The organism is Streptomyces sp. NPDC006711, from assembly GCF_042869775.1.
GTDB lineage: Bacteria > Actinomycetota > Actinomycetes > Streptomycetales > Streptomycetaceae > Streptomyces.
The window spans coordinates 254,956-308,098 of sequence record NZ_JBIAGO010000001.1 but is presented as its reverse complement, the minus strand read 5'-3'; the positions used below and the strand labels follow the sequence as shown (position 1 = coordinate 308,098).

Sequence of the window (53,143 nt, the reverse complement as noted above, 5' to 3'; positions counted from 1 at the left end):
TCCGGCTCCCGGCTCCCGGCTCCCGGCTCCCGGCTCCCGGCTCCCGGCTCCCGGCTCCCGGCTCCCGGCTCCCGGCTCCCGGCTCCCGGCTCCCGGCCAGCGTTTAGCACGCCCATGGCTGATCGGCAACCGTTTCACCACCTTCGTTCCGCGACAGGCTACTTGCCCTTCGGGTGCTCACGCAGCGGAAGCCGTTATTCGTTCAGCGTCTTGGCGGGTCCCTGCAAGGGGCCGTGGGGTTCGGCCCTTGGGTGGGGGTCGACGACCGCGCGGTGACGGCGCAAGGCCAGACCACGCCGCTGACAACGCCGGTCGTGCCAGGCGCACGGGGCCGGGCGACCCGCCCGGGTCACCCTCAGGAGTGAGGCCTGGCCAGGACGAGAACCGGCATGGGTGCGTAGAGCGTCGTGTGTGCCGAGGTTGGCGACGCCCAAGGCGTTTACCAGACCGCACCGTCTCCGTATTTTTGGAGGGCTTCAGATGACGACCGAGACCGGCACGAATAGCGGCAACTCCAACCAGCGGATGCCTGGCTCTGCCGCCGCCCAGCCGGACAGCAAGGAGCAGCGCGACCGCGTCGTCCCGGCGGCCGAGTACGCCTGGCTCCGGGCGGCGGCTGAGCTCTACGTCTTCGCCGAGCAGCGAGGGCTTCGACTGCTCCGCGCCGACGGCCCCAACAGGCATCTGCTGACGCAGGCGATGGTGGTCGACAGCGTCCTCCTCCTCCCGCCGGGCCGGCACCCGAAGGACGTCCTGCAAGACGTCGGAGCGGGGCCCTCGGCCGACCCCGCTGACACGACGCCATGAAAACCACTAGGCACCCGCCAACGGCTCGATGCGCCAGCGCCTCTTGCTCGGTCTGACCGAGCGGTGGGAAGAAGCGCTCGACGCCCGGTTCGCGATGTGCTCCGCGTCGCCGGTGCGTGCTCAACGTGCTTCTGCAATCGAGCAGGATCGTTCTCCACGGCGTTACCTAGACGCAGTTGGGCCCCTGGCTGCCGGACGGGGCGAGTCCGGCAGGCAGGGGCCCGCGCCACGACCCGGCCTTACTTCCGGGGGCTGACGCCCCGTACCAAGGGTCCGGGGGAGGAGATGAGGGTGATGCCTGCTTCCTCGTGGCCGGTCAGGGAGAGGAACACGCCGGTGGTCCAGCAGGCCGCGGACAGCCCGACTACGGCCCACGCGAGGGCGTTCCGTGAGTGCGGATGCTCCGCAGGGGTCTCGTCCGGCGTGTGCGGCTCGGTCGGCGGCGTTCCGTTCGGCTGCGGGTCATCCGGATGGCCGTTTGTAGTGGGCATGGCAAGCCTTCGTTTTTCGAGCATGCGGCAGCACGCGGTGAATGGGTGAAGGGACCTTGGACCGGCGGCGAGTTAGCCGCGCAAGTCCGGCCGTCGTGTCCGGTGGCGCCCCCGGACATGGAGGAGACTGCACCGCGCGGGGAGCCGATTCGAGTTCTCGCGAATTTGCGGACAGCCGCTGAGGTGGTCCTCCAGCATGTGCTGCTCGCTGCCCCGTCCGGAGCTTCTGACCTGCCCCTTTGCGAGTGCCGACGCCGAACCGGTCGGGTGGCGTCGCTACGAGCCGAACTTTTCGCAGCTGCTTGAGTCAGCCCGATCGTGCTGTTACAGCCGTCGGCGGCATACCGCTGCCTCGTGCACGTCCGTGACTCTCGCATGCAGACCTGGGGGTAAGCCACGCAACCACCATGACCAGCCAGTTCGGGTTCACCGTTCGTCGCGAAGGGCAGAGACGAGGGCAAGGTCAGGGCAAGCCGGCTGATGAGGGCGTTCCGGGCCTGGAGGGGGCTAAGAACATCGTCCTGATGCACGGGATAGACATCGACGCTGACTGCCGCACCGGCATTTCGGGACGTCGCGCCTACCGCACTTCCGGCACACGCGGGCTCCTCGTGTTCGGCCTGACCGAACAGCGGGAGTCAGCACTCGGCAGCCGCTTTCCGATGAGTTGGACCTCACGAGCGCGTACTCAGCCAACTCCTGTGCGCGCGGAGAGCCGGTGTGAGCCGGTAGAGCACTGATGCCTCACTAGAGCGACGGCGTCGTCAACCCAATGCGGTCAGCGTGCTCTGGCAGTTAGTCGAATGGCCAGTGTTGGGACCAACAGACCTGGCTCAATAGGCGTATGGAGATTGGCGAGCACTGGGCATACCGCGCGAGGCCGAAGGATCTTGGTAGTGCGCTTCGCCAGGTAGAGGTCGTTCGAGTGGGCGGCTCTGGCAGGTCTGGCTGGATCCACGTGCGGTTCCTCGAAGGCGATGCCGCAGGTCTGCAGGAGTGGGTTGGCCCCGGCTCTCTCGTAGCGCTATGGGCGGATGTCGATTCGTTCCGCGCGGACGACGCGGCGGAGTTGGCACTGGTGGAGTCCTCTCGCCATGTCCGGGGCAGCGAGGAGTTTGAGGCCGCTCGGATGATCCTAGGATTCGTTCGCCCGAAGAACAGGCTGCGACTGCGCCGAACGGTGGCGGACGCGGGTGTCCTGGAGCTGGGCTGCCTCGACGACACCGCCCCACTCATTGGCATGGACGCCGCCGAACTGCGCGGCGACACCATGGTGTTCGAGAATCGCCACGGAATGTGCGTGGCCGGGTGGCCGGTCACGGAGCGCGTCGCCCGCATCGTGGCCGGACGGCTCGCCGAGGAGATCCTTGCTGAGGTGGACCGCAAGCAGCAGGCCATCGAGCAGGAACGTGCCCAGTCCTCCTGGTACTCCTACGGTCGGCGTGACGACCGCAAACTGGACGCGGAGGCGGCAGTCCTGCGGACCGTCCGTGAGTGGTGCGGCCAGGACAAGGCTGAGCGCTATGACGAGTTGGTTGCCCTGCGCGCCGAGGTCATCAGGCTCGGGGAACTCGTCGAGAAGGCGGTCAAAGCCCTACGCGACCGTGGTCACGGCGTCATCGCCTCCACCATTGAGCGCGACCTTGGCGTCCATATCGCCACCCTTGATCCTCACGTGCGTTGCTGACGCCGCGCCACGGATCCGGATCCGGCTTGGGCGGCGCGGGCTGTGCCGGAGGCTTCTCCTTCTCCGGCCGGTGCGGGTGCCAGCCGTCGAGGAACGGCCGCAGTTGATCTCCCGTCGGCTCCGCATGGAAGTTGAGGGAAGCCAGGCCCCTGCCACTGAGGGTGGGATCGAGCCGGTTGGCCTCCGCCTTTCCCCAAGCCGACCACTTGCGCAACCTCTCGGCTTCGAGGGCAGCCTCCGATGTTGCGGCGGCTTCATCCAGAGCGGCGCAGAAGGCCCGGATCTCCCCTGCGGCCCGCCACTGATCAAGCGCAGTTCCGAAGCCATCGGCCCGTACCGCGTGCATCGCCTTGATCGAAGCCACGCTGACGGCGGCCTCCCACTCCCGCCGCTCGCGCTCCTCCCGCTCCGCTTCCAGGCGCTGTCGCTCCGCCTCCTGTCGCTCCCGCTCCTCGCGCAGGCGCTGCTGCTCCGCCTCACGCTCCAGTCGAGCCCGCTCCTGCTCCTCCGCACGTGCCTTCAACGCCCGGAAGACGGAACCGATCTGCTCCTCCAACGGCTTTTTCGCTGTGTCGGCCCACTCCTTCTTCCAGCCGTAGCTGTAGCCCGATTGCTGGCTGACCAGCAACTCCAGTTCGCCGGACGGCTCGAACTTCTGGGCAGGGGTGACGCGCTGCCAGTCGTACGTACGCCGACCGGCCTGCTTGGGCACGTACCGGACCGGCTTCTGCCGTTCGCGGAAGCTGATCTCGTACGCCCTGCCGTGGACGGTGAGCAGCGGCCTCGGCTGTCTGCGCTTCTTGGACACCGCAATCTCGCCGTGGCGTGTGAGGGCTTCCTCGGCGAGGAGTCGGAGCAGCGAGAGTACCCGGGGGAGGACCTCCTCCGAGATCTCGAAGGCGCTGTGGTCCGCGCTGACTGCGGCGATCACGTCCTCGACATCGGTGATCACACGGCTGCGCGCCAGCCGGATACGGTTCCACTCGGTCTCGTCCTCGCCGGTCACCCGGAGCAGGCCGAGAAAGAAGTCCCCCCTTCGCCCGCCCGCTGTACTTCAGGTTGTATCCCACGGGGGCACACTGCCGGGCCGCGTCGAACGCCCTGCGGTAGCGGGCTCGCTCCTCGTCGCTGGGGTTCGGGATCCGGAGGAACCGCCCAGCTTGCTGTACCTCCGCGATCAAGGCGGCTCCGACTTCCGCCGGCGACGGCTGGGGGGCCTTGGGGGCGCGCTTCGACGCCGGCTTCGTCGTGGACGGGGCTGTGTCTTGCCTCTGTGCTGGAGGGGCTGGTCGTGCCGGTTGGTCGGAACCTCTTGACCGCTGCTTGCGCTGAGCTGGTTCCGGCCGGTCCGGGTGGTGGCCGTGTTCCAGGTAGAAGCGTCCCGCGTTGGTGATCTCCGCCTGCCATTTCCCATCCTGCTTGGGCATGGTGATCAGGCGCCGCTCCTTGAGCGCGCGGGCAGTAAGGGCGAGCTCGGGGCTGTCCGACGTGACTGGGTCGGTTCCGGCCCGGATGCGGGTGAGGAGCGCGAGCTGCCGGTCGTTTAACGGAGACCATGGATGCATGGCGATCGTCGTACCGTCTGCGGTCTCCTCGGCACAAGCCGTGGGGTGACCCTTCCGGGGCGCACGCGGCGCACGGCTTGCTCAAAGGCGGAGAGCCACTCGCTGGGAGCCATCGGGAGCCGGATCCCGAAGATCACACCCAGTCGGCTCCCAAATGGCTCCCAAAATGGCCCCACAACGCAAATCAGGCCCGGCACTGATCTCTCAGTACCGGGCCTGACCTGGTGTTTCAGCTGTCGGGGTGGCGGGATTTGAACCCACGACCTCTTCGTCCCGAACGAAGCGCGCTGCCAAGCTGCGCTACACCCCGATTGTCTCCGCTTGTCGCGGCGACGTCGTTTACTTTAGCCCACTGGCGGCTGGAGACGAAATCCGGTTTTCGGGGGTGCTCGGGGAGGGGTGGAGGGGGCTACAGCCCGGCCTGGCTCGGCCTCCTCGGCGGCGTTCAGCCGGGTCTGCCGCGGCCCGCCGCAGGTGACAGCCCGGGGCGAGGCGGGGCCGGACCGCCGCCCCGCCCCCGGGCCCGGCTCGCGGCTCTACCCCTGCCGCCCCACCAGCGTCAGCAGCGTCGCCTCCGGGGGGCAGGCGAAGCGGATGGGGGTGTAGCGGTTGGTGCCGCAGCCTGCTGAGACGTGCAGGTAGGCGCGGTTTCCCTCGGCCGTGTGGGTGGACAGGCCCTTCACCCGGTCCGTGTCCAGGTCGCAGTTCGTGACCAGCGCCCCGTAGAACGGAACGCACAGCTGCCCCCCGTGCGTGTGGCCGGCCAGGATCAGGGGGTAGCCGTCCGCCGTGAAGGCGTCCAGGGAGCGCAGGTACGGGGCGTGGACCACCCCGATCGACAGGTCGGCGTCCGCCTCGGGACCGCCGGCCACCCGCTCGTACCGGTCGCGCTTGATGTGCGGGTCGTCCAGGCCCGTGAACGCCAGCTCCATCCCGTCCAGCTTCAGGCGGCCCCGGGTGTTGCTCAGGTTCACCCAGCCCGCCGCGTCGAACGCGTCCCGCAGGTCCTCCCACGGGTTGTGCACGGCACCCACCGCCGGCGCGTTGCCGTTCAGACCGTGCTTGCCCTGCGCCTTTTCGAACAGGTACCGGGCGGGGTTGCGCAGTTTCGGTCCGTAGTAGTCGTTGGAGCCGAAGACGTACACCCCGGGGAACTCCATCAGCGGGCCCAGCGCGTCCAGTGCCTCCGGGACGCCCTCCGGGTCCGACAGGTTGTCCCCGGTGTTCACCACGAAGTCCGGCCGCAGGCCTGCGAGCGATTGCAGCCACGCCCGCTTCTTGCGCTGGCCGCTCACCATGTGGATGTCCGAGACCTGGAGTACGCGCATGGGGCGCGCCCCCGGCGGCAGGACCGGTACCGTCACCCGGCGCAGCCGGAACGACCTCACCTCGAACCCGGCCGCATAGGCGAGACCGGCGGCCCCGACCGCCGTGATACCCAAGGGAATTCCGTATCGCGCGCGCATACGCCCATCGTCGCAGACGCCGGCCGCGCCGGGCCACGGGGCCGAAATCGGCGGGCGGGGACCGCTGTGCACCTGACACACTGGACCCATGACCACGCTCAAGGCCCGACTCAAGGACGACCTCACCACCGCCATGAAGGCGCGCGACGAACTGCGCTCGTCCACGCTCCGGCTGACCCTCACCGCCGTCGCCAAGGAAGAGGTCGCCGGCACGGCCGCGCGTGAGCTCTCCGACGACGAGGTCGTCAAGGTGATCGCCAAGGAGGCGAAGAAGCGCCGCGAGGCCGCCGAGGCCTTCGACAAGGGTGGCCGGGCCGAGTCCGCCGCGCGTGAGCTGGCCGAGGGCAAGATCCTCGACGCGTACCTGCCCAAGCAGCTGTCCGACGACGAGCTCGCGGCCATCGTCGCCGACGCCGTCGCCGAGGCGAAGGCCGCAGGTGCGGAGGGGCCGCGCGCCATGGGCGCCGTCATGAAGATCGTGAACCCGAAGGTGGCGGGTCTGGCCGACGGGGGCCGCGTCGCCGCCGCGGTGAAGCAGCAGCTCGCGGGCTGACCCGACCCGCACCCGTTTCCCGTTTCGGCGCGCCTCGGGTTCCCTCGGGGGGCGGTCGCGTACGGGATCTCGTCCCGTGGCCTCGTCCCGTGGGGCTGGGCTCGTGACGCACAGGCGGAGGGTGCGATTCCGGACCCGCCGTCCCGTACGGGAAGGTCCCGCCGTCCCGTACGCCTGCGCAGCCGTACGCCCGTACGAAAAGGCGCCCCAGGAGTGATCCCGGGGCGCCCCTTCGCGTGGTGCTGCCCGTCCGCCCGCGCCCGTCCGGCTCGCGGCGCGCGTGACTACTGCGGCCAGCCGCCCGTGTCGCCGCCCACCACTCCCGGGGGGAGCGGGATGCCGGGGATCGACGGGTCGCCGCCCTGGCCCGGGGGCTTGTTGTCGCCGCCCGGCTTCGGCTTGTGCTTGTTGCCCCGGCCGTTCCCGTTGGCGTTCCCGCTCCCGGGTCCGTTCCCGTTGCCCTTGTTCTTGCTCTTGTTGCTGTCGTTGTTGCCGCCGGCGGGCGCCCCGGCCGTCGCGTCCTCCGTCTTCTGGCCCGCGTCGCCCACGTTGACGCTGGTGAACGGCGCCGACGGCTGCCCCTGGAGCGCACCCGTCATGGCGTCGCGCCAGATGGGACCGGGGACCTGACCGCCGTACACCTGCTCCTGGAACTGGCCGCCGATGGTGATGTTGTTCATCTCGACGCGCTGCGAGGGGCTGCCGACCCAGACCGCGCCCGACAGGTTCGAGGTGTACCCGACGAACCAGGCGTTCTTGCGGGCGTCGGTGGTACCCGTCTTGCCCGCGTTGTCGCGGTCCTTCAGCCCGGCCTCGGCACCGGTACCCGAGTCGACCACGCCGCGCAGCAGGGAGTTGATGCTGTCGGCCGTGCTCTGCGACATCGCCTTCGAGCAGGCGGTCTTCGGAACCGGCACCGACGAACCGTCGGTCTTCTTGACGGACTCGATGGCGATCGGGGTGCAGTACGTGCCCCGGTTGGCGAAGGCCGCGTACGCGGTGGCCATCGTCAGGGGCGAGATGCCGGTGGAGCCGAGGGTCAGCGCCGACGGCACCATGGGCAGCTTCTCACCGTTGCCCTGACGGACATTCAGCTTGTCCGTCATCTGCGAGACGGGGCACATGCCGATGTCGCCGAGCATCTGCACGAAGTACGTGTTGACCGACTTGGCCATCGCTTCCTTCAGCGCGAAGGGGCCGATCTCGTTCTCGTTCTCGTTCTCCAGGTGCGCCGGGTGCTTGGGATCGTTCACCCACGGCTTGCCGCCACACGTCTGGACGGAGGCGGGATAGTCCATCTCGTACGGCGAGGGGTACTGCTGGGTCGGCGGTTTGCCGCCCTCGATCGCGGCCGCGGCCAGGAACGGCTTGAACGTCGAGCCGACCGGGAAGCCGAAGTTGGAGCCGCCCATCTGCCGGTTCACCGAGAAGTTGATCTGCGTCTCGTTGTCCCCGAAGCCGTACGGCTTGGACTGGCCCATCGCCAGGATCTTGCCGCTGCCCGGCTGGACCATGGTCACCGCGGTGGCGACCGAGTCCTTCTGGTAGACGTGCTCCTTGATCGACGCCTGCGCGGCCTTCTGGCTCTGCGGGTCGAGCGTGGTCTGGACGGTGAGCCCGCCCTGGTTCCAGAGCTTGGCCCGCTCCTCCTTGGTCTTGCCGAAGACCGGGTCGGACAGGAACACCTCGCGTACGTAGTCGCAGAAGAACCCGGCGCCGTCGACCGCCGTGATGCAGCCGTTCTTCGGCTTGCTCACGTGCAGCGTGATCGGCGCCTCCTTGGCCTTGTCGGCCTCACCCCGCGAGATGTCCTTCATGTCGACCATCCGCTGAAGCACCGTGTTGCGGCGCTTCTTCGCCTCCGTCGCGTCATTGACGGGGTCGTACCGGGTGGGCGACTGCACGATCCCGGCCAGCATCGCCGACTCGTCCAGGGTCAGATCCTTGGCCGGCTTGGAGAAGTACCGCTTGGCCGCGGCCTCGATGCCGTACGCCTGCTGCCCGAAGAACGTGATGTTGAGATAGTTCTCCAGGATCTTCTTCTTGCCGAGCTCTTCCTCGACCTGGATCGCGTACTTGAGCTCCTTGACCTTGCGGCCGATCGTCTGCTGGGTGGCCTCGGCGACCTTGTCGGGGTCGTCGCCCGCCTCCTCGACGAAGACGTTCTTCACGTACTGCTGCGTGAGAGTGGACGCGCCCTGGGCGACACCGCCGCTGGTCGCGTTCTTGTTCATCGCGCGCAGGACGCCCTTGAGGTCGATCGCGCCGTGCTCGTAGAAGCGCGAGTCCTCGATGGCGACGATCGCCTTCTGCATGTACGGGGAGATGTCGGCGAGCGGCACCACGGTGCGGTCGCGCGAGTAGACCTGGGCGATCGTGCCGCCCTTGCTGTCCAGGATGGTGGTCCGCTGGCTCAGCGGCGGGGTCTTCAGGTTGGCCGGGATGTCGTCGAACCCCTCGACCGTGCCCCTGGCCGCGAGCCCCAGCGCGCCGGCGGCGGGAAGGGCGATTCCCGCGAGCACCGCACCCGCCAGCGCACTCACGCCCAGAAACTTGGCCGCCTGCTGAGTCCCGGTCAGGCCTCCGCCCGATCGCTTCATTGCCATGAGAGGCAGCCTAATCCCTAGTCAGGGGCGCTCCCCGTAAGCGGATCAGTCGTGGGGTGTACGCGTACGTGATCGTGACATCCGGGCGTGCGGGCAGTCGGCATCCCGGCATCCCGGCATCCGGGGAATGGCGAGCCGGTATGTGCCGTGGAGGGGGACTTGGCTCCGGACTCGGCGGGCCTGGCGAGGGCGCCTTCGGCATGGCGGCGCGGGGTGCCCAGGTTCTCAATCGCCGGACATGAGGGAAGGCTCTGGCCTAAGCTGGTCCTACCCGTCACAGCGGTTGTGGCCGCGCGCGCCGTTCTCGGCCGTACGGGGAGCGTTTTTCCGCCGTACTCGTACCAGGTTCCGCCGCCCCCGAATCCGGATGGAATCGACCCGGTTGACGTCTCGCAGGCGTTCGATCGGGCCTCCGTACGGTGTCCGGTTGCACCTCATGTGTCACCCCGTATCCGTTCTGGCTCGCCCCATACATCCCGGTATATCGGATTCGGCACGCATGTCCTCCGGTCACTCCGTTGGGTGATCTGCCGCGTACGCATAGTCCGTTCGGACCATTCAAGATTGGGCCCGACGGGGGTGTTGCGGTGTGCCCACCTTCCGTAACGTCCTCAACTGGCAGCGGTGAATATGCCGCTGCCGCCGTGGGGGAGCCTCGATTCGGGAGAGGACGGCGCCGGCATGGGCTGGGTAACCGACTGGAGTGCGCAGGCAGCCTGCCGCACTACCGATCCGGACGAACTATTCGTACAAGGCGCAGCGCAGAACAGGGCCAAGGCGGTGTGCACCGGTTGCCCGGTGCGGACCGAGTGCCTGGCCGACGCGCTCGACAATCGCGTCGAATTCGGCGTGTGGGGCGGAATGACGGAGAGGGAGCGGCGCGCACTTTTGCGCAGGCGCCCCACCGTCACCTCTTGGCACCGCCTCCTGGAGACCGCGCGCACCGAGTACGAGCGCAGCACGGGAATTCTGCCCGTGTGCGCGGAGGACGTGTGCGTGGACGGCGTGTGCGTGGAGGAGGAGTCGGAGTCGGGCTACGACTACCGGCATTCCTTCGGAGACGAGGCGTACGCGGCGGCGGGCTGAGGCGGTCGCCCCGAGCATGGGTGGTCGGCTGAGCTCTGCACGTCGCAGATTCGGCACGTAGGTCCAGGGCCAGGGGCGCAGGCCAGGGTCGGAGGGTCAGGCAGCTCCGGCTGGGGAAGCGCCGGCCGCGAGCCGGTCCCCGATGGCCCGCAGTCCCGCGAGGTCGTGAACGTCGCCCGGCAGGGCGGCCACTTCGGTGACAGCGACCTCGGGGTGGAGCGCGGCGAAACGGTCGCGCGTCCGCTGTTCACGCGCGAGCACGCGCATACGCTCGGCATGCAGCCGCAGCAATCCTGCGGTCAGCCGGTCGACATCGTTCTTGGCGGGGTCGGCAGAGTCACCGGGGTGGACTGCCTCGGCGGGGTCGGCCTCGGCGGTGTTGGCGGCCTCGTCAGCGTCGGGAGAGGAAACGCTGGGGCCACGATCTCCAGCCTTCCCGGCCTCCTGATCCACAATGCGACGGCCGTCAAGATTTTTCACACGAATTCCCGTGGCGATTTCAACGGAGTCACCATCGGAGTCGCCGACGGAGTGACCGACCGAGTGACCGACGAAGTCGCCAACGGTGTCCTCGTCCTCGACCGGGTCGTCAACCGGGTCCTCAACCGGGCTTTCCGCAAGGCTTTCCGCTGCCGCCAGGGCGCGTTCGGCCGAGAGCTGGGCGGCGGCGCTGCCATGTACGCGGTTGAGCACGAGCCCGGCCAGTGGCATGTGATCGGCGGCCAGGCGCTCCACGAAGTACGCCGCCTCGCGCAGCGCGTCCCGCTCGGGCGCCGCGACCACGAGGAACGCGGTGCCCGGCGCCTGGAGGAGCCGGTAGGTGGCGTCCGCCCGGGTCCTGAACCCGCCGAACATCGTGTCCATGGCCGCCACGAAGGTCTGCACATCGTTCAGGAACGGTCCGCCGAGGAGCTTGCCGAGCGTGCCGGTCATCATCGACATGCCGACGTTCAGGAACTTCATCCCGGCCCGGCCGCCCATCTTCGCCGGCGCCATGAGCAGCTTGATGAACTTGCCGTCGAGGAACGAGCCGAGCCGCTTCGGCGCGTCGAGGAAGTCGAGTGCCGAGCGCGAGGGCGGGGTGTCGACCACGATCAGGTCCCACTCGTCCTTGGCCCGCAGCTGGCCCAGCTTCTCCATCGCCATGTACTCCTGCGTGCCCGCGAAGCCGGCCGACAGGGACTGGTAGAACGGGTTGGTCAGGATCGCCTTGGCCCGGGCCGGATCCGCGTGCGCCTCGACGATCTCGTCGAAGGTCCGCTTCATGTCGAGCATCATCGCGTGCAGCTCGCCCTCGCCCTGGACGTCCTTGACCCGGCGCGGGGTGTTGTCGAGCGAGTCGATGCCCATCGACTGGGCTAGCCTGCGGGCCGGGTCGATGGTGAGCACCACGACCTTGCGGCCCCGCTCGGCGGCCCGAACTCCCAAGGCGGCGGCGGTAGTTGTCTTGCCCACGCCGCCCGAGCCGCAGCACACGATGATCCGGGTGCCCGGATCGTCCAGCAGGGGATCGATCGCCAGCGGCTCGACCGCGTCCAAAGTCACTCACCCACCCCGAGCTTGCGCAGTTCGCCGGCCAGGCGGTAGAGCCCGGCCAGGTCCATTCCCCCGCCGATCAGCGGGAGTTCGTACGTCGGGAGCCCCAACTCGCCCAGCGCCGACCGCTGTTCACGTTCGAGCTCCACCCGCTCCGCGTGCTCGGCGGCCTGTTCCAGAAGCGGCGTCACCAGCTTGGCCGAACCGGTGAGACCGGCCCGCGTCAGCGCCTTGGCGACCTCCTTGCGCCGGTCTCCCGTGACTCCGCGCACGGCTGCCTCGTCCAGGATGTGCGGGCGGACCATGTTCACGATGACCTTGCCCGTCGGCAACTCGGCGCCGCGCAGCTCGCCGATGCCGTCCACCGTCTCCTGTACGGGCATCTCCTCGAGCAGCGTCACCAAGTGCACCGCCGTCTCCGGCGACTTGAGGACCCGCATGACCGCCTGTGCCTGGTTGTGTATGGGTCCGATCTTCGCGAGCCCGGCCACCTCGTCGTTCACGTTCAGGAAGCGGGTGATGCGCCCGGTGGGCGGCGCGTCCATGACCACGTGGTCATACGCGAACCCGCCCTGCTTGTTCTTGCGGCGCACCGCCTCGCACGCCTTGCCGGTCAGGAGCACGTCTCTGACGCCCGGCGCGATGGTGGTCGCGAAGTCGATCGCGCCGAGCTTCTTGAGGGCGCGGCCCGCACCGCCCAGCTTGTAGAACATCTGGAGGTAGTCCAGGAGCGCCCGTTCCGCGTCGATGGCCAGGGCGTACACCTCCCCGCCACCGGGCGCGACGGCGATCTTGCGCTCCTCGTACGGAAGGGCTTCCGTCTCGAAAAGCTGCGCGATGCCCTGTCTGCCCTCGACCTCGACGAGGAGCGTGCGCTTGCCCTCTGTCGCGAGGGCGAGCGCGAGTGCTGCGGCGACCGTGGTCTTGCCGGTACCGCCCTTGCCGCTGACGACCTGGAGCCTGCTCACACCTTCGAGCCTAACCAGTCCGCCCGCGGTGTACGCATGTGGTCCGCGTAAGGCGCCCGCGTCCGGCGCCCGCACCAGGCGCCCACCCCGGGCGCCCGCGTCAGCGGGTGGCGGCCAGCGACTACAGTCGGGCCCATGACCAAGTGGGAATACGCGACCGTGCCCCTTCTCGTGCACGCGACCAAGCAGATTCTGGACACCTGGGGCGAGGACGGCTGGGAGCTGGTCCAGGTCGTCCCGGGTCCGAACAACCCCGAGCAGCTGGTGGCCTACCTGAAGCGGGAGAAGCAGGCATGAGCGCCGTGGAAGCCAAGCTCGCCGAACTCGGCCTGACCCTTCCGTCGGTCGTCCCGCCGCTCGCCGCGTACCAGCCCGCCGTGCGCTCCGGGGTGTACGTGTACACGGCCGGCCAGCTGCCGATGGTGGACGGCAAGCTGCCCGTCACCGGCAAGGTCGGCGGCGAGGTCACCCCCCAGGAGGCCAAGGAACTGGCCGCCACCTGCGCCCTGAACGCGCTCGCCGCGGTCAAGTCCGTCGCGGGCGACCTCGACCGCATCGCGCGCGTCGTGAAGGTCGTCGGCTTCGTGGCCTCGGCCCCCGACTTCACCGGCCAGCCCGGCGTCATCAACGGTGCCAGCGAACTCCTCGGCGCCGTCCTCGGCGACAAGGGCGTTCACGCGCGCAGCGCGGTCGGCGTCACGGTCCTGCCCCTGGACGCGCCCGTCGAGGTCGAGATCCAGGTGGAACTCGTCGAGGACTGATCCCTCCAGGACAAACCTCCTCTCGTCGAGGGCCGGCCTCAAGGGGCCGGCCCTTTGCCGATGCCAGTCACCGGCGGCGCCCGGCGTGGGGCAGGTGGGCTCAGCTGTCGGCCGTCCGGGCCGCGCGGACGTGCCGTCGTGTGTCGAAGGGATGTCACCTACACGCACCCCCTCGAACATCCGCACGCCACCCCGTAGCATCCGCCCATGCCCAATGGTCAGTGGTACCCGCCCGAGTGGCCGGACCGCATCCGTGCCCTAGCCGCAGGCGAGCTCACCGCGGTCGAGCCGCGGCGCGCCGCGACGGTGATGCTGCTACGGGACGCCGAGGCCGGCACGGACAGCGGCCCCCGCGTGCACATGCTGCGCAGACGGACCTCCATGGCGTTCGCCGGGGGCGCGTACGCGTACCCGGGTGGCGGCGTGGACCCGCGCGATGCCGAGGACGCGCGGCTGGGCTGGGCCGGCCCCACCCGCGACGCCTGGGCCGCGCGCCTCGGTACGAACCCCGCATCCGCCCAGGCCATCGTCTGCGCCGCGGTCCGCGAGACCTACGAGGAGGCAGGCGTACTCCTCGCCGGGCCCGACGCCACCACCGTCGTCGGCGACACCACCGGCGGCGACTGGGAGGCCGACCGCCAGGCCCTGGTGACCCGCGACCTCAGCTTCGCCGACTTCCTCGACCGGCGCGGCCTGGTGCTCCGCTCCGATCTGCTCGGCGCCTGGGCACGCTGGATCACCCCCGAGTTCGAGCCCCGCCGCTACGACACGTGGTTCTTCGTCGCGATGCTGCCTGAGGGCCAGGTCACCCGTAACGCCTCGACCGAGGCCGACCGGACCGTCTGGATCCGGCCCGCCGAAGCCACCGCCGGCTACGACGGGGGCGAGCTCCTGATGATGCCGCCGACCATCTCCACCCTGCGTGACCTCCTTCCGTACGCGACTGTCGCCGAAGCCCTCGCGGCCGCGGCCGAACGTGATCTGAGCCCGGTGCTCGCGCAGGCCCGCCTGACCGGCGCCGGCGAACTCGTCCTGAGCTGGCCGGGCCACGACGAGTTCACCAAGCACGTCCCCGCAGGGGACCGGGCCTCCGGAGGTGCCCTGTGACTGACGCCGCCGCACTTCCCGGGCAGCCGCGCGGCGGGGTCCTCACGGGCCCTGCCACCGACCGCGCGACCAATGTGCTCGCGCCCAACGCCTCCGCGATGACGCTGGACGGCACGAACACCTGGATCGTCTCCGAGCCCGATTCCGACCTGGCCGTCGTCATCGACCCCGGACCCCTCGACGACGGCCATCTCGGCCGGGTCGTCGCGATGGCCGAGAAGGCCGGCAAACGAGTCGCACTGACTCTGCTCACCCACGGCCACCCCGATCACGCGGAGGGCGCGGCCCGCTTCGCGGAGCTGACCCGTACCCCCGTGCGTGCCCTGGATCCGGCCCTGCGCCTGGGTGACGAGGGCCTTGCGGCGGGCGACGTCATCACCACCGGCGGCCTGGAGATGAGGGTGGTACCCACCCCGGGCCACACGGCGGACTCGCTCTGCTTCCATCTGCCCGCCGACCGGGCCGTCCTGACGGGCGACACGGTCCTCGGGCGCGGTACGACCGTCGTGGCCCATCCCGACGGGCGTCTGGGCGACTATCTGGACTCCCTTCGCAGGTTGCGTTCGCTGACTGTCGACGACGGCGTGCACACGGTGTTGCCGGGGCACGGTCCGGTGCTCGACGACGCGCAGGGTGCCGTCGAGTTCTATCTGGCCCACCGCGCGCACCGGCTGGCCCAGATGGAGACGGCGGTGGAGAACGGGCACCTCACGGCGGCCGAAGTGGTGGCCCTGGTCTACTCGGACGTCGACCCGTCGTTGTGGCCGGCGGCCGAGCTTTCGGTGCGCGCGCAGCTCGAGTATCTGCGCGAGCACGGCCTGATCTGACGCGGCCGGTCCGGCCGGAGCGATCGTCTCCGGCCGGGGCCGGCGTGGTCCGGGCTTGTCTGCCCGGGCCGGCCCGGGCGCGTCCGCGTTGCCGGCCGTGACCGGCTTTCCATGGCGGGGTGAAGCGGCGTCCCGCAGAGGAGAGTTGGAAGGGACGGCTCTCAACTCTCGTACGGGCGCGGCGCGTTGACGCGTCAGGTGGGACCGCGCGGCGTTCGGCGGCGGGGCACGGTCCGAGATCTTCTGGCTCCTGCGGTGTACATCGTGAAAACGTCCCGCTCCGCGCCCGGGTTCCCGGCCGGCCAAGAAAATTTTCTCTCAACTCTCCGGCCCGGCCCGGCCCGGCCCGGTCCGAGGCCTTGCCCGCGTACGCGCCCGCGCCCGCGTCCGCGCGTACGCGCCCGCGCCCGCGCGTACGGGTACGCGTACGGGTGCGCGCACGCGAAAGGGGCCGGTCCCAACGGACCGGCCCCTCAGGCGTACGAACCGACGGCCACGGCGAGCCAGACCCGGCGAACGCGGCTCCCGGCGACGGGCGCGGCGTTCGAGAGCCGGGTGGATCAGCGCGAGCGCTTCGCCAGCCGCTCCACGTCGAGCAGGATGACCGCGCGGGCCTCAAGGCGCAGCCAGCCGCGCTGGGCGAAGTCCGCGAGGGCCTTGTTGACCGTCTCGCGGGAGGCGCCGACCAGCTGGGCCAGCTCTTCCTGCGTCAGGTCGTGCACGACGTGGATGCCCTCCTCGGACTGCACGCCGAAGCGGCGCGACAGGTCGAGGAGCGCGCGGGCGACCCGGCCCGGCACGTCGGAGAAGACCAGGTCGGACATCTGGTCGTTGGTCTTGCGAAGGCGCCGGGCGACGGCACGCAGCAGGGCCGTGGCCACCTCCGGGCGGGCGTTGAGCCACGGCTGGAGGTCGCCGTGGCCCAGGCCGAGCAGCTTGACCTCGGTCAGCGCGGTCGCCGTGGCGGTGCGCGGACCCGGGTCGAACAGGGACAGCTCGCCGATCAGCTCGCCGGGGCCGAGCACGGCCAGCATGTTCTCGCGGCCGTCGGGCGAGGTGCGGTGCAGCTTCACCTTGCCCTCGGTGACCACGTACAGGCGGTCACCCGGGTCGCCCTCGTGGAAGAGCGCGTCGCCTCGGGCGAGCGTCACCTCACTCATCGAGGCGCGCAGCTCCGCGGCCTGCTCGTCATCGAGCGCCGCGAAGAGCGGGGCGCGCCGCAGAACGTCGTCCACGAATCTCTCCTTGTGACCGGTTTCAGGGGATCCAGCTCCCCATTTTGCCGGACGGTATAAACAGTGCGATCAATCACAGGATGACGTACTGGAGTGCCGGACCGTGAGTCAGGGGGCCGATTGGGGCGCTGATTCGCTGTGCTCGGGGCGGATGTCGGTGCCGGGCCTTAGGCTGGCCGGGTGTCCAATTCGCCGGTGAGAGCGCAGGCCAGGGGGGCTGAAGGAGTGTCCGCGCAGAGCGATTCAGCCGTGGGCGAACAGCCCGCGTCCGAGCCGAAAGGCACCGCGAAGAAGGCCGTGCGGGGCGTACGAGCGCTCTCATCGGCGCGGGGTGGTGCGGGCCCGGAGCGGGGCGGCGCGCGCTCGGCGGCGGCGTCCGGAGCGGCGCGGTCGGGGGTGGCGGTGTCCGGCCCGTGAAGCCCGCCCCGGTGAGCCCGCCTCCGTGAGCCCGGCGTCATGAAGCCAAGCCCGCCATCCGTGAGGCCCGCCTCTGTACAAAGCCCGCCTCCGTGAAGCCCGGTGCTGACGAAGGACCCTCGGTCGGTCCGGGAAGCGTCCGTCCGGGAAGCGTCGATCGAAGAAGCGTCGGTCAAGAAAGCAAGGACAACACTGTGCCCGAGTCCCAGAGCGCACCCAAGGCCACGCGCGCGGCCAAGACCCGGCGCGCACCCGAGGCCGAAGGCGCCGCCACGGCCGAGAACGCGCCGCAGGGCGGCTCCGAGGCCGTTTCCGCGTCGGCTCCAGCGGCGGCCGCTCCCAAGAAGCGAGCCGCCGCCAAGGGGGCTGCTGCCGCCAAGAAGTCCGCCGCGCCCAAGAAGTCGGCCGCCGGGAAGGAACAGCCGGCCCCCGCGAAGGAGCAGGCGGCCTCCGAGAGCGCCGTCCGGGCCAAGCGGGCCGCGAAGTCCGACGCCGCCGCCCCCAAGCGCGCCGCCAAGCCTCGCGAGGCCGCCCCCGCCAAGTCGGCCGCCGCGCCCAAGGTGGGGCGTGGGGCTGGGGGCAAGCCCGAGTCCCGGGCCGCGATGGTGCGCCGGGCGCGGCGGATAAACCGGGAGCTCGCCGAGGTCTATCCGTACGCCCATCCCGAGCTCGACTTCCGCAACCCCTACGAGCTGCTGCTGGCGACCGTCCTGTCGGCGCAGACCACGGACCTGCGGGTCAACCAGACGACGCCCGGTCTCTTCGCCGCGTATCCGACTCCGGAAGACCTCGCGGCGGCCAACCCCGAGGAGGTCGAGGCGATCATCCGGCCGACCGGGTTCTTCCGGGCCAAGGCCAAGTCGATCATGGGGATCGCCGTCGCCCTCAGGGACGAGTTCGGCGGCGAGGTCCCGGGTCGGCTGGAGGATCTGGTGAAATTGCCCGGTGTGGGGCGGAAGACGGCAAATGTCGTACTGGGCAATGCTTTTGGTGTCCCGGGAATCACCGTGGACACCCACTTCGGCAGGCTGGTGCGGCGTTTCAAATGGACCGAGCAGGAAGACCCGGTGAAGGTCGAGGCGGAGATCTGCGCGATCTTCCCCAAGAGCGAGTGGACGATGCTCTCGCACCGCGTCGTCTTCCACGGCCGCCGCATCTGCCACTCCCGCAAGCCCGCCTGCGGTGCCTGCCCGATCGCGCCGCTGTGCCCCTCGTACGGCGAGGGCGAGACCGATCCCGAGAAGGCGCGCAAGCTCCTCAAGTACGAGAAGGGCGGCTTCCCCGGCCAGCGGCTGAGCCCGCCGCCGGACTATCCGGGCCTTCCCGCGCCGCCGCTGGGGGGCGCCTGACGTCACCCGGAAGACGGACGCTGGGGCCGGCTGGAACGAATACGACGGGGCCAGGCGTTGTGGACGATGAACGACGGGGGTGCAGATGACGCACACGAGCGAGACGTACGACGATGATCTGAGCGACATCGGCGGGCGGGGCCGCACCGGCGGCCGGGCAGGCAGCGTGGACACCGACCGCGTCGGCGGCCGGGCGAGCCGCGTCGACGCCGTGCGCGATCCCAGCGGCGGCCGCGCGGGTGGCGTGGACACCGACCGAGACGCCGACCCGGCGAGCCGCGTGGACACGGTGCACCGCCGTGCCGAGCACCACCGTGCCGACCATCGCCAAGCGGTCGGCGTCGGGCACGGCCTCGCCGTGACGACGGACGGCCTGCCCAGCTGGCTGGAGCCGGTCGCGCGGGCGGCCCGCGACGTCGAGCCCCAGCAGATGAGCCGGTTCCTGCCGCCGGAGAGCGGCGACGGGCGGCAGTCCGCCGTGCTCGTGCTCTTCGGTGACGGCCCGCGCGGGCCCGAGCTGCTGCTCATGGAGCGGGCGAGCCAGCTGCGTTCGCACGGGGGCCAGCCGTCCTTCCCCGGTGGCGCCCTCGACCCCGAGGACGGCGATCCGGCCACCACCGGCCCGCTGCGGGCCGCCCTGCGCGAGGCGGAGGAGGAGACCGGGCTCGATCCGGCCGGCGTCCAGATCTTCGGCGTGCTGCCCCGGCTCTACATCCCCGTGAGCGGGTTCGTCGTGACACCGGTCCTCGGCTGGTGGCGCGAGCCGACGCCGGTGCGGGCGGTCGACAGCGGCGAGACGGCGCGTGTCTTCACGGTGCCCGTGGCGGATCTCACGGACCCGGCCAACCGAGCGACCGCCGTCCACCCCCGGGGCCACGCAGGCCCGGCATTCCTGGTCGAATCGGCGCTGGTGTGGGGCTTCACGGCGGGCGTGATCGACCGGATCGTGCACTACGCCGGCTGGGAGCGCCCATGGGACCGAGCCAAGCGGGTGCCGCTCGACTGGCACGCGTGACAGGCTGGGGCCCGTGAACGTGCTGGACATCCTGTTGCTGGTCGCCGCCGTATGGTTCGCGATCGTCGGCTACCGCCAGGGCTTCGTCGTCGGCATCCTGTCGGTGATCGGGTTCCTCGGCGGTGGTCTCGTCGCCGTGTACCTGCTTCCCATCATCTGGGATCAGGTGACCGACGAACCCCAGGTCTCGACGACGGCTGCCGTCATCGCCGTCATCGTCGTGATCGTCTGCGCCTCCGTGGGCCAGGCCCTCACCACCCATCTCGGCAACAAGCTGCGCCGGTACATCACGTGGTCGCCGGCGCGCGCCCTCGACGCCACCGGCGGCGCCCTCGTCAACGTGGTGGCGATGCTGCTCGTGGCGTGGCTGATCGGCTCGGCACTGGCCGGCACCGCCCTGCCGACCCTGGGCAAGGAGGTCCGCAACTCCAAGATCCTGCTCGGCGTCTCGAAGGTGCTGCCCTCCCAGGCGCCGACCTGGTTCGGCGACTTCTCCTCGACCCTCGCGCAGAACGGCTTCCCGCAGGTCTTCACGCCGTTCTCGAACGAGTCGATCACCGAGGTCCAGGCTCCCGACCCCAAGCTCGCGGGCAGTCCGGTCGCGGCCGCCGCCAAGAAGTCGATCGTCAAGGTCGTCGGCATGGCGCCGAGTTGCGGCAAGCGTCTGGAAGGGACCGGCTTCGTCTTCGCGGACCGCCGGGTCATGACCAACGCGCACGTGGTGGGCGGGGTGGAGGAGCCGACCATCCAGATAGGCGGTCAGGGGCGTACGTACGACGCGAAGGTCGTGCTCTACGACTGGCGGCGTGATATCGCGGTCCTGGACGTGCCGGATCTCAAGGCGCCCGCGCTCCAGTTCACCCCCACCGACGCCCGCACCGGCAACAGTGCGATCGTGGCCGGCTTCCCCGAGGACCATCCCTATGACGTGCGTTCCGCTCGCATCCGCGGCCGGATCAGCGCCAAGGGCCCGGACATCTACCGCCGTGACACGGTCCGCCGCGATGTGTACTCACTGTTCACCACGGTGCGTCCCGGCAACTCGGGCGGGCCGCTCCTGACCCCCGAGGGCAAGGTGTACGGCGTCGTCTTCGCCAAGTCGCGCGACGACGCGGAGACCGGGTACGCGCTGACCGCCGACGAGATCCAGTCCGACATCCAGCAGGGCCGGGCGGCCGATCAGCAGGTGGACAGCCAGCAGTGCGCCCTATGATCCGGCCCGACGCCGACGCCGACCCCCGTGACCGGCTTCCGAAGGGCCGGCCCCCGGCCCGGCACCTGTGACCTCCTGACGAGAAGGCTGCGATGCGACTGACGATCCTCGGCGGTGGCGGCTTCCGGGTCCCGCTCGTGTACGGCGCTCTGCTGCGCGACCACGCACCCGGGCGTGTCACCGAGGTGGTCCTGCACGACCTGGACGCGGCGCGGCTGCACGCCATCGGCCGCGTGCTCGCCGACCGGGCGTACGGAATCGAGGACGCCCCCCGGGTGCGTACCACCACCGACCTGGACGAGGCGCTGCGCGGCGCGGACTTCGTGTTCTCCGCGATCCGGGTCGGCGGCCTGGAAGGCCGGGCCGCCGACGAGCGGATCGCGCTCGCGGAGGGGGTCCTGGGCCAGGAGACGGTCGGCGCGGGCGGCATCGCGTACGGCCTGCGCACCGTGCCGGTCGCCGTCGAGATCGCCCGCCGGGTCAAGGTGCTCGCCCCCGAGGCCTGGGTCATCAACTTCACCAACCCGGCGGGGCTCGTCACCGAAGCCATGGCCGAGCACCTGGGTAACCGGGTGATCGGCATCTGCGACTCGCCCGTGGGCCTGGCCCGCCGGGTGGCCCGGACGCTCGGCGCCGACCCGCAGGACGTGCGCCTCGACTACGTGGGCCTCAACCACCTGGGGTGGCTGCACGGCCTGTACGAGGGCGAGCGCAACATCCTGCCCCGCCTGTTCGAGCAGGGCGACGAGCTGCTGACCTCCTTCGAGGAGGGCAAGCTGTTCGGCGCCGACTGGCTCCGTTCGCTGGGCTCCGTGCCCAATGAGTATCTGCACTACTACTACTTCAACCGCGAGTCGGTGGCCGCCTACCGAGGCGCCGAGCGGACCCGGGGCGCCTTCCTCAGGGATCAGCAGGCACGTTTCTACGCCAGCGCGGAGACGGTGCCGGACGCCTCGGTGTGGGCGGCCTGGGACGGCACACGGGCCGAGCGCGAGGCCACGTACATGGCGGCGAACCGTGACGTCTCAGGGGCGGGCGAACGCCACGCCGACGACATGGAGTCGGGCGGGTACGAGCAGGTGGCGCTCGCCCTGATGCGGGCCATCGCGCGCGACGAGGCGGCCACGCTCGTCCTGAACGTGCGCAACGGCGACGCGCTGCGCGTGCTGGACGAGCGGGCCGTCATCGAGGTCCCGTGCTTCGTCGACGCGGGAGGCCCGCACCCGCTGCCCGTCTCGCAGCTGACGGGCCATGAGGCCGGCCTGGTCAGCTCGGTGAAGGCGGTCGAGCGCTGTGTCCTGGAGGCGGCCGCGAGCGGGTCGGCGCGGGCGGCCGTCAAGGCGTTCGCCCTGCATCCGCTGGTCGACTCCGTCCAGGTCGCCCGACGGCTCCTGGACGGCTACCGCGGCGCCCATCCCGGACTCGGCTACCTCAGGGCCGACTAGGGGGTGTCTGGTGGACCATGGCCGGGGGCGCGGCGTCTGGCACGGCACCTCGCGGCGTTGCCGAATCGCCCCGATAGCTCCGCTATCGAGACGCTCCGGCGCCTTGCGATGCACCGCACCAGACGCCGCGCCCTGACCGACCCTGATCCACCAGACACCCCCTAGGTCCGCGCATGCCGCAGCCGGGCCGAGACCCAGCGGGCCCGGCGGCGCAGGATGCGCGGAATGCCCACGTCCCGCGGGTCGGGGGAGGGGTGTTGCGGCCCTTGCCCCTGCGGGCCGCCCCTCTCGTATGTGACCGGCCCTGCGGCCGTTCGGCGGTTGCGTGCTGCGTCACCGTAGTCGTGCGTCCAGCCCATACCCCGACGTGTGCCCGGGGCCCATGGTCGGTAACCGCCTCGGAGGGGGCCAATTGGCCTATGCGCCGGGCATTTGGCTGTTCGTAGGACAAGCGTTCGCCCGGCCGGGTGGAACTCAACGGTCCGGTTCGGGATCCTTCAGCCAGTTCACGAGTTCGGTGGAGAAGGCCACCGGGTCCTCCTCGTGCGGGAAGTGGCCGAGACCGTCGAACAGCCGCCAGCGGTAGGGCGCTTCGACGTACTCACCGGAGCCCGCGGCGCTGCGGGTGCGCATCACCGGGTCGAGCGAGCCGTGCAGATGGAGGGTGGGCACCCGGACCGGCCGCTTCATCCGCCGGTTGAACTGGATGCCGTCGGGCCGCGCCATCGAGCGCACCATCCACCGGTAGGGCTCGATCGAGCAGTGCGCGGTGGAGGGAATGCACATGGCGCGCCGATAGGTCTCCACGGCCTCGTCCTCGGGCCGGCGCGGGCCCGACCAGTCCCGTACGAGCCGGCCGACCAACGCGCTCTCGTCCGCGACCAGCTGACGCTCCGGCAGCCAGGGGCGCTGGAAGCCCCAGACGTAGGAGCCGGCCGCGGTCTGCTTGTAGTCCGCGAGCATCGCCGAGCGCCAGCGGCGCGGATGCGGCATCGACGACACCACGAGGCGGCGCACCACCTTGGGGCGCATCACGGCCGCCGTCCACGCCAGATAGCCGCCCAGGTCGTGCCCGACCAGCGCCGCGTCGGGCTCGCCCAGGGAGCGTACGACGCCTGTGATGTCCAGCGCGAGGTTGGCCGGGTCGTAGCCGCGCGGGGTGCGGTCGCTGCCGCCCACGCCGCGCAGGTCCATCGCGACCGCGCGGTAGCCGGCGTCGGCCAGCGCGGTCAGCTGGTGGCGCCAGGTCCACCAGAACTGCGGGAAGCCGTGGAGCAGCAACACCAGGGGACCGTCGCCGAGTTCGGCGATGTGGAAGCGCGCCCCGTTGGCCGCCACGTCCCTGTGGACCCAGGGACCATCGATGCGGACGGGGCTGCCGGTGCCTCCGGGGCTTCCGGTACCGGGATCGGGTGCGGTCATGCAGACGAGCGTGCCACAGTGGCGCCGGTGTCCGTGACCGTCACCTCGACCGTGGCCGGACGCGGGTGGGGCTTGACGCCTTGCAGGGCCGCCGCCGTCGCCTTGGCCGACGCGATGGACTTCTCCGGCGGCTTGACCTTCTTGAACTTGGTCACGGCGAGCACCGCGAGCAGGCCGGCGAGCACCAGGAACGCGCCGCCGACGATGAGGAACGACCAGGCGAGCCCGAGCCCCAGGTTGTGGATGCCGTACGCCGCCGCGAAGCTCAGCACGGGCAGCGCGAAGACCGCGAGCACGCCGGCGGTACTGATGGCGAGGCCACCGATCGCCCCGCGCTTGACGTCCTGCCGCAGTTCGGCCTTGGCCAGCGCGATCTCGTCGTGGACAAGCGCGGACATCTCGGCGGTCGCGGAGGCGACCAGCTGGCCGAGGCTGCGCTCGGCGCTGCCGGCGTTGTGGCTGGGGTCGCTCATCGCTGACTCCCTCATCTCTTCTCGGTTGCCGACGGGTCGAACAGGCCCCGCGGGTCCAGCAGGTCCGGCTGGGCCAACAGGTCCGGCAGGTCCGGCGGGCCCAGGGGGTCCAACACGTCGCACACGTCTAACACGTCCGTGGTCAGATCATGCCGGACGGTCGGCGTCGTCGCGCTCCGCCCCCGCCAGTTGAGCCAGTCTGCGGTGCTCGGCCGCCTTGGTGTCGTAGATCTCGGCCATCCGCAGGTGGTATTCCGGCTTGCCCAGTTCGTACACGTCGGGGATGCCGTCATGGTCCTCGTCGCGCTCCTCGTCCTCGACGAGCTGCTTGTACTTGCGTACGCGCATCTTGAGCAGGACGGAGGACAGCACGGCGGCGGTCAGGGAGCCCACCAGGACGGCGGCCTTGACCTCGTCGGTCAGCCGGCCCTGGCCGTCGAAGGCGAGCTCGCCGATGAGCAGCGACACCGTGAAGCCGATGCCTGCGAGCGAGGCGACGGCGAAAACGTCGGGCCAGGCGAGGTCGTCGTTGAGCTCGGCCTTGGTGAAGCGGGCGGCGAACCAGGTGCCGCCGAAGATGCCGACGGCCTTGCCGACGATCAGACCGAGGACGACGCCGAGCGTTTCGGGCCGGGTGAAGACATCGGCCAGGGTGGAGCCGCTGATGGCGACGCCGGCGGAGAACAGCGCGAAGAGCGGCACCGCGAGTCCGGCCGAGAGCGGGCGCACCAGGTGCTCGATGTGTTCGCCCGGGGAGTGCTCCTCGCCCTCGGTGCGGTGGCAGCGGAGCATGAGGCCCATGGCGACGCCCGCGATGGTCGCGTGGACGCCGCTGTTGTACATCAGGCCCCAGATGACGAGCGCGAGCGGAAGGTAGACGTACCAGCCCCGTACGCCCTTCCTGAGCAGCCACCAGAACAGGACCAGCCCGGCGAAGGCGCCGCCGAGCGCGAGGAAGTTGAGGCCGCTGGTGAAGAAGACGGCGATGATCAGGATGGCGAAGAGGTCGTCCACGACGGCCAGCGTGAGCAGGAAGGCGCGCAGCGCCGAGGGCAGTGAGGTGCCGATGACCGCGAGCACGGCGAGCGCGAACGCGATGTCCGTAGCGGTCGGTACGGCCCAGCCGTCGAGGGAGCCGTTGCCGAGAAGGTTGACCAGCGCGTAGACGAGCGCGGGGACGGCCATGCCGCACAGCGCCGCGATCACGGGCAGCGCGGCGGCCTTCGGGTCGCGCAGCTCTCCGGCCACAAGTTCACGTTTGAGCTCGATACCGGCGACAAAGAAGAAGACGGCGAGCAGACCGTCGGCCGCCCAGTGCTGGATGGAGAGGTCGAGCCCGAGCGAGCCGATGCCCAGATGGAAGCCGCGCACCGCCTCATAGCTCGCGCCCAGCGTGTTCGCCCACACCAGGGCGGCGATCGCGGCCACGAGCAGCAGCACACCGCCGACCGTCTCGGCGCGCAGCGCCTCGGCGACGAAGTTGCGTTCGGGCAGCGAGAGCCGGCCGAGGAACTTCTGCTTGGTGGGGGTGGGCGTGGCCACGAGGGCGACCTCCGGTCGGTGCGGCGGGCATGACTGAGCACGTTGCCGACCAGACTTCCCGGCGCACCTGACTTTCTTGTCACGTCGTTGACGCTTTTCTTACTTTACCTAACTTTACGGAGCGGCGCATGCGGCGGGGTGCGTCCAGTGATCATCACTTTAGGTGCATACCGGGCATGTGGCGCGCGAAAGGGCCCGGCCGCACCCGCGGCCGGGCCCCTGGATGACGGATCGCCCGCTCAGTCCTCGCTGGCGGAGCTCGGCAGCTTCGTCTGGATCAGCGCCATGACCGAGGAGTCGGTCAGCGTCGTGACGTCGCCCAGCTCGCGGTTCTCGGCGACATCGCGCAGGAGACGGCGCATGATCTTGCCCGAGCGGGTCTTGGGCAGCTCCGCCACCGGCAGGACGCGCTTGGGCTTGGCGATCGGGCCGAGCGCGGAGCCGACGTGCGCCCGCAACTCCTCGACCAGGGTCTCGGTCTCGGACGCGGTGCCGCGCAGGATCACGAACGCCACGATGGCCTGCCCGGTCGTCTCGTCGGCGGCGCCGACCACGGCGGCCTCGGCGACCGATGGGTGCGAGACGAGGGCGGACTCGACCTCGGTCGTGGAGATGTTGTGACCGGAGACGAGCATGACGTCGTCCACGCGGCCGAGCAGCCAGATGTCGCCGTCGTCGTCCTTCTTGGCGCCGTCACCCGCGAAGTACTTGCCCTCGAAGCGCGACCAGTAGGTGTCGATGAAGCGCTGGTCGTCGCCCCAGATGGTGCGCAGCATGGAGGGCCACGGCTCGGTCAGGACGAGGTAGCCGCCCCCGCCGTCCGGGACCTCGTGGGCCTCGTCGTCGACGACGGTCGCGCTGATGCCGGGCAGCGCGCGCTGCGCCGAACCCGGCTTGGTCGCGGTGACGCCCGGCAGCGGCGAGATCATCATCGCGCCGGTCTCGGTCTGCCACCAGGTGTCCACGATGGGGCATGTGTCGGCGCCGATGTGCTTGCGGTACCACATCCACGCCTCGGGGTTGATCGGCTCGCCGACCGATCCGAGAACCCGCAGGCTGCTCAGGTCGAACTTGGCGGGGATGTCGTCGCCCCACTTCATGAACGTACGGATCGCGGTCGGCGCGGTGTAGAGGATGCTCACGCCGTACTTCTGCACGATCTCCCAGAACCGCCCCTGGTGCGGGGTGTCGGGGGTGCCCTCGTACATGACCTGGGTCGCGCCGTTGGCGAGCGGGCCGTAGACGATGTACGAGTGCCCGGTGACCCAGCCGATGTCGGCGGTGCACCAGTAGACGTCGCTCTCCGGCTTCAGGTCGAACACCGCGTGGTGGGTGTACGCGGCCTGGGTGAGGTAGCCGCCGGAGGTGTGCAGGATGCCCTTGGGCTTACCCGTCGTACCCGACGTGTACAGGATGAACAGCGGGTGCTCGGCGTCGAAGGCGGCGGGCGTGTGCTCGGCCGGCTGGCGGGCGACGATGTCGTCCCACCACACGTCGCGGCCCTCGGTGAACGCGGTGTCCTGGCCCGTGCGGCGCACCACCAGGACGTGCTCGACCTGCGGGCAGCGCGCGACGGCGTCGTCGATGGCGGGCTTCAGGGCGGACGGCTTGCCGCGCCGGTAGCCGCCGTCGGCAGTGATGACGAGCTTGGCGTCGGCGTCCTGGATGCGCGAGGCGACGGCGTCGGCCGAGAAGCCGCCGAAGACCACCGAGTGCGCCGCGCCGATCCGGGCGCAGGCGAGCATCGCGACGGCCGCCTCCGGAATCATCGGCAGGTACACCGCGACGCGGTCACCGGCCTGGACACCCAGCTCCGTCAGGGCGTTGGCGGCCCTTGACACCTCGTCCTTGAGCTCGGCATAGGTGATCGCGCGGCTGTCGCCGGGCTCGCCCTCGAAGTGGATCGCTACCCGGTCGCCGTGGCCGGCCTCGACATGGCGGTCGACGCAGTTGTACGCGACGTTGAGCTTGCCGTCGGCGAACCACTTGGCGAAGGGCGGATTCGACCAGTCAAGGGTCTCGGTCGGCTCGGTGGCCCAGGTCAGGCGCCGGGCCTGCTCGGCCCAGAACTCCAGCCTGTCCGCATCGGCCCGCTTGTACGCCTCCGCCGTCACGTTGGCGTGCGCGGCCAGTTCGGAGGGCGGCGCGAAGCGACGCTCCTCTTTCAGCAGATTGGCCAGCTCGTTGCTCACGACATCTCCCTTTCCCAGGGCGTCCTCAGTGCGTATGTGTCCCGGCCATAGCTCATCAGGCCGGGCGTCGGGTGACAAGGGGCGCAAGGAAATTGGTTTAGACCTGTAAAGGTTTCCTGGTCACCGGCGTGGCGCGCGAACGGCCTCTCCCTTGGGAGGAGAGGCCGTTGGCGGACCGTGCGGGGAGGTGGATCAGGCGGGCGTGTCCTCCAGGATGTTGACGCCGACGCTCTCGAAGACCTCTTCGTGGTCGTTCGCGCAGAGCAGATAGGCCTGCGCCTCACCGACGTGGAAGTACATGCCGTGCAGGGCGAGGGTGCCCTCGGCGAGCGCGCGGGCCACCGACTCGTGCCGGCGCAGATGCTCCAGCTGCTGGACGACATTGGTCAGGCACAGCTGTTCCACGGCGTCCGCCGGCAGCCGTCCGGCGATCCGGGTCCAGGCGTGGCTGCGGCTGGCCATCCGCTGGAGGCTCGGGCCGCCATGACGCAGCCAGCGGCGCAGCGGCGTCATCGGCGCGCCGGGCTTGGTGGCGAGCAGCGCCGTCATCGCGCCGCAGCCGGAGTGCCCGCACACCGTGATCGACTGGATTTTGAGGATGTCCACCGCGTACTCGATGGCGGCCGCCACCGACTCGTCGCCCCCCTCCTCGCCCGGCGGCGGCACCAGGTTGCCGATGTTGCGCACGGTGAACAGATCACCCGGGCCGCTTGAGGTGATCATGCTGGTGACCAGGCGGGAGTCGGCGCAGGTGATGAAGAGCTGCTGGGGGCGCTGCCCCTCGCGAGCGAGCCGGGCCAGCTCGTCGCGCACCAAGGGCGCGGTGTTGCGCTGGAACGAACTGAGCCCGCTCACCAGGTGGTGCCCGTGGGAGCGCTGGGGCGGCTGGTCCTGGCAGTGGTGGTTGCGCCACGGCGTCCACGGCCGGCAGCAGGTGCCCGCGGGGGAGGCGGGCTCGGGGGGCCTTGCCCCGGTGCGCGAGGTGACCCGCACGGTCCCGCCCCGCGCGCGATGCGCGTCCTGCCAGCCCTGCAACGCCTCGAAGGCGGCGTGATCCATGAACGATCCGTCCAACTCCACGATGGTGTCAGCTCCTTGAGGTACATGGCCGAGCGTCCGGGTCAGCCGGGGCACGGCGAGGAACGTCAACTGCCCACGGACGCGCACCAGACAGGTGCCGTCCGCCTCCTGCTGGGCGGTGATCCGGGTGCGCGACAGCCGGTGCAGCGCGACCGCGACCGCCACCGCGATCCCCAGGACCACTCCTTGCAGGACGCCCAGGACGAGCACTCCGCCGACGGACGCCACATAAACCAGGAACTCGCGATGCTTGTGGACGTTACGGATGTGCGCCAGGTTGACCATCTGGATGCCGACCATCATGACGAGGGCGGCGAGCGCGGCCAGCGGGATCCACTCCAGTACGGAGACGAGCAGCCCGGCCGCGAGCAGCACCCACACGCCGTGCAGCACGGTCGAGGCGCGGCCGGTCGCGCCGGCGCGGACGTTGGCGCTGCCGCGCACCGCGCCGCCGGACACGGGCATGCCGCCGAGCAGTCCGCACACGGCATTGGCGATGCCCTGGCCGCGCAGTTCGCGGTCGAGGTCGACGCGCGGGACGGGGCTGCCGGGCCGCTCGGATGCCAGCCGGTCGACGGCGACGGCGGACAGCAGCGACTCCAGGCTCGCGACCAGCGTCACCGTGAGCACCGCGGCGGCGATCCCGAGCGCCGGGCCGTGCGGCATCCCGGGCAGCACATGCGCGTCCCAGGACGGCAGTTGGACCCGGGCGATGCGGGGCGCCGTGACCGCCGCGACGCCGGTGGCCACCACTACGCAGACGAGCGCGGCGGGGACGCGGCGCAGGGCCTTCCCGGCCCGCCCCGGCATGCGTGGCCACAGCAGTAGTACGGCGAGCGTGAGGGCGCCGATGAGTGGTGCCGCCGGGCCGACGTGGGTCAACTGGCCGGGCAGGGCGAGGGCGTTGGCCACGGCGGAGCTCTGCGGAGAGCCACCGAGGACGATGTGGAGCTGGGCCAGCGCGATGGCGGCGCCGATGCCGGCGAGGGTGCCGTGCACGATGGCGGGGCTGACCGCGAGCGCGGAGCGCGCCGCCTTCAGGGAGCCGAGGACGACCTGGAGCAGGCCGGCGCCCACGGTGATGACGCAGCTGGTGCGCCAGCCGTAGGTCTGGATGATCTCGGCGGACACCACGGTCAGCCCGGCGGACGGCCCGCTGACCAGCAGGGGCGAACCGCCGAGCAGCCCGGCAACGATGCCGCCGACACCGGCGGCGATGAGGCTGGCCTCCAGGGGCGCGTCGATGGCGACGGCGAGGCCGAGCGACATCGGGACGGCGAGCAGGAAGACGGTGATGGACGCCGACAGGTCGGCGCCGCAGATCCGCAAACGGCGGGGCCCCTCGCCCGGGGAGGACGGCCGACGGGGCCGGCGGAGGCGGGGCGGGTGAGCTGGAGTCGTGGCGTGAGTGGGTGCGCAAGCAGGCATGGTTCCCGTCTCCTCCGGGGCAGCGCGGTCGCGGAACGTGGGGTCGCGGCCGTGGGTCACGGCAGTGCAGCGGCGGGATCTCAACTCTCGGTAAACGAATGGTAATGCAGGGTAAAGCCTCTTACTTCGCATTTAAGGCAAATAGGGCAATGATTCACTCTCTAGGGTGAATAGGCAGCTTTTCGTTCGGCTTGTCGTCCGGTTGTCCTTCCTCCCGCGTGCGACTTTTGCGGCGCCGTGACGGCATTCAACGCACAGGACCGCAAGGAAGAGGTGGGCGGATGATCGCCGCCACGCACGCCACGAAGAGGATCGCTGCCGGCGTCATCGCCGCGGCGCTGGCCGTGGGAGCCGCGGGCTGCTCCGCCGGCTCCGGCCCGGACAAGCCCGCGCCCGTCGGCCGCCAGGGCGCCGCCCCCAATACCGCGCCGCATCTCATCGGGGACGGCTCGACCGCGTACACCGGGCCCCAGCCGCACCTGCTCAAGGCGCAGAAGCTGAAGCCGGGTCAGCGTCCGCCGCAGTTCGTGGTGTTCTCCTGGGACGGCGCGGGTGAGGACAGCCAGAAGCTCTTCTCGCACTTCCGCGAGGTCGCCAAGGAGTCCAACGCGACCATGACGTACTTCCTGAGCGGCGTGTACATGCTCCCCGACGCGAAGGCGAACCTCTACACCGCGCCCAAGCACGCCCCTGGGCAATCCGACATCGGCTTCAACGACCTCAAGGGGATCAAGGACACTGCCACCCAGGTGCGCGCGGCCTGGAAGGAGGGCAACGAGATCGGCACCCACTTCAACGGCCACTACTGCGGGCCCGACGGCGGCGTCGGCACCTGGTCGGTGGCCGAGTGGAAGAGCGAGATCGCCCAGGCCAAGTCCTTCGTCAAGAACTGGAAGACGAACTCGGGCCTCAAGGCCGAGGCGCCGCTTCCCTTCGACTACGACAAGGAGCTCGTGGGCGGGCGCACCCCTTGCCTCGAGGGCCAGAAGAACTTCGTCAAGACGGCGGGTGAGCTCGGCTGGCGCTACGACACCAGCGGTGTCAACGACCAGGTGTGGCCCAAGCGCAACCCCAACGGCGTCTGGGACCTGTCGATGCAGCTGGTGCCGGTCCCCGGCCGGGACTTCCAGACCCTGTCCATGGACTACAACTTCTACATGAACCAGTCCAACGCGATGACCGGTGACGCCGATCAGCACGAGTACTGGGGCAACCAGATGCGCGACGGCCTCCTCCAGGCCTTCGACCGCTCCTACGACGGCAACCGCGCGCCGTTGATCATCGGCAACCACTTCGAGTCGTGGAACGGCGGCGTCTACATGAAGGCCGTCGAGGAGACGGTCAGGACGGTGTGCGTCAAGCGCGACGTCCACTGTGTCTCCTTCCGCCAGCTCGCCGACTGGCTCGACGCCCAGGACCCGGCCGTGCTCGCCAAGTTCCACTCGCTGAAGGTGGGCGAGGCGCCGAAGGGCGGCTGGGCGGCGCTCGAGGCCGCCCAGCCGGCCGCCCCGGCGAAGCCCGTCACCCCGCTGCGGCCCGCGGCGCCCCAGCCCGCCGTCAGGCAGGCTGCGGCTCGCTGACCTCCGCGATCAGCCGCTCGCTCAGGACGAAACCGGGGTCCACCTGCGCCGCCAGGTCGGCCCCGGTCTTCGCGTTGCCCCAGCTCTGCGCGTTCTTCAGGTGGAAGTGCACCATCTGGCGCGTGTAGCGGTCCCAGTCGCGGTTCCCGTAGGAGTCGTCCGCCGCGTTCTGCAACGTCTGGAGGGCGAGCCGGTTGTCGGCCTCAAGGAGCTCGAAACGCGAGGGGCGGCCCTTCTCCATGGCGCGCACCCAGTCGGAGTGGCCCACCGTGACCAAGAGGTCGTCGCCCACCTCGGCGCGCAGGAAGTCCACGTCGTCCTGGCCCTGCACCTTGTTGCCGACGACCTTGAGCGCGACCCCGTAGTCCCGGGCGTACTCCTTGTACTGGCGGTATACGGAGACGCCCTTACGGGTCGGCTCGGCCACCAGGAAGGTCATGTCGAAGCGCGTGAACATGCCGGAGGCGAACGAGTCGGAGCCCGCCGTCATGTCGACGACGACGTACTCGTCCATGCCGTCCACCAGGTGGTTCAGGCACAGCTCCACCGCGCCGACCTTCGAGTGGTAGCAGGCCACGCCCAGGTCGGACTCGGTGAAGGGGCCGGTCGCCATCAGGCGGATGTCCCCGTCGTCGAGCGCCACCCGCCGGGCGCACGCCTCGTACACCGGGTTCGCCTCGCGCACCCGCAGCAGGCGGGAGCCGTGGCCGGGCGGCGTTGTCTTGATCATCGACTCGGTGGAGGCGATGCGCGGATTGGTGCCCCGCAGGTACTCCTTGATGAGCGGCAGATGGGCGCCCATGGCGGGCAGCGCGGCGGCCTCCGCCTCGTCGAGCCCGAGCGCGGCCCCGAGGTGCTGGTTGATGTCGGCGTCGACCGCGACGACGGCGGCCTCGTTGGCGGTGAGATGACGGATGAAGAGCGAGGACAGCGTCGTTTTGCCGCTGCCGCCCTTGCCCACGAAAGCGATCTTCATGTTCACCAACGGTAATCGTATGGTGGCGGTAAGTGTGCGAGGCGAGTGAAGAAAACCACTCGAAGGTGGGGTGTGGCTTGCGGACGCGTAGCCTCCTTACCTATGAGTACGAACGCCGCTGACCCTCTTGTCGCCCTCGGCGGGCTGCCGGGCGTCCCGGACGCCGTGGACCGGGTGCGCAAGGCTGTGGACCGGGTCTACGGGCACCGTGTGATGCGGCGCCGCAGCAACGAGATCACCTCGGAGGCGGCGCTGCGCGGAGCGCGCGGCAGCGCCGCCCTGTCCGGTGCGGACTGGGCGCTGGAAGAGGTGCGGCGGCGTACGGACTTCGCCGCCGATCCCGAGGCGCGCACGGTGGGTGCGGCGCTGCGGCTGACCGCCGAGGCGGGTCAACTCCTGTCCATCTGGCGGCAGTCGCCGTTGCGGGTGCTCGCCCGGCTGCATCTGGTGGCGGCGGCGGACGCGGGCGAGACGGTGGGGCGCCCCCGCCAGGGCGGCGAGAGCGTCGACGAGCCCCTGATCGAGAGCGTGCTGCCGGGCGCGGACGAGGTGGCCGGCCGCCTCGACGGGCTGTCCCGGCTGATCATCGCGGGCGGCGAGGCGCCCGCCCTGGTCACCGCCGCCATCGTGCACGGTGAACTGCTCGCGCTGCGGCCCTTCACCTCATGCAACGGGCTGGTCGCCCGCACCGCCGAGCGGATCGTGCTCATCGGCAGCGGCCTTGACCCGAAGGCGATCTGCCCGGCCGAGGTGGGCCACGCCGAGCTGGGGCGCGCGGCCTACGCGGCGGCCTTCGAGGGTTATCTGTCCGGCACCCCGCAGGGGATGGCGGCCTGGATCACCCACTGCGCCGACGCGGTCGGGCTCGGGGTGCGCGAGTCGACGGCGGTGTGCGAGGCGCTTCAGCGCGGCGCGGCGTAGCGCGGCGTTCTGGCGGGAACTCCCGGCCGGACAAGGGTTGCGGCGGTATCGGAGACCGATACCGCCGCTGGCATGTCCACCGTGTTACCAAGCGTCCTCGAAAGTTGCCCATCAGGCCGGGATTCTCTGCCCGTTCACCTGGTGCGGCTGGCCCGTAATCGACGGGTCGACGTCGCGTGGGTGCTCGATGTCCATGCGCGGTCCGTGGGGCCTTGCTGCGTAGAAGGTGATCCTCTCGGATGTCCCAGGTCTCGCGGGCCGTTGAGTCCTTTCTACTCCGGTACGGCGAGAAGCGAAACCCCTACTCACAGTTCTTTACTTTTAGGTTCAAATAGGACTAAATCGGGCGACCGTTTTCGGCGGGCGTCCGCCATGCCATGTCGGCGGGCGTCCACCAACCCTTGGGGGGCGCCCTGTTAGGCCGGCCTTTCCCGGCCGCGCCTCAGGCGGAGACGGAGCCGCGCTTGCGGGCCGTGTACCAGACGATGCCGGCCGTGGCGGCGGCCGCGCCGACGGCTGCCGCCAGCAGGGCGGACCGGGGCGGCATCGGGATGACGGGCAACCGTTGCTTGAGCCTGACGGGTCGGTTGAAGACGAGAACCGGCCAATTTCTGGCGGCGGCCTCGCGGCGCAGCGCCCGGTCCGGATTGACCGCGTAGGGGTGACCGACCGACTCCAGCATCGGGACGTCGGTCGCCGAATCGCTGTAGGCGTAGCACCGCGTCAGGTCGTAACCCTCGGACGCGGCCAGTTCCTTGACGGCCTCGGCCTTGGTGGGCCCATAGGCGTAGTACTCCACATCCCCCGTGAAGCAGCCGTCCTCGCCGACCACCATCCTGGTGGCCACCACCCGGTCCGCCCCGAGCAGTTCACCGATCGGCTCGACGACCTCGGCGCCCGAGGTGGACACGATCACCACGTCCCGGCCGGCCGCGTGGTGCTCCTCGATGAGCGAGGCGGCCTCGTCATAGATGATCGGGTCGATCAGGTCGTGCAGCGTCTCGGCGACGATCTCCTTGACCTGCTGGACGTTCCAGCCCTTGCACAGGGCGGACAGATACTCCCGCATCCCTTCCATCTGATCGTGGTCGGCCCCGCCGGCGAGGAATACGAACTGCGCGTACGCGGTGCGCAGTACGGCGCGGCGGTTGATCAGCCCTCCTTGATAGAAGGACTTGCTGAAGGTCAACGTCGACGACTTGGCAATGACAGTCTTGTCCAAGTCGAAGAAGGCGGCGGTACGCGGCAACGAGTGGTTTTCCACGAGACCGAGCATAGGCGCCCACCATTCGGCGTAAGCTGGGGCGCGTGGGTTTGCCTGAGAAGGCTCTCGGGTACACCATGGAAGTCACGGATCGTTCGCGACCGTGCTAACCCGGTCCGACTCCTCCCCCCCCCGAGTCGACCGTGGGGACGACCCCCGCTCTCCCCCCCGGCGGGGGTCGTCGCATGTCCAGACGCGTTTTCGGCCTCGGACGCCTTCCTCGCCCCTCTCCTCGGCTCCGCCGCGCACGTTCCGTCGCCCCCCGTCTCGGTAACTGTGTGTAGTGGTTGTGCTGCGCTGGGGAAAGTCACCGGTATAGGTGAACGGGATATTCACAACGCGAGTAGTTGTCCACAGATTTCGACCAAGATCCACATTATTTCGGGCCGCCCCGCACCGTGATTCCAGATCGCGAAGTACGCGAACACGGGAATCGCAGGGAGAGGGGGCGGAAATCATGGACGGATCCATGGCTTCCGAGAGGCCGCAGGGCGCGGAGGGGCGCCGTGGCGGGCCGCTGATCGTGACCGAGGACGAGGACCTGCTCGATGATCTGCTGCGCCTGTGCGCCGCAGCGGGCACCGAGCCCGAGGTGTGCCACGGGGTGCCCGGCCGCGAGGGCGGCTGGGAGAGCGCGCCGCTGATCCTGGTCGGCGACGACGCGGCGCGCCGGCTGCGTGGTGTCTCCCGCAGACGCGGGGTGCTCCTGGTGGGCCGGGACCAGGACGACCCGGGCGTGTGGCAGGCGGCGGTGGAGCTCGGGGCTGACCATGTGCTGCGGTTGCCCGACGCCGAGCCATGGCTGGTGGACCGGATCGCGGACGCCGCGGAAGGGGTGGGGCGGCCCGCTCTGACCGTCGGGGTGATCGGCGGCCGGGGCGGTGCCGGCGCCTCGACGCTGGCGTGCGCCCTCGCGGTGACCGCCGCGCGCTCCGGGCGGCGCACCATGCTCATCGACGGCGATCCCCTCGGCGGCGGCCTCGACGTACTGCTCGGCGGGGAGCACGCCGACGGCCGGCGGTGGCCGGATTTCGCCGCTTCACGCGGACGCGTCGCGGGGGGTGCCCTGGAGGAGTCGCTGCCACGCCTGCATCAGTTGAGAGTCCTCAGCTGGGACCGGGGGGACACCGTGGTGATCCCGGGGGAGGCGATGCGCGCGGTGCTCGCGGCGGCCCGCCGACGGGGCGGGGTGGTCGTCGTCGACCTGCCGCGCCGCATCGACGACGCGGTGGTCGAAGCGCTGGCACAGCTGGACCTCGGACTGCTCGTGGTCCCGGCCGAGCTGCGCGCGGTCGCGGCGGCGAACCGGGTCGCCTCATCGGTCGGCATGGTGCTGCGCGACCTGCGCGCGGTGGTACGGGGCCCCTGCGCGGCCGGGCTTGACGAGCAATGGGTGGCGACCGCCCTCGGCCTGCCCCTTGCCGGTGAACTACCGTTGGAGCCAGGCCTTTTGGAGGCGCAGGAGGGCGGGGCGCCACCGGGAAGCGCGGCGCGCGGACCGCTGGCCCGATTCTGCGCGGCCTTCTGGGACCAGGCGCTGGCCGGCGGCCTCGCCGGGGAAGCGCTCTCGTGAACGGCCTGCCGGACAGGGGCCGGCCGACTCCGACAACACCCGGCCCCACCGCCGGGGCGCGGCCCTCGGGTACGCACGCGTGGAGCGCCGGGCCGCCACTGCTCGACGCCGTACGGCAAAGGCTCGCGCAGAGCGGCGCCGAACCAACCCCCGCCAGGGTCGCGGCCGCGCTGCGCGCCCAGGGGCGGCTGCTGGGGGACGCCGAAGTGCTGGGCGGCGCCGAGGAGTTGAGGTCCGAGCTGGTGGGCACGGGCCCGCTCGAACCGCTGCTCGCCGACCCTGACGTCACCGACGTCCTGGTCTCCGCGCCCGACCGGGTGTGGGTGGACCGGGGCGGTGGTCTCGAACTGACCGGGATCCGTTTCGTCGACGCGACGGCCGTACGGCGCCTCGCACAGCGCCTCGCCGCCGTGGCGGGCCGCCGCCTCGACGACGCCAGGCCCTGGGTGGACGCGCGACTGCCGGACGGCACGCGGATGCACGCCGTCCTGGAGCCGGTGGCCGTCGGCTCGGCCTGTCTCTCGCTGCGGGTGGTGCGGCTGAAGGCGTTCTCGCTGGCCGAACTCACGGCGGCGGGCACGGTGACGCCGGACGGCGATCAGTTGCTGCGGGCGCTCATCGAGGCCCGGGTGTCCTTCCTGATCAGCGGCGGTACCGGCACCGGCAAGACCACCCTCCTGTCGACCCTGCTCGGCCTGGTCGGCCCGGGGGAGCGGATCGTCCTGGCGGAGGACTCCGCCGAACTGCGCCCCGACCACCCCCATGTCGTACGCCTCGAAGCGCGCCCCGCCAATCAGGAGGGCGCGGGCCTGGTGACGCTGCGGGACCTCGTGCGCCAGGCCCTGCGGATGCGCCCGGACCGGCTGGTCGTGGGGGAGGTGCGCGGCGCCGAGGTGACCGACCTGCTGAGCGCCTTGAACACAGGACACGAAGGGGGGATCGGGACAGTCCATGCCAATTCCGCGGCCGATGTTCCGGCCCGTCTCGAAGCGCTGGGCACTGCGGCCGGGCTCGACCGTGCCGCGCTGCACAGCCAGTTGGCGGCCGCTCTGTCGGTGGTGGTCCATCTCGTACGCGACCGGGCGGGCCGGCGCCGGATCGCGGAGGTGCGCGTCCTGGAACGGAACGCGTCCGGTGTGGTCGTGGCGGTGCCCGCGGTGCGGTGGAGCGAGACGGGATGTGTGCGCGAATCGGGCTGGGAACGGCTCCGGGCGCTGCTCGGGGGTGAGTCATGACGGATCTTCGGATGGGTCTGCCCGCGTGGGCGGCGATGTGCGCCGGAGCGGCCGCGTGGATGTGGGCGGGCCGGGACCAGGGGATGCGACGGGCCCGGCTGATGTTCGCGGGCGCGGGCGTGGGAGACGCGGTGACGGCAGGAGCGGCGGCGGGAACCGGCGGTGCGGGCGATGGCGGGGCGGGTGCGGCTTTCCGGGCGTCACCCTTGCGGCGCCGGCTGGAGAAGGCGCGGGAGGGGGAGCGCTGGCGCCTGGAGTGGCTGTGCCTGCCGCTGGGGCTCGTGATCGCCCTCCTGGGCGGCTCGGTGCTGCCGCTGGTGGTGGCCGCGCTCGCGATGCCCTTCGTGGGGAAGCGGCTGCGGGCCAGGGAGCGCGAGCGGGCCTGTGCTCGGCGGGCGGACGAGGTGATCACCTGGTGCGCCGCCGTCGCGGGAGAGCTGCGGGCGGGCCGGCAGCCCGGGCAGGCGCTGGCCGTCGCGGCGCGGGCCACGGCGGCGCTGGGCGCGGCGGCGGCTCCGGTGGTGGCGGCCGCGCGGTTCGGCGGAGACGTGCCGGCGGCGTTGCGCGCGGCGGCGCGGGAACCGGGCGCGGAAGGCCTGGCCGGGGTCGCGGCGTGCTGGCAGGTCGCGGTGGACGGCGGGGCCGGTCTCGCGTCCGGGCTTGAGCGCCTGGAAAGCGCGCTGCGCTCGGAACGAGAACAACAGGAGTCGCTGCGAGCCGAGTTGGCCGGTGCCCGCACCACCGTGCTGCTCCTCGCGGTCCTGCCGGCGCTCGGCATCGTGCTCGGTACGGCGATGGGGGCGAGTCCGTTGCGGGTGTTGCTGCACAGCCCGGCGGGGTTCGGGTGCCTGGTGGTGGCCGGGGCCCTCGAGGTGGCCGGCGTGTGGTGGGCGGCGCGGATCGTGCGGGCGGGGGAAGGCCGGTGAGCCCGGTGGGAGCGGAGGTTTTCCACAGGCTGGGGGCAGTGCTGGGGGTGGTCGCCCTCGCGCTGTGGACGGCCCTGGCGGTGGCCGGGCGCCGGCAGGAGCGCGGGATGCGACGGCGAGTGGCGGCACTCCTGGCCCTGGAGGCGCTGACGCCGCCTCCCCGAAGGATCTGGAAGCCGGCGTGGACGACGTGCGCCAAGCGCGCGGGAGCGCCACTGGGGGCGCTCGCGGCGGGCTATGTGCTGGTCGGCGGGGTTGCGGGGTTACCGGTCGGCCTGGCGGCGGCGTACGGGGCCTGGGTGTGGGGGCGTCGGCGCCGGGTGCGCGGCACGGGGACCGAGGCGTCCGCTTCCGTGGTGGCCCGTGAACTGCCGCTCGCAGCCGACCTGTTGGCCGCGTGTCTGGCCGCCGGGGGTGGTCCGCGTGAGGCGGCGGGGGCGGTCGGAGCGTGCCTGGAGGGACCCGTCGGAACCCGGCTCGGCCAGGTCGCCGCCGAACTGCGGATGGGCGGTGAGCCCGGCGAGGCATGGGGAAGGCTCGGCGCGATACCGGGCGCGGCCGAACTGGCCCGCTGTCTGGAGCGGGCGGCCTCCTCGGGGGCGCCCGCGGCAGGCCCCGTCGCACGGGTCGCGGAGCGCTGCCGGGCCGAGCGGATGAGGGACGCCTCGGCGCGGGCCCGACGCGCGGGCGTACTCATCACCGGCCCACTCGGCCTCTGCTTCCTGCCGGCCTTCCTCGCGGCGGGCGTCGCACCGGTCGTGATCGGCCTCGCGGGCGGCCTGCTCAGGCGGTGAGCCCCCGGACGCGCCACCGGCCCGGGCCCGGCCGAGCCACGCAATGAATTCACCAACCACGTCAACGTCGACCCGCGACTGCGTCGCTTGCCCATCTGTCACGCAACAGCCATCACTCAAGAGCACTCAACAGCCATACACAGAACTGGAGTTGGACACCATGAACGCCATCTTGAACCGCCACGCGAACCACGTGAACCACGTGAACCACGTGAACCACGTGAACCACGTGAACCACGTGAACCACGTGAACCACGTGAACCACGTGAACCACGTGAACCACGCGGACCAGGCGAACCTCATGAACCCCTCGGAGCGCCCCGCGCGGTGCCGGCGGTCGGCGCTGGTGCTCGCGCTGCGGCGCCGGATGCGCGACGACAGCGGGATGACGACCTCCGAGTACGCCGTGGGCACCATCGCGGCGTGCGCCTTCGCGGCGATCCTCTACAAGATCGTCACGAGCGACGGGGTCGTGACGGCGCTCACCCAGCTGATCACCAAGGCCCTCGATGTGCAGTTCTGAGCCGAGTGGCACGACCGGTGCGTGCCCTCGGGGTGACCGGGGGTTCGTGACGGCCGAGACGGCCGTGGCGATTCCGGCCCTCGTGGGGTTCGCCCTGGCCCTGCTGTGGGCGCTGACCGCGGCCTCGTCCGAGATCCGCTGCGTGGACGCGGCCCGGGCCGGAGCCCGCTCGGTGGCCCGCTCCGAACCGGAGGCCGTCGCGGTGGCGGCGGCTCGGGAGGCCGCGCCCAAGGGGGCCACGGTCACCGTGCGGCGCACCGGGGACATGTGGCGGGTCCGGGTGGAGTCCGCCACGCCCGGGCCGCGCCGCCTGGCCCTGACGCTGAGCGCTGAGGCGGCCGCGCTGGCCGAGGACGCGGCGGGGGTGACGCCATGAACGAACGGGTGCGGGACTTCGTGGTGCGACGGGAGTGGTCCGGGGCGTGGCCCGCGTGGGGGCGCCGGATGCGGTCCTACGTCGTCTGGCGCACGCCGCGCCGTAATGGGGGCGACCGGGGTTCCGCCACCGTGTGGGTGGCGCTCACGGCCGCCACGATGGGCGCTGTGTTCGCGGCCGTGCTGTGCCTGGGCCAGGCCGTGGCCGCGCGGCACCGGGCCGGCGGGGCCGCCGACCTGGCCGCGCTCGCGGCGGCCGACCAGGCCCGGTGGGGGTCACCGGACGCGTGCGCCAAGGCCGTCGAGGTGGCCAGGGCCCAGGGCACGGAGCTGGTGCGCTGCACGATCCTCGGGGACATCGCGGACGTACGGGTGCGGGCGAGGTTCGGGCCGTACGCGCCAAGCGTCAGGTCCCGGGCCGGGCCGCCCCCGGCCGAGCCGGGTCCTCGGATGCCGGCGGGGCCGGGGGCCGTATCGCAGCCGCGGTCGGACCCGGACCGGGATCCGGGTCCGGGTCCGCCGGGGCTCCCCGTAGCAGCTCCGTGAGGAGGCGTACCGCACCGCGCTTGTGCAGGGGATCGTTGCCGTTGCCGCACTTGGGCGACTGGATGCAGGACGGGCAGCCGGTCTCGCACTCGCAGGACGCGATCGCCTCGCGGGTCGCGGTCAGCCAGCGCGCGGCGGTGTGGAAGGCACGTTCGGCGAATCCGGCGCCGCCGGGGTTGCCGTCGTACACGAAGACCGTCGGCAGCAGGGTGTCCGGGTGCAGCGGGATGGAGACGCCGCCGATGTCCCAGCGGTCGCAGGTGGCGAAGAGCGGGAGCATCCCGATGGAGGCGTGCTCGGCGGCGTGCAGGGCGCCGCCAAGGATCTCCGGGCCGACGCGGGCGGCGTCGAGCTGGTCCTCGGTGACCGTCCACCACACGGCCCGGGTGCGCAGGGTGCGGGGCGGCAGGTCGAGCTTGGTCTCGCCGAGCACCTCGCCGGTGATGAGTTTGCGGCGCAGAAAGGAGACGACCTGGTTGGTGACCTCGACGGAGCCGTAGCAGAGGCGGCCGGCTCCCCAGGGGATCTCGGTGTCGGTGGTGAGGACGGAGATGGAGGTGGTGTCCCTGGCGACGGTCGAATAGGGCGGGCTCGCCTCCTCGACGAGGGCGGCGGAGTCCTCCAGGTCCAGGTGCAGCACCAGGTACGTACGGCCCTGGTGCAGGTGGACGGCGCCGTCGTGGACGGCGGTGTGGGCGGCGGACGCGTCGACCGTGCCGAGCAGCCGTCCCGTCGAGGCCTCGACGACCTGGACCGGGCGGCCGCCGCCGCCCCGGATGTCGGTGAGGTCGGCGGCCCGCTCGCGGCGGGTCCAGAACCATCCGCTGCTGCGGCGCCGCAGCAGCCCGGCCCGTTCCAGCTGCGGCATGAGCTCCGGACTCGCCGGGCCGAAGAGCTCCAGATCGGCCTCGGTGAGCGGGATCTCGGCCGCCGCGGCGCACAGGTGGGGGGCCAGCACATAGGGGTTGTCGGGGTCCAGCACGGTGGCCTCGACCGGCTGCTGGAACAGCGCCTCGGGGTGGTGGACGAGGTAGGTGTCCAGCGGGTCGTCACGGGCGATCAGGACGGCGAGCGCACCCTGACCGGAGCGACCAGCCCGGCCCGCCTGCTGCCACAGGGAGGCCCGGGTGCCCGGGTAGCCAGCGATCAGGACGGCGTCGAGGCCCGAGACGTCGATGCCGAGTTCCAGGGCGGTGGTGGCGGCCAGGCCAAGGAGCTCGCCGGAGTGCAGGGCCTGTTCCAGGGCGCGGCGTTCCTCGGGCAGGTAGCCGCCCCGGTAGGCGGCGACACGCCGGGCGAGGGTGCGGTCCACCTCGTACAGGCGCTCCTGGGCGATGACCGAGATGAGTTCCGCGCCGCGCCGGGAGCGGACGAAGGCGACCGTGCGCACCCCCTGCACGGCGAGGCCGGTGAGGAGGTCGGCGGTCTCGGCGATGGCCGTGCGGCGCACCGGCGCGCCCTTTTCGCCGGGCAGCTCGGTGAGCGGCGGCTCCCACAGGGCGAAGACCAGCTCGCCGCGCGGCGAGGCGTCGTCGGCGACCTCCACGACGGGCAGCCCGGTCAGGCGGCCCGCGGTGACGGCGGGCTCGGCCGCCGTGGCCGAGGCGAGCAGGAAGACGGGCTCGGAGCCGTAGCGGGCGCACAGACGGCGCAGACGGCGAAGTACCTGGGCGACGTGGGAGCCGAAGACGCCGCGATAGGTGTGGCACTCGTCGATGACGACATAGCGCAAGGCGCGCAGGAAGGAGGCCCATCTGGGGTGGGACGGCAGGATGCCCAGGTGCAGCATGTCCGGATTGGTGAGGACGTAGTTGGCGTACTGGCGCACCCACTCGCGTTCCTCGACCGGGGTGTCCCCGTCGTACACGGCGGGCCGGATCGCGTTGCCCAGGGGAGCCGCGAGGGCCTTCACCGAGCGGCGCTGATCGGCCGCGAGGGCCTTGGTGGGGGCGAGGTAGAGCGCGGTCGCGCCGCGGCCGTTCGGAGCCTCGGAGCCGTCCAGGAGCGTGCTGAGGACAGGGGCCAGATAGGCGAGCGACTTGCCGGACGCGGTGCCGGTGGCGATCACCACCGACTCGCCGTTCAGGGCGTGCTCGGCGGCGGCGGCCTGGTGGGCCCAGGGGTGCGCGATGCCGGCGTCCTGGATGGCGCTGATCACCTCCGGGCGGATCAGGTGCGGCCACACTGCATGACGTCCCGCTCGCGGGGGCAGGTGCTCCGTATGAGTGATGCGCGCAGCCCGGCCTGCCCCGGTGGCGAGCCGGTCGAGGACCGTGCCGGGGTCGGGTCGTCCACCCGTGCTGTCGGCGGGTGTTCTGGGGCGGTGATTCCTGGCCATCGGCACCGAGTGTGTCACTGGCGTAGCGGACAATGGTCCCAAGGCGTCGTGCATGGCTGCCGGTAAGTGATTGAATGCCATCGCGGCTGGCGATCCGTTCTCTGGCTCCGCCGGGGAGACACAGGGGGCGGCCGCTCGATAGCAAGGTGCTGGAGGATCCGTGGACCTGTCCCTGTCGACTCGCAATGTGTCCGGACCTGGTGGCGACCGTACGGTCGTCGAGGTCGGTGGCGAGATTGATGTGTATACCGCGCCCAAGCTGCGCGAGCAGTTGGTCGAGTTGGTGAACGACGGCAGCTACCACCTGGTCGTCGACATGGAGGGCGTGGACTTCCTCGACTCCACGGGCCTGGGTGTCCTGGTGGGTGGGCTCAAGCGCGTGCGCGCGCATGAGGGCTCGCTGCGCCTGGTCTGCAACCAGGAGCGCATTTTGAAGATCTTCCGGATCACGGGGCTCACCAAGGTGTTCCCGATCCACGGCTCGGTCGACGAGGCCGTCAACGCGACCGACTGACGGCAGCCGTCCCTGGACGGCTCCGGAGGAAGGACAGGGGCGCCGGGCGGCGATGTGGCCCGGGGCCCCTGAGAGGTATGCCCGTACGTTCGAGGGGGATCACCATGGCCACCGTTGAACTCCGTTTCAGTGCCCAGCCCGAACACGTCAGGACGGCCCGTCTGGTGGCGGCCGCCGTGGCGCGCCGGGCCGGAGTCGATGAGGCAGTGCTCGACGAGGTCAGACTCGCCGTGGGCGAGGCGTGCAGCCGTGCTGTCGGGCTGCACCGCGCGCACGGCATCGACGCCCCCGTCCACGTCGTCCTGATCGAGGAGGAGAAGCTGTTCTCCATCGAGGTCGGCGACGGCGTGCCGGGCTCGGGCGGCGGCGCGGCGGCGGTGCCGGGCGTGCGCGGTCCGGCGCCCGACGACGAACTCGACGACGGCGCGGAGGACGAAATGGGCCTCGCTGTCATCAGTGGGCTTGTGGACGACGTGGAAGTCGTCTCCGGCGACGCGGGGGGTGTCATTCGCATGAGCTGGCCCACCACGCCGTCCGAGGTGCTTCCCTGATTAGCTTTTTATGCGACGGGACTGGCCCTGCTGAGCAGGGCCTTTTTCATGTCTTGAGCCAGATTTCCGGCCTGTCCGCCGGGCGTTTCCTAGATCACCGATCAGGCGTCAATGCTTTTGCCCCATTACCGCTTTCGGGGGCACTTTCGTGACCGGATCTCTCTCTGGTGGGCCGAAGAAGGTCAATTCCATTTGCGGCGCCCTGTTTTGATCGTGTTCCGCTACCTACAATCCGTCCACATCTTGAGCTCTGAGCGTCAAGGAGGACGAATGGCGGGGCTCTTCAACCCAACGGAACTCGACCACCCCACATCCCTGGCCGCGGCGGTACTGACCGACGGCAACCGGACGATCGTGATCGTCATCGCGGCGGTCGCGCTTGCGGCCCTGATCGTCGCGCAATTGCTCGTACGCCAGGTCCTCGCGGCCGGCGAGGGCACCCAAGCGATGAAGAAGATCGCGGCAGCCGTGCAGGAAGGCGCGAATGCCTATCTGACCCGGCAGTTGCGCACCCTCGGCGTCTTCGCCGTCGTGGTGTTCTTCCTGTTGTTCCTGCTGCCGGCCGACAACTGGTCGCAGCGTGCGGGCCGCTCCGTGTTCTTCCTGATCGGCGCCGTCTTCTCGGCGACGACGGGATACATCGGGATGCGTCTGGCCGTGCGCGCGAATGTGCGCGTCGCGGCGGCCGCCCGGGAGGCGACTCCCGCGGAAGGCGAACCCGAAAGGGATCTCACCTCGGTTTCCCACAAGGCCATGAAGATCGCTTTCCGTACGGGCGGCGTCGTCGGCATGTTCACGGTGGGCCTCGGCCTGCTCGGGGCCTCCGTCGTCGTGCTCGTGTACGCGGCCGACGCGCCCAAGGTCCTGGAGGGCTTCGGGCTCGGCGCCGCGCTGATCGCGATGTTCATGAGGGTCGGCGGCGGCATCTTCACCAAGGCCGCCGACGTCGGCGCCGACCTGGTCGGCAAGGTCGAGCAGGGCATCCCCGAGGACGACCCGCGCAACGCCGCCACCATCGCGGACAACGTGGGCGACAACGTCGGCGACTGCGCCGGCATGGCGGCCGACCTGTTCGAGTCGTACGCCGTGACCCTGGTGGCGGCGCTCATCCTCGGCAAGGCGGCGTTCGGCGACTCGGGCCTCGCCTTCCCGCTGATCGTCCCGGCGATCGGCGTGGTCACCGCGATGATCGGGATCTTCGCGGTCGCCCCGCGGCGCGCCGACCGCAGCGGAATGTCGGCGATCAACCGGGGCTTCTTCATCTCGGCGGTGATCTCGCTCGCCCTGGTGGCCATCGCGGTCTACACCTATCTGCCGTCCTCGTACGCCAAGTTGAACGGCGTCACCGACCAGGTGATCAAGTCACACGACGGCGATCCGCGGATCCTCGCGCTCGTCGCCGTCGCCATCGGCATCGTCCTGGCGGCGCTCATCCAGCAGTTGACGGGTTACTTCACCGAGACCACCCGGCGTCCCGTCAAGGACATCGGCAAGTCCTCGCTGACCGGCCCCGCCACCGTCGTATTGGCCGGCATCTCCATCGGCCTCGAATCGGCCGTCTACACCGCCCTGTTGATCGGCCTCGGCGTGTACGGGGCCTTCCTGCTCGGCGGCACCTCGGTCATGCTCGCGCTGTTCGCGGTGGCGCTCGCCGGTACCGGCCTGCTCACCACGGTCGGCGTGATCGTCGCCATGGACACCTTCGGCCCGGTGTCCGACAACGCCCAGGGCATCGCGGAGATGTCCGGCGACGTCCAGGGCGCGGGCGCCCAGGTGCTCACCGACCTGGACGCCGTGGGCAACACCACCAAGGCCATCACCAAGGGCATCGCCATCGCCACGGCCGTGCTGGCCGCGGCGGCGCTCTACGGTTCCTTCAAGGACGCGATCGCCACGGCCGTGGGCGACGTCCACGCCAAGGCGAACGAACTGACCTTGAGCATGGACATCTCACAGCCCAACAATCTGGTCGGCCTGATGCTGGGCGCGGCGGTCGTCTTCCTCTTCTCGGGGCTCGCGATCAACGCCGTGTCCCGGTCGGCCGGAGCCGTGGTCTTCGAGGTGCGGCGGCAGTTCCGCGAGCACCCCGGGATCATGGACTACAGCGAGCAGCCGGAGTACGGACGCGTCGTCGACATCTGCACCAAGGACGCGCTGCGCGAACTGGCCACCCCCGGCCTGCTCGCGGTGCTCGCCCCCATCGCGGTCGGCTTCACGCTCGGCGTCGGCGCGCTCGGCTCGTATCTGGCGGGCGCGATCGGAACCGGCACCCTGATGGCGGTGTTCCTCGCGAACTCGGGCGGCGCGTGGGACAACGCCAAGAAGTTGGTCGAGGACGGCCACTTCGGCGGCAAGGGCAGCGACGCCCACGCCGCGACCGTCATCGGCGACACCGTGGGTGACCCCTTCAAGGACACCGCGGGGCCCGCGATCAACCCGCTGCTGAAGGTGATGAACCTGGTCGCGCTCCTGATCGCGCCGGCCATCGTCAAGTTCAGTTACGGCGACGACGCAAACCCGCTCGTTCGAGGGATCGTGGCGGCGCTCGCCATCCTCGTCATCATCGGCGCGGTGTACGTGTCCAAGCGGCGCAGCGTGGCTGTGGGCGACGACGGAACCAGCGAACGGGTCGCGAAGTCGGCTGATCCGGCGGTGGTTTCGTAGCCGTACGCGCATCAAAGGGCGGGCGGACGGTGGGGTTTGACACACCGTCCGCCCGTTTCGCTTGGTGCAAATGGCTGCAAATAGCCGCAATGCAAGTCACATCGCACGGGCGGCAAGCGATTGTCGCCCACTTGGCGTGTATGTTCCGGGGCCGAGAGCCTTGGAAGGGACCAAACCGGTGAACAAGAAGCTTGCGGCCGCACTGTCCGGCGGTGCGGTACTGATGCTGACGTTGTCGGGTTGCAGCGACGACTCCAGCAAGAAGGTCGACAACTGGGCGAAGACCTTCTGCGACACGGCCCAGCCCCAGTTCAAGAAGATCACTGACGCCAACGCGGCCATTCAGGCGCAGACGCGCGACGACAGCAAGCCCGCCGACGTGCAGAAGACCGACTCGACCGCCTTCCAGCAGATCTCGGACGCCTACAAGGCGCTGGGCGAGGCCGTCGACAAGGCCGGCGCTCCGCCGGTCAAGGACGGCGCCACCACCCAGCAGCAGGCCGTCAAGGACCTGAATGCCTCATCCGTGGCGTACGCGAACCTCAAGAAGAAGGTCGACGCGCTCGACGCCGGGGACCAGGCCGGGTTCGCCAAGGGCCTCCAGGACATCGCGACCGAGTTCGGCAAGACCAGCTCGACGGGTGATGAGTCCCTGAAGAAGCTGGAGGCCGGCGACGTCGGCAAGGCCATGCGCAAGCAGCCTTCCTGCCAGAAGCAGACGCCGTCCTCCCCGGCGCCCTCCGGTTCGGGCGCGGGAGCGCCCGCCGACAAGTCCGCCGCGCCCTCCCAGCCGGCGTCCCCCTCGGGTTCCGCGTCGCCGGCCGGTTCCGCCTCCCCGGCCGGTTCCGCCTCGCCTTCGGCGTCGCAGAGCGCCAAGTCGTAGTCCTCTGGCGCCTTCCGCCGTGGCCCGGCCCCCCAGCGGGGGCCGGGCCACGGCCGTTGCGGGGGTGATTGTCAGAGCCAGCGGCGACAATGGCCGGGTGAGTACGACCAGCCTTCCCGCGTCCGGTCACGCAGCCCGCCTGCGCGACGCCCTGCTCGCCGCCGCCTTCACCGCCGACGGCCTGCTCGACCTGCTCGGCGCGCCCGCGTACGCCGCGCTGGCCCGCAGCGAGACCGTCCCCGCCCTGCGCGCCACCCGCGGCGGGGCGCCGCTCGACACGCTGGTGCGGCTCTTCCTGCTCCAGCGGCCCGTCGCGGCCCAGAGCGCCCGCGCCGCCCTGCCGCTGGACGAGGCGCTGGCGGACGGCTGGGTGGTCCGGTCGGGCGACGAGGTGCGGGCCACGGTCGATGTCCGGCCCTACGGCGGCCCCGAGGGGCAGGACTGGTTCATCGTCTCCGACCTGGGCTGCGCGGTCGGCGGCGCCGGCGGGGCGAGCGGGCGCGACGAGGCCATGGTGCTCGGTGTCGGCGGCGCCTCCACGACGCTGGCCGGCATCACGGTCCGCCGACCCGTGGGCTCGGCCCTCGACCTGGGCACCGGCTCCGGCATCCAGGCGCTGCACGCCGCCCAGCACGCCACCCGGGTCACCGCGACCGACCTGAACCCGCGCGCCCTCGGCTTCACCCGGCTCACCCTCGCCCTGTCCGGCGCGCCGGAGGCCGAGCTGCTGACGGGTTCGCTGTACGAGCCGGTGGGTGAGCAGCGGTACGACCTGATCGTCTCCAACCCGCCGTTCGTCATCTCCCCCGGCGCCCGGCTCACTTACCGCGACGGCGGCATGGGCGGGGACGATCTGTGCCGCACCCTCGTTCAGCAGGCGGGGGAACGGCTCAACCCCGGCGGGTACGCCCAGTTCCTGGCCAACTGGCAGCACGTCGAGGGCGAGGAGTGGCAGGACCGCCTGCGCTCGTGGGTTCCGAGCGGGTGCGACGCCTGGATCGTGCAGCGCGAGGTCCAGGACATCACCCAGTACGCCGAGTTGTGGCTGCGCGACGCGGGGGACCACCACAGCGACCCGGCGCGCTACGCGGAGCGGTACGAGGCGTGGCTCGACGAGTTCGAGGCACGCAAGACCAGGGCGGTCGGCTTCGGCTGGATCACCCTGCGCCGCACCGACAGCGAGCAGCCGTCCATCGTGGCCGAGGAGTGGCCGCATCCGGTGGAGCAGCCACTGGGCGAGACCGTACGGGCCCACTTCGAACGGCACGACTATCTGCGCCGGCACGACGACGCGGCGCTGCTGGCCGACCGGTTCCGCCTGGCCGATGAGGTGGTGCAGGAGCAGGTGGGTCTTCCGGGCGCCGAGGACCCGGAGCATGTGGTGCTGCGGCAGAACCGCGGCATGCGCCGGGCCACGAAGGTGGACACGGTCGGCGCCGGATTCGCGGGCGTCTGCGACGGGGAGCTGCCGGCCGGGCGGATTCTGGACGCGATCGCCCAGCTGATCGAGGAGGACCCGGTACTGCTGCGCGATCGTACGCCGGACTCCATCCGGACCCTGGTGGAGCAGGGGTTCCTGGAGCCGGTGGGGGAGTAGCGGCAGGGGAAGCGCGCGGGCTGGGACGGGGGCGGGGGCGGGGGCGGCGCACCCCCTCCCTCTCCTGAACCCCGCGTCCGGGTTCGCCGTCCGGGCCGGTGCCTGGGCGCCCGGGCCGGCATCCGGGCAGGTGCCCAGGCCGGTGCCCGGGCCGGCGCCCGGGCCTCCGGGCCGGCGTCCGGGCCGGCGTCTGGTCCGATGCCTGGGCTCCGTGCCCAGGCCGTGTCCGGCTCGCCACTGCATGGGCGGGTTTGGGTGTGACGCTCGACGCGTTGTCCGACCGCCTCCGGCCCCGTCCGGCAGCCTCCGGCGGGGGAGATGTGGCTGAAATGCGCATGGTCGGGTGACCGTTCACCCGGCGTTCGCCGCGATGCGGTCCCCGCTCTGCCCCCGGGCGTCGCACGGTGACCAGGATCGCGCCCATGAACGCACTGGGAGGGACCGAGACGGGGCCGGCCGTCTTCGCGGGAACGGTGTTCGTGCTGTTCGGGGGCGCTCTGCTGCTGTGGACCGCGTTCCGCGCGCGCCGCCGCGAGCCGGTCGCAGACGGCACCCCGCCGGTCGCCTCCGCCGTGCTTGCACTCGCCTTCGGTGTCGGATTTCTCCTGCTTGGCGTCTGGTGCTTCACTCGCATCCAGGGAACGTCCTAGCCCGAAACGGGATGAAACGCCGTTCGGAAGGCTTCCGAACGGTCCGGGCGGCAGGATCGCGGTAAGTCGGGTTACCGTTCGAGTGGCCGCTGCGGGCTTTTGCTGTTTGACACGGGGGCGGGTTGTACCGTCACACTCCGCAGCGTCACGTACTGAAACGTGTTGAAACCCGAGTGCCGACCGGAGAGAAGAGCGAAGTTGTCCCCGACCAGCGAGACCGCAAAGGGCGGCCGCCGACTCGTCATCGTCGAGTCTCCTGCCAAGGCGAAGACGATCAAGGGCTACCTCGGCCCCGGTTATGTCGTCGAGGCGAGCGTCGGGCACATCCGCGACCTGCCGAACGGCGCCGCCGAGGTGCCCGAGAAGTACACCGGCGAAGTGCGTCGGCTCGGCGTGGACGTCGAACACGACTTCCAGCCGATCTATGTCGTCAACGCCGACAAGAAGGCGCAGGTCAGGAAGCTCAAGGAGCTCCTGGCCGAGTCCGACGAACTGTTCCTCGCCACCGATGAGGACCGCGAGGGCGAAGCCATCGCGTGGCACCTCCAGGAAGTCCTGAAGCCCAAGGTCCCCGTCCACCGGATGGTCTTCCACGAGATCACCAAGGACGCCATCCGGGACGCCGTCGCCAACCCGCGCGAGCTCAACCAGCGCATGGTCGACGCCCAGGAGACCCGCCGCATCCTCGACCGCCTCTACGGCTACGAGGTCTCGCCGGTCCTGTGGAAGAAGGTCATGCCGCGGCTGTCCGCCGGGCGCGTCCAGTCGGTGGCCACCCGACTCGTCGTGGAGCGGGAACGCGAGCGCATCGCGTTTCGTTCTGCTGAGTACTGGGACCTGACCGGGACGTTCGCGACCGGCAGGACGGGCGACGCCTCCGACCCGTCCACGCTGGTGGCACGGCTCAACACGGTCGACGGCCGGCGCGTCGCGCAGGGCCGCGACTTCGGTCCCGACGGACAACTCAAGAGCGATGTCCTGCACCTGGACGAGGCCAATGCGCGGGCCCTGGCCGCCGCGCTCGCCGACTCCTCCTTCGCCGTGCGCTCGGTGGAGTCCAAGCCCTACCGCCGCTCGCCGTACGCCCCGTTCCGTACGACGACGCTCCAGCAGGAGGCCTCGCGCAAGCTGGGCTTCGGTGCGAAGGCGACCATGCAGGTCGCCCAGAAGCTGTACGAGAACGGCTTCATCACCTATATGCGTACGGACTCCACGACGCTGTCGGACACGGCCATCACGGCCGCCCGGGCCCAGGTGACGCAGCTGTACGGCGCCGACTACCTGCCGGACAAGCCGCGTACGTACGCCGGGAAGGTCAAGAACGCGCAGGAGGCGCACGAGGCGATCCGTCCTTCGGGTGATCGTTTCCGCACCCCGGCCGAGACCGGTCTGACCGGCGACCAGTTCCGCCTCTACGAGCTGATCTGGAAGCGGACCGTCGCCTCCCAGATGAAGGACGCGGTCGGCAACTCGGTGACCGTGAAGATCGCGGGCCGGGCGAGCGACGGCCGGCAGGCCGAGTTCAGCGCGTCCGGCAAGACGATCACCTTCCACGGCTTCATGAAGGCGTACGTCGAAGGCGCGGACGACCCGAACGCCGAGCTCGACGACCGCGAGCGCCGGCTGCCGCAGGTGGCCGAGGGCGACGCCCTGTCGTCCCAGGAGATCTCGGTGGACGGCCACGCGACCAAGCCGCCGGCCCGCTACACCGAGGCCTCGCTGGTCAAGGAGCTGGAAGAGCGCGAGATCGGGCGTCCTTCGACGTACGCCTCGATCATCGGCACGATCCTGGACCGCGGCTATGTCTTCAAGAAGGGCACGGCGCTCGTCCCGTCGTTCCTGAGCTTCGCCGTGGTCAACCTCCTGGAGAAGCACTTCGGGCGGCTCGTCGACTACGACTTCACCGCCAAGATGGAGGACGACCTCGACCGCATCGCGCGCGGTGAGGCCCAGGCCGTGCCGTGGCTGAAGCGTTTCTACTTCGGCGAGGGCGACGCGGCCACGGCCGGCGCCGCCTCCTCCGCGGGCAACGGCGACGGCGACCACCTGGGCGGGCTCAAGGAGCTCGTCACCGACCTCGGCGCCATCGACGCCCGTGAGATCTCCTCCTTCCCCGTCGGCGAGGGGATCGTGCTTCGCGTCGGGCGCTACGGCCCCTATGTCGAGCGCGGCGAGAAGGACGCCGAGGGCCACCAGCGCGCCGACGTCCCCGAGGACCTGGCGCCCGACGAGCTGACCGTCGCGTACGCGGAGGAGCTGCTCGCCAAGCCGAGCGGCGACTTCGAGCTGGGCGTGGACCCGCTGAGCGGCCACCAGATCGTCGCCAAGGACGGGCGCTACGGCCCGTACGTCACCGAGATCCTGCCGGAGGGCACGCCGAAGACGGGCAAGAACGCGGTCAAGCCGCGCACCGCCTCGCTCTTCAAGTCGATGTCCCTGGACACGGTGACCCTCGACGACGCCCTCAAGCTCATGTCGCTGCCGCGCGTCGTCGGTGTGGACGCCGAGGGCGTCGAGATCACCGCACAGAACGGGCGCTACGGCCCGTATCTGAAGAAGGGCACCGACTCGCGCTCCCTGGAGAGCGAGGACCAGCTCTTCTCCATCACGCTCGATGAAGCCCTCGCGATCTACGCCCAGCCCAAGCAGCGTGGGCGCGCGGCCGCCAAGCCCCCGCTCAAGGAGCTCGGCGTCGACCCGGTCAGCGAGAAGCCGGTCGTGGTGAAGGACGGCCGCTTCGGCCCGTACGTCACCGACGGCGAGACCAACGCGACGCTCAGGACCGCCGACAGCGTCGAGGAGATCACGCCCGAGCGCGGTTTCGAGCTGCTGGCCGAGAAGCGGGCCAAGGGCCCGGCCAAGAAGACGGCGAAGAAGGCTCCGGCCAAGAAGACCGCCGCCAAGAAGGCCACCACGGCCAAGAAGGCCCCGGCCAAGAAGACGGCGGCCGCGAAGAAGACGA

General features: G+C 70.8%; 43 protein-coding genes, 1 tRNA gene and 1 pseudogene (1 of these 45 cut by a window edge). 29 read left to right on the top strand and 16 right to left on the bottom strand.

Annotation, left to right across the window (positions count from 1 at the left end):
* Window positions 1–480: 480 nt before the first annotated feature.
* The 3 genes from ACFYM2_RS01365 (at window position 481) to ACFYM2_RS01355 (ending at window position 2,985) form a co-directional block, all read left to right on the top strand.
* On the top strand, window positions 481–807 hold the full coding sequence (locus ACFYM2_RS01365) for a hypothetical protein (RefSeq protein WP_388832386.1): 327 nt from the start codon (window positions 481–483) through the stop codon (window positions 805–807).
* Between the two features lie 898 nt (window positions 808–1,705).
* Window positions 1,706–2,038, top strand: a complete 333-nt coding sequence (locus ACFYM2_RS01360) for a hypothetical protein (protein ID WP_388832383.1) — start codon at window positions 1,706–1,708, stop codon at window positions 2,036–2,038.
* Between the two features lie 104 nt (window positions 2,039–2,142).
* Window positions 2,143–2,985 carry a PE-PGRS family protein gene (locus ACFYM2_RS01355; RefSeq protein WP_359006840.1) on the top strand — a complete coding sequence of 281 codons (843 nt, stop codon included), beginning with the start codon at window positions 2,143–2,145 and terminating at the stop codon, window positions 2,983–2,985.
* Here ACFYM2_RS01355 and ACFYM2_RS01350 read toward each other — a convergent pair.
* The 3 genes from ACFYM2_RS01350 to ACFYM2_RS01340 all read right to left on the bottom strand — a co-directional run bounded on the left by ACFYM2_RS01350 (window position 2,915) and on the right by ACFYM2_RS01340 (window position 6,016).
* Window positions 2,915–3,991: a hypothetical protein gene (locus ACFYM2_RS01350; RefSeq protein WP_388832380.1), complete on the bottom strand. Its 1,077-nt coding sequence runs from the start codon at window positions 3,989–3,991 to the stop codon at window positions 2,915–2,917. The two genes, ACFYM2_RS01355 and ACFYM2_RS01350, sit on opposite strands and share 71 nt — an antisense overlap.
* A gap of 795 nt (window positions 3,992–4,786) precedes the next feature.
* Window positions 4,787–4,860: transfer RNA gene (locus ACFYM2_RS01345), tRNA-Pro, on the bottom strand.
* Between the two features lie 226 nt (window positions 4,861–5,086).
* A complete protein-coding gene (locus ACFYM2_RS01340) occupies window positions 5,087–6,016 on the bottom strand; it encodes a metallophosphoesterase (RefSeq protein ID WP_359006835.1) in 930 nt (309 codons plus the stop codon).
* An 88-nt stretch (window positions 6,017–6,104) separates the two neighbouring features.
* Here ACFYM2_RS01340 and ACFYM2_RS01335 point away from each other — a divergent pair, with 88 nt between their 5' ends.
* Window positions 6,105–6,569, top strand: coding sequence for a GatB/YqeY domain-containing protein (locus ACFYM2_RS01335; RefSeq protein WP_350231154.1), 465 nt, complete (start codon window positions 6,105–6,107; stop codon window positions 6,567–6,569).
* Window positions 6,570–6,853: 284 nt separating this feature from the next.
* On the opposite strand, the gene ACFYM2_RS01330 is transcribed toward ACFYM2_RS01335, so the two are convergent.
* Window positions 6,854–9,175, bottom strand: coding sequence for a transglycosylase domain-containing protein (locus ACFYM2_RS01330; RefSeq protein ID WP_388832377.1), 2,322 nt, complete (start codon window positions 9,173–9,175; stop codon window positions 6,854–6,856).
* Between the two features lie 681 nt (window positions 9,176–9,856).
* Between ACFYM2_RS01330 and ACFYM2_RS01325 the strand changes: the two genes are divergently transcribed.
* The gene (locus ACFYM2_RS01325) at window positions 9,857–10,261 is read left to right on the top strand and encodes a WhiB family transcriptional regulator (RefSeq protein ID WP_359006827.1); all 405 of its coding nucleotides are present in this window, start codon (window positions 9,857–9,859) and stop codon (window positions 10,259–10,261) included.
* Between the two features lie 96 nt (window positions 10,262–10,357).
* On the opposite strand, the gene ACFYM2_RS01320 is transcribed toward ACFYM2_RS01325, so the two are convergent.
* Window positions 10,358–11,806, bottom strand: coding sequence for an ArsA family ATPase (locus ACFYM2_RS01320; protein ID WP_388832374.1), 1,449 nt, complete (start codon window positions 11,804–11,806; stop codon window positions 10,358–10,360).
* Window positions 11,803–12,765, bottom strand: coding sequence for an ArsA-related P-loop ATPase (locus tag ACFYM2_RS01315; RefSeq protein WP_359006821.1), 963 nt, complete (start codon window positions 12,763–12,765; stop codon window positions 11,803–11,805). The genes ACFYM2_RS01320 and ACFYM2_RS01315 overlap by 4 nt, the downstream gene beginning before the upstream one ends.
* Before the next feature lie 135 nt (window positions 12,766–12,900).
* Here ACFYM2_RS01315 and ACFYM2_RS01310 point away from each other — a divergent pair, with 135 nt between their 5' ends.
* The 4 genes from ACFYM2_RS01310 (at window position 12,901) to ACFYM2_RS01295 (ending at window position 15,460) form a co-directional block, all read left to right on the top strand.
* Window positions 12,901–13,062 carry a DUF4177 domain-containing protein gene (locus ACFYM2_RS01310; protein ID WP_003975360.1) on the top strand — a complete coding sequence of 54 codons (162 nt, stop codon included), beginning with the start codon at window positions 12,901–12,903 and terminating at the stop codon, window positions 13,060–13,062.
* Window positions 13,059–13,526, top strand: a complete 468-nt coding sequence (locus ACFYM2_RS01305) for a RidA family protein (RefSeq protein ID WP_388832371.1) — start codon at window positions 13,059–13,061, stop codon at window positions 13,524–13,526. The genes ACFYM2_RS01310 and ACFYM2_RS01305 overlap by 4 nt, the downstream gene beginning before the upstream one ends.
* A gap of 207 nt (window positions 13,527–13,733) precedes the next feature.
* Entirely contained in the window at window positions 13,734–14,633 is a 900-nt protein-coding gene (locus ACFYM2_RS01300; RefSeq protein ID WP_388832368.1) for an NUDIX hydrolase, read from the top strand.
* Window positions 14,630–15,460, top strand: a complete 831-nt coding sequence (locus ACFYM2_RS01295; RefSeq protein WP_388832365.1) for an MBL fold metallo-hydrolase — start codon at window positions 14,630–14,632, stop codon at window positions 15,458–15,460. The genes ACFYM2_RS01300 and ACFYM2_RS01295 overlap by 4 nt, the downstream gene beginning before the upstream one ends.
* A gap of 560 nt (window positions 15,461–16,020) precedes the next feature.
* Here ACFYM2_RS01295 and ACFYM2_RS01290 read toward each other — a convergent pair.
* A complete protein-coding gene (locus ACFYM2_RS01290) occupies window positions 16,021–16,695 on the bottom strand; it encodes a Crp/Fnr family transcriptional regulator (protein WP_017947815.1) in 675 nt (224 codons plus the stop codon).
* A gap of 611 nt (window positions 16,696–17,306) precedes the next feature.
* Between ACFYM2_RS01290 and nth the strand changes: the two genes are divergently transcribed.
* The 4 genes from nth to ACFYM2_RS01270 all read left to right on the top strand — a co-directional run bounded on the left by nth (window position 17,307) and on the right by ACFYM2_RS01270 (window position 22,134).
* Window positions 17,307–18,461 carry an endonuclease III gene (gene nth / locus ACFYM2_RS01285; protein ID WP_388832362.1) on the top strand — a complete coding sequence of 385 codons (1,155 nt, stop codon included), beginning with the start codon at window positions 17,307–17,309 and terminating at the stop codon, window positions 18,459–18,461.
* An 85-nt stretch (window positions 18,462–18,546) separates the two neighbouring features.
* A complete protein-coding gene (locus ACFYM2_RS01280; RefSeq protein ID WP_388458473.1) occupies window positions 18,547–19,476 on the top strand; it encodes an NUDIX hydrolase in 930 nt (309 codons plus the stop codon).
* A 13-nt stretch (window positions 19,477–19,489) separates the two neighbouring features.
* Window positions 19,490–20,689 (top strand): MarP family serine protease, encoded by a 1,200-nt coding sequence (locus ACFYM2_RS01275; protein ID WP_359006804.1) that lies wholly within the window; start codon window positions 19,490–19,492, stop codon window positions 20,687–20,689.
* A gap of 92 nt (window positions 20,690–20,781) precedes the next feature.
* A complete protein-coding gene (locus tag ACFYM2_RS01270) occupies window positions 20,782–22,134 on the top strand; it encodes a 6-phospho-beta-glucosidase (RefSeq protein ID WP_359006801.1) in 1,353 nt (450 codons plus the stop codon).
* Between the two features lie 161 nt (window positions 22,135–22,295).
* On the opposite strand, the gene ACFYM2_RS01265 is transcribed toward ACFYM2_RS01270, so the two are convergent.
* The 6 genes from ACFYM2_RS01265 to ACFYM2_RS01240 all read right to left on the bottom strand — a co-directional run bounded on the left by ACFYM2_RS01265 (window position 22,296) and on the right by ACFYM2_RS01240 (window position 30,271).
* Window positions 22,296–22,493, bottom strand: coding sequence for a hypothetical protein (locus ACFYM2_RS01265; RefSeq protein ID WP_350231144.1), 198 nt, complete (start codon window positions 22,491–22,493; stop codon window positions 22,296–22,298).
* Window positions 22,494–22,608: 115 nt separating this feature from the next.
* On the bottom strand, window positions 22,609–23,556 hold the full coding sequence (locus tag ACFYM2_RS01260; RefSeq protein WP_388832359.1) for an alpha/beta fold hydrolase: 948 nt from the start codon (window positions 23,554–23,556) through the stop codon (window positions 22,609–22,611).
* Entirely contained in the window at window positions 23,553–24,029 is a 477-nt protein-coding gene (locus ACFYM2_RS01255; RefSeq protein ID WP_350231142.1) for a phage holin family protein, read from the bottom strand. The genes ACFYM2_RS01260 and ACFYM2_RS01255 overlap by 4 nt, the downstream gene beginning before the upstream one ends.
* Window positions 24,030–24,176: 147 nt before the next feature.
* Window positions 24,177–25,571 carry a Na+/H+ antiporter NhaA gene (gene nhaA, locus ACFYM2_RS01250; RefSeq protein ID WP_388832356.1) on the bottom strand — a complete coding sequence of 465 codons (1,395 nt, stop codon included), beginning with the start codon at window positions 25,569–25,571 and terminating at the stop codon, window positions 24,177–24,179.
* 239 nt (window positions 25,572–25,810) lie between these two features.
* A complete protein-coding gene (gene acs / locus ACFYM2_RS01245; RefSeq protein ID WP_388832353.1) occupies window positions 25,811–27,763 on the bottom strand; it encodes an acetate--CoA ligase in 1,953 nt (650 codons plus the stop codon).
* A gap of 192 nt (window positions 27,764–27,955) precedes the next feature.
* Window positions 27,956–30,271: a bifunctional SulP family inorganic anion transporter/carbonic anhydrase gene (locus ACFYM2_RS01240; RefSeq protein WP_388832350.1), complete on the bottom strand. Its 2,316-nt coding sequence runs from the start codon at window positions 30,269–30,271 to the stop codon at window positions 27,956–27,958.
* A 281-nt stretch (window positions 30,272–30,552) separates the two neighbouring features.
* Between ACFYM2_RS01240 and ACFYM2_RS01235 the strand changes: the two genes are divergently transcribed.
* Window positions 30,553–31,851, top strand: coding sequence for a hypothetical protein (locus tag ACFYM2_RS01235; RefSeq protein ID WP_388832347.1), 1,299 nt, complete (start codon window positions 30,553–30,555; stop codon window positions 31,849–31,851).
* Here ACFYM2_RS01235 and ACFYM2_RS01230 read toward each other — a convergent pair.
* Window positions 31,829–32,827, bottom strand: coding sequence for an ATP-binding protein (locus ACFYM2_RS01230; protein WP_350231137.1), 999 nt, complete (start codon window positions 32,825–32,827; stop codon window positions 31,829–31,831). The genes ACFYM2_RS01235 and ACFYM2_RS01230 overlap by 23 nt on opposite strands.
* A gap of 102 nt (window positions 32,828–32,929) precedes the next feature.
* Between ACFYM2_RS01230 and ACFYM2_RS01225 the strand changes: the two genes are divergently transcribed.
* Window positions 32,930–33,748, top strand: a complete 819-nt coding sequence (locus tag ACFYM2_RS01225) for an oxidoreductase (protein WP_388832344.1) — start codon at window positions 32,930–32,932, stop codon at window positions 33,746–33,748.
* 442 nt (window positions 33,749–34,190) lie between these two features.
* Here ACFYM2_RS01225 and ACFYM2_RS01220 read toward each other — a convergent pair whose 3' ends face one another.
* The gene (locus ACFYM2_RS01220; RefSeq protein ID WP_388459727.1) at window positions 34,191–35,024 is read right to left on the bottom strand and encodes an HAD-IB family hydrolase; all 834 of its coding nucleotides are present in this window, start codon (window positions 35,022–35,024) and stop codon (window positions 34,191–34,193) included.
* 445 nt (window positions 35,025–35,469) lie between these two features.
* On the opposite strand from ACFYM2_RS01220, the gene ssd reads away from it, so the two are divergent.
* The 7 genes and pseudogenes from ssd to ACFYM2_RS01185 form a co-directional block, all read left to right on the top strand.
* Entirely contained in the window at window positions 35,470–36,585 is a 1,116-nt protein-coding gene (ssd, locus tag ACFYM2_RS01215; RefSeq protein ID WP_388832341.1) for a septum site-determining protein Ssd, read from the top strand.
* A gap of 98 nt (window positions 36,586–36,683) precedes the next feature.
* A complete protein-coding gene (locus tag ACFYM2_RS01210) occupies window positions 36,684–37,820 on the top strand; it encodes a TadA family conjugal transfer-associated ATPase (RefSeq protein WP_388833057.1) in 1,137 nt (378 codons plus the stop codon).
* Window positions 37,817–38,746 (top strand): type II secretion system F family protein, encoded by a 930-nt coding sequence (locus ACFYM2_RS01205; RefSeq protein WP_388832338.1) that lies wholly within the window; start codon window positions 37,817–37,819, stop codon window positions 38,744–38,746. Before ACFYM2_RS01210 ends, ACFYM2_RS01205 begins: the two co-directional genes overlap by 4 nt.
* 38 nt (window positions 38,747–38,784) lie before the next feature.
* Window positions 38,785–39,540, top strand: coding sequence for a type II secretion system F family protein (locus ACFYM2_RS01200; RefSeq protein ID WP_388459729.1), 756 nt, complete (start codon window positions 38,785–38,787; stop codon window positions 39,538–39,540).
* Window positions 39,541–39,907: 367 nt separating this feature from the next.
* Window positions 39,908–40,063, top strand: a complete 156-nt coding sequence (locus ACFYM2_RS01195) for a DUF4244 domain-containing protein (RefSeq protein ID WP_350234641.1) — start codon at window positions 39,908–39,910, stop codon at window positions 40,061–40,063.
* Between the two features lie 46 nt (window positions 40,064–40,109).
* Window positions 40,110–40,439 (top strand): TadE family type IV pilus minor pilin, encoded by a 330-nt coding sequence (locus ACFYM2_RS01190; RefSeq protein ID WP_358994462.1) that lies wholly within the window; start codon window positions 40,110–40,112, stop codon window positions 40,437–40,439.
* Window positions 40,436–40,804: pseudogene (locus tag ACFYM2_RS01185) on the top strand (Rv3654c family TadE-like protein); the annotation flags it as partial. The gene ACFYM2_RS01190 and the pseudogene ACFYM2_RS01185, both read left to right, overlap by 4 nt.
* A gap of 40 nt (window positions 40,805–40,844) precedes the next feature.
* On the opposite strand, the gene ACFYM2_RS01180 reads toward ACFYM2_RS01185, so the two are convergent.
* The gene (locus tag ACFYM2_RS01180) at window positions 40,845–43,403 is read right to left on the bottom strand and encodes a DEAD/DEAH box helicase (protein WP_388832335.1); all 2,559 of its coding nucleotides are present in this window, start codon (window positions 43,401–43,403) and stop codon (window positions 40,845–40,847) included.
* A 79-nt stretch (window positions 43,404–43,482) separates the two neighbouring features.
* Here ACFYM2_RS01180 and ACFYM2_RS01175 point away from each other — a divergent pair, with 79 nt between their 5' ends.
* The 7 genes from ACFYM2_RS01175 to topA form a co-directional block, all read left to right on the top strand.
* The gene (locus ACFYM2_RS01175) at window positions 43,483–43,836 is read left to right on the top strand and encodes an STAS domain-containing protein (RefSeq protein ID WP_053728100.1); all 354 of its coding nucleotides are present in this window, start codon (window positions 43,483–43,485) and stop codon (window positions 43,834–43,836) included.
* A gap of 104 nt (window positions 43,837–43,940) precedes the next feature.
* The gene (locus ACFYM2_RS01170) at window positions 43,941–44,387 is read left to right on the top strand and encodes an ATP-binding protein (RefSeq protein WP_350231122.1); all 447 of its coding nucleotides are present in this window, start codon (window positions 43,941–43,943) and stop codon (window positions 44,385–44,387) included.
* 270 nt (window positions 44,388–44,657) lie between these two features.
* The gene (locus ACFYM2_RS01165) at window positions 44,658–47,051 is read left to right on the top strand and encodes a sodium-translocating pyrophosphatase (protein WP_388459731.1); all 2,394 of its coding nucleotides are present in this window, start codon (window positions 44,658–44,660) and stop codon (window positions 47,049–47,051) included.
* A 178-nt stretch (window positions 47,052–47,229) separates the two neighbouring features.
* Window positions 47,230–47,934: a small secreted protein gene (locus tag ACFYM2_RS01160; protein ID WP_388459732.1), complete on the top strand. Its 705-nt coding sequence runs from the start codon at window positions 47,230–47,232 to the stop codon at window positions 47,932–47,934.
* A gap of 97 nt (window positions 47,935–48,031) precedes the next feature.
* Entirely contained in the window at window positions 48,032–49,531 is a 1,500-nt protein-coding gene (locus tag ACFYM2_RS01155; protein WP_358994475.1) for a methyltransferase, read from the top strand.
* 422 nt (window positions 49,532–49,953) lie between these two features.
* Window positions 49,954–50,181: a hypothetical protein gene (locus ACFYM2_RS01150; RefSeq protein ID WP_388459734.1), complete on the top strand. Its 228-nt coding sequence runs from the start codon at window positions 49,954–49,956 to the stop codon at window positions 50,179–50,181.
* A 198-nt stretch (window positions 50,182–50,379) separates the two neighbouring features.
* On the top strand, window positions 50,380–53,143 hold the 5' portion of the coding sequence (gene topA / locus ACFYM2_RS01145; RefSeq protein WP_388832332.1) for a type I DNA topoisomerase. 77 nt of this gene lie beyond the right edge of the window; 2,764 of the gene's 2,841 nt are visible here — the first part of the coding sequence; the start codon lies at window positions 50,380–50,382; its stop codon lies beyond the right edge, outside the window.

Excerpts from the sequence above, each read along its gene's own strand:
- ACFYM2_RS01365 (WP_388832386.1), top strand. The coding sequence starts at position 481 with ATGACGACCGAGACCGGCACGAATAGCGGCAACTCCAACCAGCGGATG.
- ACFYM2_RS01355 (WP_359006840.1), top strand. The coding sequence starts at position 2,143 with ATGGAGATTGGCGAGCACTGGGCATACCGCGCGAGGCCGAAGGATCTT.
- ACFYM2_RS01165 (WP_388459731.1), top strand. The coding sequence starts at position 44,658 with ATGGCGGGGCTCTTCAACCCAACGGAACTCGACCACCCCACATCCCTG.
- ACFYM2_RS01360 (WP_388832383.1), top strand. The coding sequence starts at position 1,706 with ATGACCAGCCAGTTCGGGTTCACCGTTCGTCGCGAAGGGCAGAGACGA.
- ACFYM2_RS01300 (WP_388832368.1), top strand. The coding sequence starts at position 13,734 with ATGCCCAATGGTCAGTGGTACCCGCCCGAGTGGCCGGACCGCATCCGT.
- ACFYM2_RS01310 (WP_003975360.1), top strand. The coding sequence starts at position 12,901 with ATGACCAAGTGGGAATACGCGACCGTGCCCCTTCTCGTGCACGCGACC.
- ACFYM2_RS01170 (WP_350231122.1), top strand. The coding sequence starts at position 43,941 with ATGGCCACCGTTGAACTCCGTTTCAGTGCCCAGCCCGAACACGTCAGG.
- ACFYM2_RS01280 (WP_388458473.1), top strand. The coding sequence starts at position 18,547 with ATGACGCACACGAGCGAGACGTACGACGATGATCTGAGCGACATCGGC.
- ACFYM2_RS01205 (WP_388832338.1), top strand. The coding sequence starts at position 37,817 with ATGACGGATCTTCGGATGGGTCTGCCCGCGTGGGCGGCGATGTGCGCC.
- ACFYM2_RS01255 (WP_350231142.1), bottom strand. The coding sequence starts at position 24,029 with ATGAGCGACCCCAGCCACAACGCCGGCAGCGCCGAGCGCAGCCTCGGC.
- ACFYM2_RS01330 (WP_388832377.1), bottom strand. The coding sequence starts at position 9,175 with ATGGCAATGAAGCGATCGGGCGGAGGCCTGACCGGGACTCAGCAGGCG.
- ACFYM2_RS01150 (WP_388459734.1), top strand. The coding sequence starts at position 49,954 with ATGAACGCACTGGGAGGGACCGAGACGGGGCCGGCCGTCTTCGCGGGA.
- ACFYM2_RS01270 (WP_359006801.1), top strand. The coding sequence starts at position 20,782 with ATGCGACTGACGATCCTCGGCGGTGGCGGCTTCCGGGTCCCGCTCGTG.
- ACFYM2_RS01225 (WP_388832344.1), top strand. The coding sequence starts at position 32,930 with ATGAGTACGAACGCCGCTGACCCTCTTGTCGCCCTCGGCGGGCTGCCG.
- ACFYM2_RS01240 (WP_388832350.1), bottom strand. The coding sequence starts at position 30,271 with ATGCCTGCTTGCGCACCCACTCACGCCACGACTCCAGCTCACCCGCCC.
- ACFYM2_RS01230 (WP_350231137.1), bottom strand. The coding sequence starts at position 32,827 with ATGAAGATCGCTTTCGTGGGCAAGGGCGGCAGCGGCAAAACGACGCTG.
- ACFYM2_RS01335 (WP_350231154.1), top strand. The coding sequence starts at position 6,105 with ATGACCACGCTCAAGGCCCGACTCAAGGACGACCTCACCACCGCCATG.
- ACFYM2_RS01340 (WP_359006835.1), bottom strand. The coding sequence starts at position 6,016 with ATGCGCGCGCGATACGGAATTCCCTTGGGTATCACGGCGGTCGGGGCC.
- ACFYM2_RS01220 (WP_388459727.1), bottom strand. The coding sequence starts at position 35,024 with ATGCTCGGTCTCGTGGAAAACCACTCGTTGCCGCGTACCGCCGCCTTC.
- ACFYM2_RS01195 (WP_350234641.1), top strand. The coding sequence starts at position 39,908 with ATGCGCGACGACAGCGGGATGACGACCTCCGAGTACGCCGTGGGCACC.
- ACFYM2_RS01180 (WP_388832335.1), bottom strand. The coding sequence starts at position 43,403 with ATGGCATTCAATCACTTACCGGCAGCCATGCACGACGCCTTGGGACCA.
- ssd (WP_388832341.1), top strand. The coding sequence starts at position 35,470 with ATGGACGGATCCATGGCTTCCGAGAGGCCGCAGGGCGCGGAGGGGCGC.
- ACFYM2_RS01265 (WP_350231144.1), bottom strand. The coding sequence starts at position 22,493 with ATGGGCTGGACGCACGACTACGGTGACGCAGCACGCAACCGCCGAACG.
- ACFYM2_RS01235 (WP_388832347.1), top strand. The coding sequence starts at position 30,553 with ATGATCGCCGCCACGCACGCCACGAAGAGGATCGCTGCCGGCGTCATC.
- ACFYM2_RS01325 (WP_359006827.1), top strand. The coding sequence starts at position 9,857 with ATGGGCTGGGTAACCGACTGGAGTGCGCAGGCAGCCTGCCGCACTACC.
- ACFYM2_RS01305 (WP_388832371.1), top strand. The coding sequence starts at position 13,059 with ATGAGCGCCGTGGAAGCCAAGCTCGCCGAACTCGGCCTGACCCTTCCG.
- ACFYM2_RS01260 (WP_388832359.1), bottom strand. The coding sequence starts at position 23,556 with ATGACCGCACCCGATCCCGGTACCGGAAGCCCCGGAGGCACCGGCAGC.